A 57,671-nucleotide genomic window follows, 5' to 3' on the forward strand; every position below is an offset into this window, starting at 1 on the left:
TCAAGAGCAAGGTGAGTTGGCGCTGCACTAGACAAAGGCCCCCTTCGAGGGGGCTCATTCAAAGCCACCTTCTTTAGAAGGTGGATATTTACTTAAACGACAGATAAACAGGCGTTTAGGTTGTTTTACCGTGCGTAAATCTGTGACCGCGGCGGCGAAGTTTTAGCCAAATATTAACTATTCTGGTACTTGTAAACAGCAGATTTGCTCAAGGGGGCAATGATGAATTTAGAAGAACGGGAATACCAACACTTTGGTCCTTGGCTGGTTGAGGTGGACAGTCTAGATGATATCCCACCGCAGTTTGGCGATATCTCCGCCGACTACAACGGCGCCAGTTTTGCGTTCAAGATCCCGATTCATCAGGAACGGCGCAATGTGAATATGGGAATGCTGTTGTACCCGCAGTTGGTGATCGTCCACAGCGACCGGATGATCTACTTGAACGTCGCTTCTAGCCAGATGATCCGTCAAGTGATCCACTATCAGGATTTGCTGTGGCTGGAGCATGGTGGAGATTTGCTCGATAGCCACATTACGCTCGCGACCAGCTCGCAAACCCTGAGCGTGACCTACAACATGAGCTCGCAAGACATCGCCAGCAAGGCCATTCGTTTTATCCGCAACGGCGTTAGCCCAGAGGTTAGCGAGGGGGATGCGGCGGAGGCTAGCGCTCAGCCAGAGGCTGAGCAACAGATCTTCCGCTATCTGTGCGACAAAGAGCAGCTTAGCGGCAGCCTGCAGATCCTCGGCTATCAGCCGAGCATTGAGTTAGGGCCTTTGCCGAACAACAGCCTGAGTAATATCTACCGCAATATTAACCAGTACCGCTTGCTCGACAGCATGTTAGTGTGCGATGGCACCGAGCTGATTGTCGCTAGCCGCGGTAAGGATGTGGTGGATGTGCGCGAGACCAACTACAAGTTCTCCCACACCTATATCCGTTTGGATCGGATCTCGGGTATTTCGATTCGCCCGGATGAGCAGTTCCGGGAGCTAAAACAGCTTTGGCTTGAGCTCGAAGGTCGGCGTTGGCAATGGCGTCTGGGGGCGGATTTTGTCACCGATGACCTGGCGATGCTGTTAAACCCCAGTGAGATGGCGGTTACTTAATCTGGTTTTTGGCTTAAGAGATAGATTTTATGCGGACTTGCATAGCATAAACTAAATAAATTACTGAAATATTACATTAAATAACCGATAATGAATTCGATGTTAGCAAACAAGGAGGGGAAATATCATGTCGTTATTTATTGTTGTCATCGCGAGCCTTATCGGAATCTATCACAGCCTTAAAGCCTTGGTCGTATTGCTAAACCACGCCCCAAACAAAATGGATAGCCTGTTGCTGTCAGCTTTTGGAAATCTGGGTATCTTGGTGTGCTTGACCCAACTCGGCGCGCAACCAGCGCTAGCCCTAGTCGCTTTGATTGTAAGTCTGGTAACTGCCGGCCTACATTATTACCAAGCGCGGACGCAGGTATCCTTGGCCTGATGAAGTCGGCCTGCGCTGTGCGTAGGCCCTTCTTTTCACTGAAAATCAATCGCTAATCAAGCATTTTGGCAACCTTATTTAGCCCCCCTTATTTAGTCTCTCGGCCTGACCGTTTTCCAAATCATTTCTCCATGTTATCTGCTCGAATCAATCCAGATAATTATTTCGCAATATAACTGTCTTCTTCCTGTCACTTTAACGTAATAACTTCGTTGTCAGTTTTAGCTACAAGGAAGTCTCGCTTTGAGTCTATCGCTAAGCGCGTTAAGCAAATCCTATCAGGATACCCAAGCCCTTCAGCCCTGTTCACTTAGCCTGCAAACTGGCCAACTGGGCGCTCTGTTGGGGCCATCGGGTTGCGGTAAGACCACCCTGCTTAAGCTGATTGCTGGCCTTGAAGTGCCTGACCAAGGCAACATCGCCATTGCCGGGCAAACTGTGTTTGATTATGGCTCTGGCGTGAACATGGCGGTGGCCAAGCGGCGCCTAGGCATGGTGTTTCAAGATTTTGCCCTGTGGCCTCACCTAAGCGTGTTCGAGAACGTCGCCTTCGGCCTGCGTGCGCAGGGGCTAGTATCGCAGCTTAAACACAAGGTGATGCAGGCGCTTGAGCAGGTACAGCTAGCACATTTGGCTGAGCGGCTGCCCGCCCAGCTCTCGGGAGGGCAGCAGCAGCGGGTCTCACTGGCGCGCGCGATTGTCACCGAACCGCAACTGATTTTGCTGGATGAGCCCTTGTCGGCGCTGGATGCCAAGCTGCGTGAAAGCATGCAGACCTTGCTGATGCAGGTGCTCAAAGAGAATGGCTTGACCGCAGTTTATGTGACCCACGATCAGAGTGAAGCGATGGCCATGGCCGATCAGGTGTTTGTGATGCAACAAGGCCAGATTGTTCAGCAGGGCACGCCACAGCAGATCTATAGCCAACCCTCTCATCCTTTTGTGGCCGATTTTATTGGTCGCTCAAACGTACTTCCCGGCAGCCAAGGCCGCCGCTTGTTGCGGGTCGAACATGTCTTGCTCGAGCAAACCAAGCAGGCCATCGCCTTTGAGGCCACGGTACGCCAAGGGCTGTATCAGGGCAGCCACTACTTGATAGAGGCGGAGGTTGCCGATCAGCGCTGGCTGTTCCACTCGCGACAACCGATGGCGGGAGGCCAAAATCTGACGCTGTACGGTGAAAACCACCAGATTATTGAACTGTAAACCCGCGTTGCTGAGCTGCAGTGAAATGCACAACGCAACCGAACCTAACTCAACCTAAATAAGCACGGATGACAAGATGAACACACTTCTAAAAACCGCCTCCTTAGCGCTGGCACTGACAGTCTCTGGGGTACAGGCTGCCGATCTCGTGGTGTACACCGCAGGCCCGAAAGGTCTGGCCAACAAACTGGTGAAAGATTTTGAACAGCAAAGTGGGGTAGGGGTTCAGGTGTATCAGGCAACTACCGGCCGGGTACTTGGCCGCCTAAAAGCAGAAGAGGCCAAGCCGGTTGCTGACGTGGTGATTCTGGCGTCATGGCCTGCGGGTATGGGCCTGCAGCGCGAAGGATTGCTGCACAGCATCGAGATCGATAATGCTGACAAGTTGCATCCAGGCTGGAATGGCAACAACCAACTGTTCGGCTACTCGGGCTCTGCTTTAGGGATTACCTATAACACGCGCATGGTTGAAGAGATCCCGGCATCGGTAGAAGCTCTGGCTAGCGCCGAATGGGAAGGGCAGATCGTCTTCCCCGACCCGAACGAGTCTGGCTCGGCCTTGGATTTCGTGACGGGCTATGTGAACGACAAGGGCGATCAGGCATGGGAGCTATTCCAGCGCTGGGATGAGTATGATCTGGCTGTGAACGGCGCCAACCGACCGGCGCTTAACCAAGTGGTGAATGGCGCCAAGAAAGCGGTGATTGCCGGTGTGGATTACATGGGCTTTGGCGAGAAGAAGAAAGGTAATCCTATCGAGGTGATCTACCCCGAAGAAGGCACAGTGATTGCCCCGCGTCCGGCGATGATCCTGGAATCCAGTGACAACAAAAAAAAGGCCGAGCAGTTCGTGACCTACCTACTCAGTGACCGCGCCCAGCAGATCGTCGCCGATGCTTTGCTGATCCCTGGTCGCAACGATATCCCGGCTGACAGCTCGCGCCCCGGCTATGCCGATATCAAGCAGCTGAATATCGACTGGGAGTGGATGTTGGACAACCAAGTTGCGGTAACCCAACGTTTTTCGGGCCTGTTCCGCTAAACCTGTCTTTAGGAAGCGGGACGTGCGTCCCGTTTCCCCCTCTACAGTGATCGAACGTGATACGAAAACTTAACCTACATCTGGCCAGCCTGAGCTTGCTGTTGCTGGTGGTGTTGCCACTGGCAGCCATCCTGCAGCACAGTATTTACCATCAGCAGCAATGGCAGTTCGCACACTTAGCTGCGCAGCTTTTCCAGCTGTATCCCTTCCAGATACTGGCTAATTCCTTGCTGCTGGCTGCCTTGGTCACCTTGTTTGCCACCGTGTTAGCCGCGCCCTTGGCCTGGATAATGGCGCGTACGCCGCTGGCGCGGCACCGGCGATTGGACGTGCTGATCTTGCTGCCTTTTATGACCCCGCCGTTTATCGATTCGATGGGCTGGATCGTGTTTATGCAGCCGCGTGGCTATCTGGAGCAACTGGCTCCGCAGTTGGCGTTCTTGCAGCAAGGTTTTTTTAGCTTGGCGGGAATGGTGCTGATTATGGGGCTATCGCTGTTTCCATTTCTCTATTTGATGCTCAAAAACAATCTACTGCAGATAAGCGCCAGTTTAGAAGACGCGGCACAAGTGGCCGGGGCAGGGCGCTGGCGGATCATCAGCCGGGTGGTGGCGCCACTGATGCTCTCCAGTTATGCGATGGGCGCATTGCTGATCTTTGTTAAAACCATCTCCGAGTTTGGCACGCCAGCCACCTTGGGTAAGCAGATCGGCTTTTATGTGCTGACCACCGAGATCCATCGTTATACCTCCACCTGGCCCATCGACTTCTCCCGCGCGGCGATGCTCTCGTCGATCTTGCTGTTTACCAGTATGGCGCTGTGGGCTGGGCAGGTGTATCTGTCGGAGCGCTTTCGACAGCCCTTAGTTGGGGGGCGTTCAGTAGCAGCTAAAAGCTATCAGCTTAAGCCGTGGCAGACCTTACTGGCCTATGGCTATGTGGTACTTCTGTTGGTATTAGCGATTGGTGTGCCCTACTTTTCGATTGTGCTTACCGCATGTCTCGATTTAGCCGGACTAGGGCTTGCTTGGGATAACTTCACGCTGCGCCATTTTGCTGAGGTGTTTAGCCGCGATGGCGAAGCGCTGCAGGCACTGTTTACCAGCCTTAAGCTGAGCTTCTATAGTGCTTGTTTATGCGCACTGCTCGGGCTGTGGTATGCGATGGTGGTGATCCGTCAACCGGGCTGGCTGAGCCGTTGCATTGACTTTGCCAGCCTGATGTCGAACACCATCCCCGGCATCGTGGTGGTGTTTGGCCTTATCCTATTCTGGAACAGTCCGCATAACCCGCTTCCTGTCTACAACAGCGAGTGGATGCTGATCCTGACCTATGTCGCCCTGTTTATCCCCTATACCGTGCAGTATGTGAAGGCCGCGCTACAGCAGCTGGCTACATCGCTGGGACAGGCGGCCAAGATCTGTGGCGCATCCGAGTGGTATGGCTTTCGCCGGATCACCTTGCCACTGCTAGTACCTGCGTTGATGTCCGGCTGGATGATGAGCTTTGTGATTGGTCAGCGCGAGCTGGTCGGCTCGCTGATGGTCAAACCGCCCGGGGTGGAGACCTCGGCGACCTTTATCTTCCACGAGTTTGATCAGGGTAATGCCAGCTTGGCGATGGCAATGGCGCTGATTGTGGTCGGGACTACCTCATTGGTACTGATGGCGATGAAAGTCTGGGAGAGCAGAACGGGGCGTTAAGCTCCTCTTGGCTTAGTTTGCCGCTGGCATCAAAAAAGGTGGATGGGCATGTATACCCATCCACAAAAAATACAAAGCATTTAACTATTGAAAGCGCCCAAGGGCGACCGGTGATAAGAGGAGTGCTAGGTGATTCCGTTCTGGCTTCTATCACCGTGCTGAGAGCTTAAAAAAACACGCCAAATCGGGAAAGGAAATCGAGGATTTCCATCACAAGTGAGTTTGAGCGATTAGAATAAGCGGCAGAGACTTCTGATAGAGCCCGTTGTGTTGAAATCCCCCCTTATCGATGTGCAGCGCCTGAGGGTGCTGACCAAAATGTATGAGCTACGTAGCGTCAAAGCTGTGGCTATTGCTCTGCAGCGCAGCCCCGGAATGGTGAGTAAGACCATCTCAAAGCTAAAAGAGCAGCTCGCAGATCCGCTGTTTGTGCCAACTAAGAATGGCTTTGAGCCCTCGCTCTATGTCGAGCAAAACATTCGCCATGTCTACCAGATTCTCGAATCCTACGAAAAGATTCAGATTAGCCAATTCGACCCAGAACTCACCGATGAGACCATCCTCATCTACGCCCCGGCCCTGTTTTGGGAGCATTTCGGCAGTCGCCTCTATGACTTGCTAAAACAAGCAGCGCCTAACGCCAAGTTTTCGTTTCGCATGTGGGGGGCGGAAGCCCGCGATGCCATCTTACGCGGGGAAGGGCATGTGGGGATCCACATCTATGAGGAGGATGTCCCTCAGTCGCTCTACCAAGAGAAGATTGGTAGCGATAAGATCGTTGTCTACACCCGCCACGACCACCCTGCTTCATCCATTGAAGAGCTACAGGACTATCCTTTGGCGATTACGCGCACTTCCGGTTGGAACGACCAGCGCTATCAAGTGGTTGAGCGCTTGCAGGCCATGGGCTTGGACATCGATGTGAGTGTTGAGTCTGAATACAGCGGTGTCTGCGAGGAGCTAGTGATGCAGGGCGATCACTTTGCCATGAAGCTGGGCCGTGGGATTGGGCCGCAGCACAAGGTGTTTCCGCTAAAGGGTGTTGATCTGCAGTTTGACTATGTCGTAAGTTGTCGTCGTAGCCGCAAAGATAGCCCTGCCATGCAGTGGTTCACTGGCATCATCAAAGAGATGCTGAGTTAAGCGGACGCAATCTTCAGAGCAAAAGCTAAACCCTAAACGCTTAAACCTTAATCTTTAAACCAGGGAAGGTGATTTGAACGAGCGAGAGTATCGTCTTATCCAGGCGCTGAACAAAGGCGTTGATCGCTATTTTGAACAAGCGGAGGGGCAAACTGAGGGTTTTGTGGCGCGTCACTTTCGCTACCCAGGCAACTGGCAAACGAATCGCCGGGCACTTGGCTTGGATATGCTGCGCGCGCCGCTCAATCTGCTGTGGGCGCCGCTGTATCTGCTCGGTCGGATGCTGCTTTGGTTGGCTCGGCGCAAGGGGTGGGGACGGATTAGCCGCTTGTTGGAGCGTCTGCCCGGCGGCTTGAGCACTCAGGTTCAGCGCTACGTGGCTGAGCGTTTTCGCCACGAGCTGCTGGATAGCCACCGACTTGATGCCTGCCTGCGCGATGCTATTTGCGAAACGCTCACTGAGGATGAGTCTTTGGATACCGAACACCTATCGGCTCTGCAGCGGGCACGCTTTGAGCAACTGCTCGATGAGTTGTTATCTGACTACGCACAGGTGCGCACCGCTATGGCTGATATCGGTAACTCGCTAACCAGTTTGGTGATTGGCGCATTGGCCTTTAAGAAATACACGCCGGGCGGAATTGCGCTGGGGCTGTATCTGGCGGGGGGAGTCAGCCAATACTGGGCCAGTCAGCAGTTTTGGGCCGGTCCTTGGCTGGGAGAGCTCTACTATAGGGTGGTGCCGGTATCGACCAGCGTGGGCTTACAAGTGGGTTCGGTGCTTGCGACCTTGTGTGCTTTGGCGGTATTTGCCAGCTTTTCTGGATTAATCTTGGACCCGCTGCAAGCAAGGTTAGGCCTGCATCAAGCTCGCCTTAACAAAGTGCTGCGCCATATGCGGGCTGATTTCAAACAGCAACGCCGCAGCAGCTATCAAGCTAAAGAGCCTTACTTGGCCAGGCTGCTAGAGTTCGTAGACAGTATTCGCAGCCCACTCAATCATCTCTAGGCCAAGCTATGCCCGAACAACCTCAAGATGCAGGATTCAGAGGCGCCCAATGTCCATAGATCGAGGCGAGAATACGAAGGAATGATGACTCATTTCGAGTGTTTTCAACGAAGAGCTATGGACATTGAGCACTTCCCGAAGGGCGAGTTTGCCAGTCCCTCATACCACGTTACTGCTCCTTGATTTAGACCACTAGATCGGCGGAGCAGTGCCTTGCCTGAGGGACTGGTAAATCTCGCTGAACAAGCACCTTGGGGTTGCTCGGGTATATGTCGCAAACTCGTCAGCTCTTAAACTGTTGAATACTCTGGCGCAGTTGGGTGGCCAGGCGAGCCATCTCGGCGCAGCTTTGGCTAACCGTTTTCAGCTGCTCGCTGTTGTCTTGGGTCGAGTCGTTTAAGCGCACCACGTTGTTATCGAGTTCGGCAACCACACAGCTTTGCTCTTCGGCGGCGCTGGCCACCTGCACATTCATATCGTTCACCGTTACGATGGCCTGCACGATCTGCTCCATCAGCTCCGCGCTCTGTTGGCATTGCTGCAGCGCGGTTTCGCTTAGCGACATGCTTTGCGACATATGCCCTAATGCTTGTTGTGAGTCGCCTTCAATATTCTTAATCAGCACCTCAATCTCGGTGGTGGACTCTTGAGTGCGCATTGACAGAGCCCGTACCTCTTCGGCCACGACCGAGAAGCCCCGCCCATGCTCACCGGCGCGGGCCGACTCGATGGCTGCGTTGAGCGCCAGCAGGTTGGTTTGCTCAGAGATGGTTTTAATAACCTCCAGCACTTGGGTGATCTCTTGGTTGCGTGCGTTAAGCTGCTGCAGCGCTTGTTGGCTATGGCTAAGGCTGGTGTGCAGGGTTTGATTCTGTTCGCTCATTTGGTGGGTGGCGTCTAGACTGGCCTGTGCCTGCTCGGAGACATGGTGGGCTTGCTGCTGGGCCTCGGTGGTTGAGTCGGCAATCGATGAAGCGGTCACCGAGATCTCGTGAGTCGCGGTGGCTACCTGATTGATCTCATCGCCTTGCAACACCACGTTATCAGAGACCTTAGTACAGGCCATGCTCAGGCTTTGGGCTGAGGCATCTACCAGATTGGCGGTGCGTTTAGCCTCGCTGAGTAGCTTAGCAACCGCCTCCTGAGTCAGGCGCATTTGCTCCAGAAGCGCGCCAATCTCACCATGTTCCCTGCGGTCAATGGCGGTAGAGAAGTCGCCGTGGGCAAAGTCATCCAAGTGATCATCGACTTTGCTGACCCCCCGTTTGATGCTGCTCATCAATTTCATACATACCAAGATGGTCAACGATATTCCAACCAAGGTGCTAATCAGTGATACATGCTCTAGCCGGCGTGCATCGCCGTCGATCTCCAAGGTTGCTTGTTCGGTGAAGTTCTCGATTTGCTGTTGGATCTGCTCGCTGTGCTTGTGAAGCTCTGTGGCCAGGTGTTCCAGCTCGTTAATCTCCTGATTCAGCACATCGGCGGGAATCGCTTGATTAGTGTGTGCCAGCACCTCTAAGGCGTTGTCATGCCACAGGCGGTGCTCTTCGCCCAAGTTTTGCAGTAGCTGCTGGGTTTGGCGCAGCTTGGTGAGTTTATCCTCGGTGAGTTTACTTAGCAGGATCTGGTCAAGCAGGTCTTGACCGAGCGTTAGCTCATGTTTGACCAGACTCTCTAGATCTTCCAATTGACTGACCAACTGATGGATATGGTTTGATTGCTGTCCACCTTGGCTGTCCATTGCCAAGCGCAGGGCTTGCTCGAAGTAGACCTGCTGCTGCAACTGGTGCTCGGTGATTAAGGTGGTGGTCTCTTGAAGGGGAATATCCAGATGGGCAACGCCGTGAATATGCTCTTCGAGTTTGAATATCTGTGAGAACACCGAGATGGTGGCAATGGCCTGAATGCTACAGATGGTGATCGTCAGTGCAATCAGCTTGGCCTTGAGAGAGCGAGGGCGGAGCAGTTGAAAAAAGTTGCGCTGATCGGCACTGGTGATCTTAAGGTCTTCCACATCCTGTAGAGCCGCCTCTGGGTGGGCTTTCATGACGCTATCCTTGCTATTGAGTCATCATTTAGTAAAGCTAGCAGAGTTGTTTGGAATTGATAATTAATTGAGCTCTCACATACTAAAAAGCCGCTCTTTAGAGCGGCTTTTTATACTAAGGAGGTAAACGCAGCTTAGCGCGACTTCACGTAAGGCTGACCTACCGCCTTCGGCGCAATGGCCTTACCGATAAAGCCGGCGAGCAGTAGCACGGTCAGTACGTATGGCAATACTTCAATCGCCTGTACCGGCACTTCACCGATAACCGGGATCTCCACGCCTTGCAGGCGCACCGCCAAGGCATCCAGGAAGCCAAACAACAAACAGCCAAACATCACGCTGACTGGGCGCCATTTCCCGAAGATCAGCGCCGCCAGTGCAATAAAGCCCTTACCCGCGCTCATGTTCGGTACAAAGCCCGCCGAGTGAGCAGTCGACAGGTAGGCACCCGCGATACCCGCTAGCAAGCCGGCAATCATTAGCGCGCGGTAGCGCAGCCAGGTTACCGATACACCGGCAGTGTCTACCGAGTGTGGGTTCTCACCCACCGCACGCAGGCGCAGGCCGAAGCGAGTGCGCTGCAGGATCCACCAAGATACGGGCACTAGCGCAAAGGCCAGATATACCAGCAAGTTGTGACCAGACAGCAGCTTGCTGTATAGCGAGCCAATCAGCGGCACATCTTGCAGCATGCCAGCCAGCGGCAGGTCGATGGCTTGGAAGCGTTGGTCGCCCACTAGCGATGGGGTTTGACCGCCTTGCTCGAACCAGTAACGGCCCAGGGTTACAGTCAGTCCGGCAGCCAGCATGTTGATGGCAGTACCCGATACGATCTGATCGCCGCGATGAGTAATTGAGGCGAAGCCGTGTATCATCGCCAGCGCAAAGCCGGTGGCCATGCCCGCCAGCAAGCCCATCCATACGCTGCCAGTTGCATAGGAGGTAGCTGCTGCGGCAAAGGCTGAGCCCAGCAGCTTACCTTCCAAGGCGATGTTCACAACGCCTGAGCGCTCAGAGAACAAGCCCGCCAGCGCCAATAGCAGCAGTGGGGTGGCAACACGCAGGGTGGCGTCTAGCAATAAGATAATGGTGTCAAACATGCTTAGGCCTCCTGAGTGTTCACTTGATTGGCGCGCGATGCAGTTAGCGCCAGGTAGATTTTCTCGACCGGTTTAACCAGCATCAGCGACAGTGCGCCGGAGAACAGTACCACCAGTGACTGAACCACTTCGACCATCTCACGTTCGATGTTGGCATACTCAAACGACAGCTCATTACCGCCTTGGAACAGGATGCCGAACAGCAAGGACGCAAAGAAGATACCGATCGGGTGGCCGCGGCCAATCAGTGCAACAGCAATACCGGTAAAGCCGTAGCCCGATACAAAACCCAAGCGGATCTGCTGGCTATAGCCCATCACTTCGTTCATACCCAACATGCCAGCCAGTGCGCCAGAAATCAGCATCACGATAACGGTCAGGCGTTTCGGGTTGATACCGCCATAGGTCGCAGCGGTTGGGTTTGAGCCCAGCGCGCGGATAGCGTAACCCTAGCGGGTGTGCCATAGCAGTAGCCACACCAATACCAGTGCTGCCAGTGCTAGGAAGAACGACAGGTTCAGCGGGCTGCGCACAAAGTCGATGCCAAACCAACCGAGGATGTCATGCATCATTGGCAGGTGGGCATTGCTTTCAAACACGGCCGATACCGCCGACATTTCGCCTTCTGGCTTGAGGACATTCACCATCAGGTAAACCATCAGCGAGGCCGCGATGAAGTTAAACATGATGGTGGTGATGACCACGTGGCTGCCGCGATAGGCTTGCAGGTAGGCGGGGATCAGTGCCCAGAGCGCACCAAAGGCCATACCCGCCAACAGCGCTACCGGGAAGACAATCCAAAATGGCATGCTTGGGCCAAGAAGCAAACAGACAAGGCCGGTGCCCAGACCACCGATATAGGCCTGACCTTCACCACCAATGTTGAACAGGCCAGCGGAGAAGGCAATCGCCACCGCCAAACCCGTGAAGATAAAGTTGGTGGCGTAATAGAGGGTGTAACCCACACCTTCTTGGTAACCGAGAGCGCCCTCGATCATTAGCTGGGCCGCGTCTAGTGGATTCACGTCCACGGCAATAAACACCAGCGCCGATACCGCGAGCGCCAGAGCTAGGTTAAGTAGGGGTAGCAGCAGGACGTTGATCCACGCTGGCAGTTTGTTGTTGTTCACAGCGCCTCTCCTGCGGTGTCAGCTTGCTTGAGTTCATCGGGGATTACATTGGCCATCATCATGCCCAAAATACGTTCGTTGGCTTTGTCGGCTGCGACTTCACCAACAATTTGGCCATCGAACATGACGATGATGCGATCTGACAGGGCTAGGATCTCATCGAGCTCTACCGATACCAGCAACACGCCTTTACCTTGGTCGCGCATGTCGATGATGCGCTTGTGGATGTATTCGATAGCACCGATGTCCACACCACGGGTTGGCTGGCCGATCATCAGTACATCGGGGTCTTGGTCTACTTCGCGGGCGATAATCAGTTTCTGTTGGTTACCACCAGAGAACAGCGAACTGCGCAGTTTAGGATTACGCGGGCGTACGTCCCACTCTTCCATCAGGCCCTGACAGTATTCAGTGATGTCTTTGCGCTTGCTTAGCCACTGGCCGTTGAAGCGTGGCTGTTCTTGAATGCCCAAAATGGCAGACTCTTCGGCCGAGAAGTTTTTCACCAGGCCCATGCTTAGGCGATCTTCCGGTACGTGACCGACTTTCATCTCGCGCACCAGCTTGGCGGAGCTTGGGTTGTCGGCAGTAATTCGGTTGCTGCCGATCTTCACTTCGCCCTTGGTGGGCTCGAGGATACCGGCCAGCACTTCCATCAGCTCGGATTGGCCGTTGCCGCTTACCCCTGCTACGCCAACCACTTCTCCGGCGCGGATCTCTAAGTCGACTGCTTTTAGCATGTCGACGCCGCGGCTGTCGGTGTAGGTCAGCTTCTCGGTGGATAGCAGTACCTCGCCTGGGGTGGCATCTTGCTTCTCGACTTTTAGGCGAACCTTACGTCCTACCATCAGCTCGGCCAGCTCTTCTTTGCTGGTCTCGCTGGTTTTTACATGGCCAACCATCTGGCCTTGGCGCATTACCGAGACATTGTCGGTAATCGCTAGAATTTCGCGTAGTTTGTGGGTGATCAGCAAGATAGTGACACCTTGGTCGCGCAGCGAATGCAGAATGCGGAACAGGTGATCGGTTTCTTGCGGCGTCAGTACCCCGGTGGGTTCGTCGAGAATAAGGACTTTCGCACCACGATAGAGGGCTTTGAGGATCTCCACCCGTTGTTGCAGGCCCACAGGTAGCTCATCGATGGTGGCATCGAGAGGGACATCCAGCTGGTACTCATGGGCCAAACGTTGCAGCTCTTTGCGCGCTTTGCGCAGGCTGACGTTAAGCATGGCGCCGTCTTCAGCACCCAGTACCACGTTTTCCAATACAGTAAAGTTATCTACCAGCATGAAGTGCTGATGCACCATGCCAATGCCTGCCGCAATCGCTTCACGAGAGTTGGGAATATGGCAGATTTGTCCATTAACCAAGATGTCACCTTGGTCTGCTTCATAGAAGCCGTAGATGATGTTCATCAAGGTGGACTTACCGGCGCCATTTTCGCCGATGATACCGTGCACGGTGCCCTTGGGAACCTGCAGGTTAATGTTGTTATTGGCGTGTACGTCGCCAAAGCGTTTGTCGATACCGCGTAGCTCTAGAGCCAGGGCCTGGTTCGGCCGGGAGTCGGACATTAGCTGTTACTCTTACTGTGGATTAAACGGCAGAAAGCCTCCGCTTACGGAGGCTTTTTGTTAATTAATGGCGCAGTGCAGGCTTAGAAGCTGCAGTCATTGCTCGCCATGTAGTCGTGTACTTTGATCTCGCCATCGATGATCTGCTGGGCGATCGCTTTAACCGCTTCTTCGTGCTCAGCGCTTACCAGGTCACGGTTGTATTCATCCAGTGCCCAATCGATGCCGCCAGCAGCCAGGTTACGTACGTCCAGACCGGCTTCGAAGTTGCCTTCTTTGTACTCAGCGAATACGTCGTAGGTAGACTTACCTACCAGCTTAACCATTGAGGTAAGCATGGTGCCTGGGAACATGTAGTTCTGGTTAGAGTCTACACCGATGGCCAGTTTGCCTTCGTCTTTAGCAGCTTGGTAAACACCGTTACCTGAACCGCCAGCTGCCGCGAATACTACGTCAGAACCACGTGAGAACTGGCTCTTAGCCAGCTCTGCACCACGTACTGGATCGGCAAACGCAGAAGGGGTAGAACCGATCATGTTCTGGTAGTAGCCGATGTCAGCATTTACGTGCTTAGCACCTTGCTCGTAACCACAAGCGAACTTACGGATTAGTGGGATGTCCATGCCACCCACAAAGCTCACGGCGTTGGTTTCAGAAACCATTGCAGCCAGCGCACCTACCAGGAATGAACCTTCATGCTCTGCGTAAATCAGCGATTTAACGTTTGGCAGGTCAACTACAGAATCGATGATTACGAAATCAGTCTCTGGGTATTTCTCAGCCACTTTAGCCAGCGCTGAAGAGTAGTTGAAACCTACGGTGATAATCGGTGAGTAACCACGGCGAGCCAGACGGTCCAAGCCTTGTTCACGCTGGGTTTCGTTAGCTGGGGTGTATTCGAAAACACTTACGCCGCTGTCGTTTTGAAAAGCGGTCACGCCATTTTCATAGACTGCTTGACCAAAAGAACGGTCATGTTTACCGGCTGTATCATAAGAGACAGCAGGTTTGAACTCAGCTGCAGAGGCAATGCTGCTTAGTGACAGGGCTACCGCAGCGGCGGTTAGAGAAATAGCGTGTTTCATTCGATCCTCTCGAAGTAACGTTGTTAATTTTGTTAAAATCTACCTTCCATGAAAGGTAAATTTGCTTCGGATTCTTAATCTCGGTTTGGAGCTCTACATAATAGCTTTTTCGAGCCACTAAAAACACTGTGATTACTGTGCTGTAATCATAGTTGATATCCATCACTTTGCAGTCTAAGCGCGGTAGGTGTAGATGACCGGTCCAAAAGCGGGAAGCAAATTTACCACCTGGTAATATTTAATCAAGCTGTCACAAAAATCTACTTTGATTTTCATCTTCGTTTGATTTTCATCAAGCAATTAACACCGCTCAGGCAGTAGTATTCGCCGTTTTTTCATCTCCGGGGCATACAAAATGCTAATGAATGCGCTTCAGGCGGTATTGGTTGCGGGCATTATTGCGTATTGCGCACTCCTTTATAAATCCTTTAGAAAGCAAGCTCACTATGGGCGCTTGGACCCTAATACGTCGATGCTCAAAGTGGGTGTTGTGGGTGCGATAGCAAACTTTCTGGATACCCTCGGGATCGGCAGCTTTGCCATTAAAACTGCGTTTTATAAGCAGTTTAAGATGATCGATGACCGGGTGCTGCCGGGCACCTTGAATGGTCAATGTGTGCTGCCGACCATGACTCAGGCCTTGTTATTCATTGGCGCGGTGCCGGTGGACCCTCTGACCTTGATTAGTATGATCGTTGCCTCTGCAGTAGGCGCAGCAGTCGGTGCTAAGTACGTTGCTAACTGGAATCGTCAGTTAGTGCGTTTGGTCATGAGCATCTCACTGCTGATCGTCGGTATGTTGATTCTGGCAGGCTTGATGGGCTGGTTCCCCTTAGGTGGCGAGAAGATGGGCCTGACCGGACTGCCGCTGCTGATTGGCATTGCCGGTAACTTCGTATTTGGAGCGCTGATGACCGTGGGCATTGGCCTGTATGCGCCATGTATGACTCTAGTGTACTTGCTGGGGATGAACCCGATGGCAGCCTTCCCCATTATGATGGGCTCGTGCGCCATCCTGAGCGTGTTCTCATCGGGTGCGTTTATGCGTCAAGGCGCCTTTGATGCCAAGGCTGTGCTGGTTGTGGCGATTGCTGGGCCGATTGCCGTGGTGGTGGCTGCGACCTTGGTGCAAAACATGAACCTAGAGATGCTAAAGTGGTTGTTAACTGTGGTGGTGTTCTACACCGCTATTACCATGTACCGCTCTTGGCAAAGCACTGAGAAACTGACGGCGCAGCGCTTGGCAAAGGCTGTGTAGTCGCCCCATCAAGCCCAGCAAAAAAGGCAATCCAAGTGGATTGCCTTTTTTGCATTGTGGGGCCGATTAAGCGTGAGCTTGCTGGGTTTGAATCGCCAGCTTGGCGCGGGCCTGTTTGATATAGGCCTGCATCACCATACTCACCACCAGTGCCAGTACAAAGGCACCGGAGAAGATATACAGTGGGGTCTCATAAGAGCCGGTTGCTTCACGTAGGAAGTTGTTGATCTGCGGCCCTGCTAGGCCTGCTGCCGCCCAGGCGGTAAGCACGTAGCCGTGAATAGCGCCTAGCTGCTTGGTGCCAAACAGATCGCCAATAAAGGCTGGTAGGGTTGCAAAGCCACCACCGTAGCAGGTGAGGATGGTAAACAGCACAACCTGGAACAGCAGCGCACTTTTAATGCTCGGCAGCCAGATAAAGGCGACGATCTGAATCGCGAAGAACGCCATGTAGGTCGTGCCACGACCGATGACATCGGAAAACGACGCCCAGCCAATTCGGCCCAAGCCGTTGAACAGTGACATCAGACCGACCACCAAAGCGGCGCTGGCGGCGTTCATGCCGACTGACTCTTGAGCCAGTGGGGATGCCGCAGAGATAACGCCGATACCGCAAGAGATGTTAATAAACATCATGATCCACAGGCCCCAGAACGGCGCTGTTTTAACGGCTTCGTTGGCGGTCATTTGGGTCAGGTCTTGCTTAACTTCTTGCGCGCCAGACTCGACGGCTGCCTTCATGGTATCGGGCATCCAACCTTCCGGTGGGCGCTCCAGGTAAGAGGCCGAGGCCAGCATGACTACCAAGTACACCGAGCCCATAATAAAGAAGGTGGCAGGGATACTGATGGTTTCCATGATGTAGTTAAAGATGGGGCTGGCGATCATCGCACCAAAGCCAAAACCCATAATTGCCAGGCCGGTGGCCAGTCCGCGTCGGTCCGGGAACCACTTCACCAGTGTCGACACCGGGGTGATATAGCCAATCCCTAATCCAATCCCCCCGAGTACCCCATAGCCGAGCCACAGCACATAGAGGTTTTCAATGGAGGTGCCGATGCCTGCGATCAGAAAGCCGCCACCAAACAGAATGGCGGCAACGGTGCCTGCGCGGCGTGGTCCATGTTTTTCAACAAAGTGCCCCATTACCGCAGCAGAGAGGCCGAGGCAGAAAATGGCGATGCTAAACATGGTGATAACCGAACTGGAGCTCCAGCCGTAGGTGGTTTCAAGTGGGTTTTTGAACACCGAATAGGCATAGACCGAACCAATAGACGCGTGTACGCCTACGGCTGACGCGGCGATAAGCCAGCGATTTTTCATAACGTAGTCCTTACAGAATGTTGAGATTTCCTTAATAACTCCCCACTCTAGGCTGGACCTGTTGACGATAGTTTGACCTATGTCAGTTTGTACTTAAGTCTAATGGCCACCTCCGACTGGTGTGCCAAAAAGTGTTAAGTAGCTCTAATTTGGGGTGGTGCCAGCAAGCGAGGGATCGCGTTGTTGGCACCTTTATAAAGTGTCTGATTGGATGAACTAGGCGAGGGCGCGGATACTGGCGATCTCATCGAGTAGCTCTAGTAGCTCCGGCTCCACCGACTGTGGCTCGGAGCCTGCTAATAGCTGCGCTTCAATGGTGGCGCATAACCCTTGCAGGCGGCTGCACCCGGTGTAGGCAGTACCACCGTGGAAGCGGTGGATATGTTTTTGCAGCTCGGTTTTATCCAGCTTGTCGTCTAGCGCCAGCTGCACCTGTTGCTCTATCTCCTCAAAGCCTTGCATCAGCATCTCTAACATCTCCAGCGCCAGTTGGGCGTTGTTGTTAGAGCGCTGCAATGCAGTACTCCAAGAAAAGCTGGGGTGCTCTACATCGATATAGCTTTGTAGCGAGACCACCTCGGCGGCCCAGCGACTGATACATTGCTCCAGCGCCGGCTCATCTATTGGCTTGGCCAGGTAGTCGCTAAAACCTTGCTTGATTAGGTTCTCACGCTCGCTACCCATGGCGTGGGCGGTCACCGCGATTATCGGAGTGTCTTGATTCTGGCTCTGCTTGCGGATCTCTTGGGTGGCGGCAATGCCATCGAGCAGCGGCATCTGGATGTCCATAAAGATCAGGTCATAGCGCTGGCGACGCGCTGCTTGCACCGCTTGCTCGCCATTGGTGCACTGGTCGATATGCATCACCTGATCTTTCAGTATGGCGGTGATCAGCTTGAGGTTAGCCTGGTTATCATCCACCGCCAGCACACTTAAGGGAAGCTTATCGCGGGTTTGGGTCTCTTCCGGTAGCACCGCTGGCATCTCACTATCTGGGCCATGGCCGGACAGGGCCTGCGCCAGTTTATGATGATTCAGTGGCTTGCTCAGACAGCGCTTGGCGCCGGCTTGCAGGATGCTTTGGTGGATCTCCGGATCGCTACTATTTATAAGCGCGATAACCTGCTCACAGCTGGCCTTGCTTTGCTCAATACTGGCAAACAGTGGTTCGAGCTCCTGCCAGTCGCTATGGCCAAGCACGATGGCGGAGTAGTCCTGCTCAAGTTTGTCACTAAACGCCTGATCATCGCTGGCAACATCCATGGTCAGTGGCCAGGTTGCCACCATCGCTTCACAGGCGCGGCGACTATGGGCGTGGGGCTCGAATAACAGCAGGCTTTGGCCATCTAGCGGCGCTCGGTCGATGCCATCGCCCATGATCACCTCAGACACCTCAATTTCGATATTGAAGATAAAGCTGCTGCCTTTATCGGGCTCTGATTCTAGCGAGATATTGCCGCCCATCTGCTGAACCAGCTTCTGGGTAATCACCAGACCCAGGCCGGTACCACCGTACTCACGGCTAATGCTGGTATCGGCTTGCTTAAAGGCTTGGAACAGCTGTTTCTGCTGGTCTTTGCTGATGCCGATGCCGGTATCGGTGACGGTCACCTGCAAGTTCAACTGCTGGCCATGGCGATTGGCCAGGGCGATGTCCACCAGAATCTGCCCCTTGGTGGTGAACTTGATTGCGTTACCCAGCAGGTTGGTCAGTACTTGCTGGATGCGTAGTGGGTCGCCGCGCAGGCCGTTGGGGATCAGTGGGTCGACCACCATGTTCAGCTCGAGGTTCTTCTCTTGCGCGCTCGGGCCGAGCAGGGTCACCACATCGTTGAGGGTGTCGCGGAAGTTAAACTCGATACGCTCCAAGCGCAGCTTTCCAGCCTCTAATTTAGAGAAGTCGAGAATATCGTTAATGATGGCCAGCAGGTTGTTGGCTGATTTCTCGATGGTGTTGAGGTAGTCCGCTTGATTGGCTTGCAGTGGTGTTTTAAGCAGCTGGCGGGCGAAGCCAATTACCCCGTTAAGCGGGGTTCGTAGCTCGTGACTCATATTGGCCAAGAACTCAGACTTGGCCTTGGCGGCTTGCTGGGCTTCGCGCTTGGCAATGTCCAGCTCGATGTTTTGGATCTCAATCTGCTCGAGGGTTTCGCGCAAGTCACTGGTGGCCTGATCGATGCTTTGGTGCATCTCTTCGTGGTACTCGGCCAGCGATTTGGCCATGGAGTTAATGCCGTGTTTTAGCAGCCCCAGCTCACCGGTAAACTTGCCATCGACTCGCGCATCGAGGCGGCCCTGGCGGATCTTATCGACGATATTCACCATGTCGGTGATCGGCGCGGTCACATGTTTGGTTAGCTGGAAGGCGAACAGCACACTGATGAGTACCCCAAATAGCACCATAAACAGCGCCACCGTGGTATCGCGAAACTGCAGCAGCAGCGCGCGGTCTTTGTTGTATTGCAGCGACACATAGCCGAGTAGCTCTGGGGTGCCGTTACTGAATGCGGCAAAACTGCCTTCCGCTTCCGCCCAGATCGGGGCGCGCAGAATAATCCGGTTGGGGTAGATCTCTACTTGTGTGGCATCGGGCAAGGGCAGGGCCGGGTCGCTTTGCAGCAACCGCATATTGCGGTGGTAGTTACTGGTGACAAACAGCTGGTTCTGCTTATCGTAGACCGCGATGCTCTTAATCAGCGGTGACATCTTTTGATGCATTACGCTGATAAGCCCCTTGACCTGCTCTCGGTTGTGGCGGCTTAGGCCCACCTCCGCTGCAATCGCCAAGGGCTCGATAACGTTGACACCCTGTTCGATAACAAAGTTATCCAGCTGCTGGTTTCGGTTAAAGGTGAAGTAGCTCGCCAACAGAATACCGATAAACAGGGTGGGGAGAATGGTTAGAATGTAGACGCGCGCTCGCAGTCCGTATTTGGTCATGGGCAGATCTTTATGGGAAAATGTGGCTACTCCAGTCGCTTATCATGACATAAGCCCCCAAACTTTTGTATTCAGCAATAGCATTATCAAGACCATGGCTCAGATCTTTAAAGCACCACGGCTCAAAAAACAGCCGAAAATTCAGAAAAACCTCAAGGTCGAGAGTCTCGACCATCACCTTAATGGCGTGGTAAAGAGTCAGGGCAAGACCTGGTTTGTGGCCGATGCGCTGCCTGGCGAGCTTATCGATGTTCAGGCCGCAACCACCAAAGACAGCAAGGCGCGCTTGCTTAAGCGACATACTGACAGCGAGCAGCGTGTTGCGCCGCATTGCCAATATTACGCTCGTTGTGGTGGCTGTAGTGCCCAGCATTTGTCGAGTGACGATCAGCGCGAGTACAAGAAACAGGCGGTGGCGAACTTGCTGTCGCGTTTCTCGGGCTACCAAGAGCTGCCGGAGATTGAGGTGCTAGCTGGAGAGGACTGGCACTATCGCCGGGTAACGCGCATGAGCACTTGGTATCAGGATGGCTGGCAGCTGGGTTTTCGCCAAAAGGCCAGCAAGCAGCTGATCTGCGTCGATGCCTGCCCGGTACTGAGCCAGCCCTTGTCGGTGTTAATTCAGCCACTAGCGAAGTTGTTAAGTGGCCTGTCACGTAGCGCCAAACTCGGCCATGTCGAGCTGATTGATGCACAACCTAAGGCCTGCGTGGTGGTGCGCGTCAGCGGCAAGTTAGCGCCGCAGGAGCTTGAGCTGTTTGAGGCCTTCGCATCGAAGCACGGCATATTGATGCAGCTGAAAACTGACCAGCAGGTGCAGCATTTTGGCGGCGCAGAAGGCGAGCCTGCCCGCTTGTTTTATCCCTTGGGCGACGAGCAAAAGGTCTACTTTGAGCCGGGCAGCTTTATTCAGGTCAATGAGGCGATGAACCAGCGTCTGGTTGAGCGGGCGCTGGAGCATTTAGCGGTTGAAGCTGAGCATCGGGTGTTGGATCTATACTCCGGGGTAGGCAACTTCACCCTGCCGCTGGCACAGCGCTGCAGCGAGGTGGTAGCGGTGGAAGGCGTCGCGGCAATGAGCGAGCAGATCAAAGCCAATGCCAAGGCCAATGGCTTGGACAACATTCAAGCCTTTACTGGCGATTTGGAGCTGGAAGAGACCGCCAAAGCGTGGCAAAAACAGCGGTTTGACCGAATCTTGCTCGATCCGGCCCGCGCTGGGGCAAAACAAGCGATAGAGCGTATTGCGAAGATGGCTACCTCCACCGTAGTATATGTTTCTTGTAATCCGGCGACGCTGGCTCGCGATGCTGCTGTGCTCAAAGCGCACAACTACAGGTTGAGTAAACTCACCTTGGTGGACATGTTCCCCCACACCGAGCACATCGAAACCATCGCTGCATTTAGTCTCAAATAGCGCGCCATAAAGTAATAAGGAAGTGACCGCATGGTTTCTGTTCGAGAAACGCACATCAACAAAGATCTTCAGTTCGATGAAGGCCAATGGCTGGCTAACCTCGAGCTGAAAGCGGCTGAACAGGAGCAACTGCTGGCCGACTGCCAGTTGCTACGCGAGCAAAAAATCGAACCCGCTTTAGTGCAAGCCTGCCTCGACAAAGGCAAGGAGATGGTCGAGATCCTACTCACCTTGAATATGGATCTTCCCACCTTACAAGCGGCGCTGGTGTTTCCGTTTATTGAACACGGCGGCCTGACGGCCAAGCAGTTTGAATCGCACTTTTCCGAAGAGGTGCTGCAGCTACAAAACTATGTTTCGCAGATGGATGCGATGAAGCTGCTGCGCTCGGCCGACAGTAACAACCTCTCCAATCTACAAATCGATAATGTTCGCCGCATGTTGCTCGCCATGGTGGGCGATGTGCGAGCGATTGTGATTAAGCTGGCCGAGCGTATCTGCCACTTGCGCGAGATGCGCCTCGAGGACGAAGAGCTTAAGGTGTTGGCGGCCAAAGAGAGCCAAGACATCTACGCGCCACTGGCTAACCGTTTGGGGATTGGGCAGCTGAAATGGGAGCTGGAAGATTTCACCTTCCGCTACCTGCACCCAGATAAGTACAAAGAGATTGCCAAGCAGCTCGATGAGAAGCGTATCGACCGTGAACGCTATATCGAAGAGTTTGTCTCAGGCCTGCGTAGCGAGATCGGCAAGGCCCAAATCAACGCCGAGGTTTATGGCCGGCCCAAGCATATCTACAGCATCTACCGCAAGATGCAGAAGAAGAGCCTGGACTTTGGCAAGCTCTATGATGTGCGCGCGGTGAGGATTGTCACCGAGCGTATCCAAGATTGTTATGCGTTGCTTGGGATTGTGCACACCAACTACCACCATATCCCCAGCGAGTTCGATGACTACGTGGCCAACCCCAAACCCAATGGCTACCAGAGTATCCATACCGTGGTGTTAGGGCCGCAGGGTAAGTCGGTGGAAATCCAGATCCGTACCAAGCAGATGCACGAAGAGTCGGAGCTGGGTGTGGCGGCGCACTGGAAATACAAAGAAGGCGGTAGCGGTGGGCGTGGCGATTACGAAGAGAAGATCGCTTGGCTACGTAAGCTGCTGGCCTGGCAAGACGACATCGCAGAGAACGGCGCCATGCTCGACGAGTTGCGCTCGCAGGTGTTCGACGACCGGGTCTATGTGTTCACGCCCAAAGGCGAGGTGGTGGACTTGCCCTCTGGCTCGACCCCGCTGGATTTTGCCTACTACGTGCACAGCCAGGTAGGGCATCGCTGTATCGGGGCTAAAGTGGGCGGGCGGATTGTGCCGTTCACCTATGAGCTGCACACTGGCGAGCAGGTGGAGATCATCACTCAAAAAGAGCCCAACCCTAGTCGGGATTGGCTCAACCCGCATCTTGGCTATATCAAATCGTCGCGAGCACGCAGCAAGATTGTCACCTGGTTCAAAAAACAAGACCGCGACAAGAACATTGTGGCCGGTAAAGACCTGCTGGAAACCGAGTTGGGCCGCCACGGCTTCAAGCTGGCCGATGCCGAGCAGTGCCTGCCGCGCTTTAACGTACAGACCATTGATGACCTGATGGCGGCCGTGGGGGCGGGCGATGTACGCCTAAACCAGCTCATTCATCAGCTGCAGGCCAAGTTTAATAAGCCCACCGCCGAGGAAGAAGATCGTCAAGCGCTGGAGACCATCTCCAAGAAGACCGAGCAGGTCCAGCCTAAGACCAAGAAGGCCAAAGACTCCATCGTGGTGGATGGCATCGGCAACCTGATGACCCATATCGCCCGCTGCTGTCAGCCGATCCCCGGCGATACCATTAAGGGCTTTATCACTCAGGGGCGCGGTATCTCGGTGCACAGCATCGATTGTCCTCAGCTCGAAGAGCTTAAGCGGCGTAACCCTGAGCGGGTGATTGATGCGGTGTGGGGCGAGAATTATTCCGGTGGCTACAGCCTTACCATTCGGGTGCGCGCTAACGACCGTAGCGGCTTGCTGCGCGATATCACCACTGTGTTGGCCAACGACAAGGTCAATGTGCTGGGCATGAACACCCACTCGGATGTGAAGACCCAAACCGCGACCATTGATATGGAGGTGGAGGTCTACAATCTGGAGACGCTCTCGAGAGTGCTCAGCAAGCTCGGTCAAGTAAACAACATTATAGAAGCCCGCCGCCTGCGCTAGTGCGTAGGCTGTTCGGGACAACACTTGTTCGGGCCAACACTTGCTCGGGCTAACACTTGCTCGAGCCAACAAAGGTAAAACAAGAGACTCACATGGAATCACGGCCTTATACCATCGATACCCTGATCGAGATTATGGCGCGCCTGCGCGACCCAGAAGGCGGTTGCCCCTGGGATCTAAAGCAGAGCTGGCAATCCATCATCCCCCATACCTTGGAAGAAGCCTATGAGGTGGCCGATGCTATTCACCAAGCAGTAGATAGTCAGGACTTCTCCGAGGTAAAGCTCGAGCTGGGCGATCTGCTGTTTCAGGTGATCTTCTACAGCCAGTTTGCCAAAGAGCAGGGCGACTTTGAGTTTGCCGATGTGGTCGATGGTGTGTGTGAGAAGCTGATTCGTCGCCACCCCCATGTGTTTGCTGATATCGACTTCGCCGACGAGGCCGCCATCAAGGCCAACTGGGAAGCAGAAAAATCCAAAGAGCGCGCCATTAAGTTGCAAGCCAACAGCGTACTGGATGATGTGCCCAAGGCGCTACCGGCGCTCAGTCGCGCGCAAAAGCTGCAAAAACGCTGCGCCAATGTTGGCTTTGATTGGGGTGATGTCTGGGGCCCCTACCACAAGGTGAAGGAAGAGTGGGCGGAAGTGGGTCAGGCGATGCACCAGCAAGATGGCGAAGAAATCGCCGAAGAGATCGGTGATTTATTGTTCGCTGTTGTCAATCTGGCAAGACATCAAGGCCTTGATGCAGAAGACTTATTACATCAAGCCAACCGCAAATTTGAGACCCGCTTTCGCGCCGTGGAACAGTTGGCCAAGGCCGATGGCAAGCGGCTTCAAGACATGTCGCTGGAGGCGATGGATGCGCTCTGGGAAAAGGTCAAACAACGCCTCAAAACTTGATTTGCAGCAAAGGTAGGCGCTTACGCTACTGGTAGAGTTGGCCCTGATTGTGGAGCGTCTGGGCCTTTGCTATACTATGCCCCCGTCCTAGTATCACTGATGCGTCCTTAATCACATCCAATTTCTCAGGTTCGACATGACAACAAAATACATTTTCGTCACTGGAGGTGTTGTATCCTCCTTGGGTAAGGGTATTGCTGCTGCTTCACTAGCTGCCATCCTGGAAGCGCGTGGTCTTAAAGTGACCATTATGAAGCTTGATCCCTACATCAACGTGGATCCAGGTACCATGAGCCCAATTCAGCACGGCGAAGTATTTGTTACGGAAGACGGTGCTGAGACCGACCTGGACTTGGGTCACTACGAACGCTTCATCCGCAACAAGATGACCAAGCGTAACAACTTCACCACCGGCCGCGTCTACTCTGACGTACTGGCAAAAGAGCGCCGTGGTGACTACCTGGGTGCCACCATTCAGGTTATTCCTCATATCACCAATGCAATTAAAGAACGTGTTGTCGCGGGCGGCGAAGGCGTAGATGTTGCGATCGTAGAGATCGGCGGCACCGTGGGTGATATTGAGTCACAACCTTTCCTCGAAGCTATCCGTCAGCTGGGTACCGAGATCGGTCGTGAGCACGCCATGTATATGCACCTGACGCTGGTGCCTTACTTGGGTGCTGCCGGAGAAGTAAAAACCAAGCCAACCCAACACTCTGTTAAAGAGCTGCGTTCTATCGGTATTCAGCCAGATATCTTGGTATGCCGTAGCGATCGCGCGATTCCTGCCAACGAGCGTAGCAAAATTGCGCTGTTTACCAACGTGCAAGAACGCGCTGTCATCTCTTTGAAAGACGTAGATAGTATTTATAAAATCCCGGCGCTGCTGAAATCGCAAGGTCTGGATCAATTGGTTACCGACCGCTTTGGCATTCAGTGCCCAGAAGCCGATTTGGCCGAGTGGGAACAGGTAATCTACGAAGAAGCCAACCCAACCAATGAAGTTGTGATTGGTATGGTGGGCAAGTACATCGAACTGCCTGATGCGTACAAGTCGGTGAACGAAGCGCTGAAGCATGGTGGCCTGAAAAACCGCCTGAGCGTGAAGATCCAGTACGTTGACTCTCAAGATGTTGAGAGCAAAGGCACCGAGATTTTGAAAGACCTGGACGCAATCCTGGTACCGGGCGGCTTTGGCGAGCGCGGCGTAGAAGGCAAGATTATGGCTGCCAAATACGCCCGTGAAAACAAGGTCCCTTACCTAGGGATTTGTCTGGGTATGCAAGTGGCGATGATTGAATTCGCACGTAACGTAGCAGGCCTTGAAGGCGCGCACTCTACCGAGTTCGATTCAAGCACCCCGTACCCAGTGGTAGGTTTGATTACCGAGTGGATCGACGAAGACGGTAATGTTGAGCAGCGCAGCGAAGCGTCTGACTTGGGCGGCACCATGCGCCTGGGTTCACAGCTGTGTCACCTGGAGAAGGGCTCGAAGGTTGCTGAGCTATACGGCAGCACCGAGATTTACGAGCGTCACCGTCACCGCTACGAAGTAAACAACAACTTGTTGGAGAAGATCACCAGCAAGGGCTTGCAAGTGACCGGCCTGTCTTCGGACAAGAAGCTGGTAGAAATTATCGAAAACCCGAACCACCCGTGGTTCGTTGCTGCTCAGTTCCATCCCGAGTTCACTTCAACTCCACGCGATGGTCACCCTCTTTTCGAGGGCTTTGTGAAGGCAGCAGGCGAGTTTAATAAGGCACGCTAACGAGCCTGAAATTTTTTAAAGAGTTAGCAATTCATTAAATAGAGGAAATTAGTAATGGCTAATATCGTTAAAGTGATTGGTCGTGAAATCATCGATTCACGCGGAAACCCAACTGTAGAAGCAGAAGTTCACCTGGAAGGTGGTTTTGTAGGCATGGCAGCAGCTCCTTCTGGTGCATCTACTGGTTCTCGTGAAGCTCTTGAGCTGCGCGATGGCGACAAAGCTCGCTTCCTGGGTAAAGGTGTACTGAAAGCTGTTGAAGCTGTAAACGGTCCAATCGCTGAAGCTCTGGCTGGTAAAGACGCTAAAGATCAAGCAACTCTTGACCAAATCATGATCGACCTGGACGGCACCGAGAACAAATCTCAGTTCGGCGCAAACGCTATCCTGGCTGTATCTCTGGCTGCTGCTAAAGCGGCTGCTGCTGCTAAAGGCATGCCTCTATACGAGCACATCGCTGAGCTAAACGGTACTGCTGGTCAGTTCTCTATGCCTCTGCCAATGATGAACATCATCAACGGTGGTGAGCACGCTGACAACAACGTAGACATCCAAGAATTCATGATCCAGCCAGTTGGCGCTGCGACTCTGAAAGAAGGTCTGCGCATCGGTGCTGAAGTATTCCACAACCTGGCTAAAGTTCTTAAGTCTAAAGGCATGAGCACTGCGGTAGGTGACGAAGGTGGTTTCGCTCCTAACCTAGAGTCTAACGCTGCTGCTCTGGCTGCGATTAAAGAAGCTGTTGAGCTGGCTGGCTACGAGCTGGGCAAAGACGTAACTCTGGCTATGGACTGTGCTGCTTCTGAGTTCTACGACAAAGAAGCTGGTAACTACAACATGAAGGGCGAAGGCAAGATCTTCACTTCAGAAGAGTTCAACCACTACTTGGAAGGCTTGGTTGCTGAGTACCCAATCGTTTCTATCGAAGACGGTCTGGACGAGTCTGACTGGGATGGTTTCGCACACCAAACCAAACTGCTGGGCGACAAGATCCAACTGGTTGGTGACGATCTGTTCGTAACCAACACCAAGATCCTGAAAGAAGGTATCGACAAAGGTATCGCTAACTCTATCCTGATCAAGTTCAACCAAATCGGTTCTCTGACCGAAACTCTGAACGCAATCAAGATGGCTAAAGACGCCGGTTACACTGCAGTAATCTCTCACCGTTCAGGTGAAACTGAAGATGCAACCATCGCTGACCTGGCTGTTGGTACCGCTGCTGGCCAAATCAAGACTGGTTCTATGAGCCGTTCTGACCGTGTTGCTAAGTACAACCAGCTGATTCGTATCGAAGAAGCTCTGGGCGCGAAAGCACCTTACAACGGCCTGAAAGAAGTTAAAGGTCAGTAATTGACGCTTTAAGCTCTTAAGCTGTAAAAACCTCGCTTCGGCGGGGTTTTTTTATGCCTGTTGCTCTTTTAGGTTACAGCTGGCAGAAAGCACCTCCTTTCTACAAGAGCGGCCTGAAAGAAGTTAAAGGTCAGTAATTGACGCTTTAAGCTTTTAAGCTGTAAAAACCTGGCTTCGGCGGTTTTTTTTATGCCTGCTGCTTTTTTGGGTTACAGCTGGCAGAAAGCACCTCCTTTCTACATGAGCGGTCTGAAAGAAGTTAAAGGTCAGTAATTGACGCTTTAAGCTTTTAAGCTGTAAAAACCTCGCTTCGGCGGGGTTTTTTTATGCTTGGGGTTAACGGAAGAATCCTTGATAGTGGAGGCCTGTGTTTTAACGTGTCGTTCGCCGCTTTATCTATTTTCCAGAATATCCTTTCGAAAACTGGAGCAGACTCTACCTTTATGGGATGATCCACAAAAAATATCGCCATGCGGAGATTTCATGCGCCCATTTAAGCTAATTCTGGTTTTGTTACTGCTGTTCTTGCAGTACGAACTCTGGTTTGGCAAGAATTCACTGAACGACTTTATGGGATTGCGTGAACAAGTGGCCCAGCAGCAAATTGCTAACCAAGGGCTTGGCCAAAGAAACCAAGTGGCCGCTGCCGAGATCGATGATTTGCGAAGCGGTCTGGAAGCCGTTGAAGAGCTGGCCCGCCACGAGCTTGGCATGATCAAACCGGGTGAGACCTTCTACCGCCTGGTATCCGAAGAAAACTAAACGAAATCAACATGAGCGAAGCGATTATCGCGGTGATCCCCGCCGCCGGGATCGGCAGTCGAATGCAAGCCGCTATTCCCAAACAGTACCTGCCGATGGGCGAGGCTACCTTGCTTGAGCACACCCTGAATGTCTTCCTTTCTCACCCGCGTATCGATGCGGTTGTGGTCGCACTACATCCTGAAGACCAGCAGTTTCAAGCGTTGCCCTGTGCTAAGCACCCGCGACTACAAGCCGTGGTTGGCGGCGGTGAGCGGGCCGACTCGGTGCTTGCCGCGCTTCAGGTTTGTAGCAGCGATGCTTGGGTGATGGTGCATGATGCAGCCCGGCCGTGTCTTACTCGCCATGACTTAAACAGTCTTATCAGCCATTGTGAAGCACACAATGAGGGGGCGATCTTGGCCTCGCCGGCTAAAGACACCATGAAGCGTGAGTGCGATGGACATATCGACCATACGGTGGAGCGCCAGCAGCTATGGCATGCCATGACTCCGCAAATGTTTCGTTGCGGACCTCTCACAGATGCCTTGCAGCAAGCCCTGCAACAAGATATCGCGGTAACCGACGAGGCCTCTGCGATGGAGGCTGCGGGCCTGCCAGTCGCCTTGGTGGAGGGGCGCAGCGATAACCTTAAAGTCACCCGCCCGGAAGACTTGCCATTAGCTCAATGGCTGATTCAACAGATTAAACAGGAGCAAGCATGATTCGTATTGGTCATGGTTTTGATGTACACAAATTTGGTGGCGAAGGGCCGCTGATGATTGGCGGCGTTGCGATCCCCTATGAGCGGGGCTTTATCGCCCATAGCGATGGTGATGTAGCGATCCACGCCCTGTGCGATGCCTTGCTCGGCGCTGCCGCGCTGGGGGATATTGGCAAGCACTTTCCTGACACTGACCAAGCCTATGCCGGTATCGATAGCCGTATCTTGCTGCGCCGGGTAGTAAGCGAGCTCAAAGAGCGCCGCTACGCCATCAACAATATCGACCTGACCATCGTCGCTCAGGCACCTAAGATGGCGCCGCACATTGATGCTATGCGCGCTTGTCTGGCAGATGACCTTCAATTAGCCATCGACGCGGTGAACGTTAAGGCAACCACCACCGAAAAGCTTGGCTTTACCGGCCGCAAAGAAGGGATCGCCGCCCATGCGGTGTGTCTGGTGACCAAACATGACTGAACCACGAATTACCACTGAGCAAACAGCTCTGCCTGAATTTGCTTACCTTTATGGCAAGCCTAAGGCTAGCGCTTCGCTAAAGCAGCAGGTCGAAGACTTCCGCGTCGATGAGTTATTACCATTTGAGTTCAGCGGCGATGGCGAGCATATGTTGCTACACATTGAGAAGCGCGACGCCAACACCCAATGGGTGGCCAAGCAAATCGCCCGTGCCTTAGAGATCGCGCCGCGCGATGTTAGCTATGCGGGGCTGAAAGACCGCCATGGCGTAACGGCCCAATGGTTCAGCGCCCAGCTTCCCGGCAAAGCCAATCCTGAACTGCCTGAGGAGCTGGCCGAGGGCGTGAAGATTCTCGCCACCGCTCGTCACAACAAAAAGCTCAAGCGTGGCGCGCTGTCGGGTAACAACTTCACCATTCGCCTACGTGATGTTAGCGATGTGGCCGATGTGGAAGCGCGGCTGGCCAAGGTTGCGCAGTCGGGCGTGCCAAACTACTTCGGGAACCAGCGCTTTGGTTTTAACGGTGGCAACATTGTGCAAGCCCGAGCCATGTTCGACGGTAAGCGCATACGCGACCGCGACAAGCGCAGCATGTATCTAAGCGCCGCGCGCAGTTTGGTGTTTAACGCCATTATTAGTGAGCGGGTCAGCCAAGACTGCTTTGCCTCTCCGTTACCCGGCGAAGTGTTTAAGTTCCGCAGCTCCAACGCCATCTTCAGTGAGCCCGAGCTCAGTGATGCGCTGTTAGCTCGCTTTAATGATCAAGAGATTGAGCTCACCGCACTGATGGCAGGTAGTGGCGAGCTGGCGAGCCAATCTGAGGTGGCGGCTATCGAGCAGGCTGTGATCGAGCGCCACCAAGACTTGGTAGGTGGCTTGGCGAAGGCTGGCCTTAAAATGGAACGTCGGGCACTGGCGCTCTATCCTCAAAACTTAACGTGGCAGTGGCAGGAGCAAGACTTAGTCGTCAGTTTCTTCCTGCCTGCGGGCTGTTTTGCCACCTCGGTACTACGTGAGTTAGCAATCTGTGAGGAATCTCGATGACGCTACTGGTTAGCAACGATGATGGAATTCACGCTCCGGGCATTCAGGTACTGGCTCGACACTTAAGTGAACTGGGCGAGGTATTAGTGGTTGCGCCGGATCGCAATTGTAGTGGAGCCAGCAGTTCGCTGACCTTGGAAAATCCACTAAGAATCAATCGCCTGGCAGAAAACCAAGTGTCGGTTAAGGGCACGCCCACCGATTGTGTGCACTTGGCCCTGAACCAGCTCGTGGCTGACTTGCCTGAGTTTGTGATAGCTGGTATTAATGCTGGAGCTAATTTAGGGGACGATGTGCTCTACTCGGGGACTGTCGCAGCGGCAATGGAAGGAAGGAACCTTGGTTTGCCCGCTATTGCGGTGTCGCTGGCAAGTAAGCAATGCCTTCACTACGATACGGCGGCAAGGGTCACCGTAGACATCGTCGGTCAGCTTCGTCGCCAAGGTCTACCTAGCAATCAGATCCTAAATGTTAATGTGCCCGATCTGCCGTTTGAGCAGTTAAAAGGCATTAAGGTAACGCGCTTAGGGGCACGTCACCGCGCAGAGAAGATGATCAAGGAACTCGACCCGCGAGGCCAAGAAGTGTTTTGGCTTGGTCCTCCGGGTGAAAAGCAGGACGCAGGCGAGGGCACCGATTTCGATGCCGTTGCCAATGGCTATGTTTCGATTACACCGATTAGCATCGATATGACCGCCTACTCGTTAATGAGCAGCCTGGAGGAATGGCTGCAGCACTGGGAGAAAGACTAAATGTATCTAGGGGAAAGCCCTAACAGCCTTCGACTGACTCAGGCCTTGCAACAACATGGGATTAGCCATAGCGGTGTATTGCAGGCGATGGCACGACTCCCACGCGAAGCCTTCTTAGATGAGGCCTTAGCGCATCAGGCTTGGGACAACACTGCGTTGCCGATTGGTCAAGGACAGACCTTAAGCCAGCCCTATATCGTTGCCCGAATGACCGAAATCCTGATGCAATCCAAGCCTAAGCGAGTGTTGGAGATTGGTACTGGTTCAGGCTATCAAACCGCGGTGCTGGCCCAGTTGGTGGAGCAGGTTTACTCGGTGGAGCGGATCAAGACCTTACAGTTTCAGGCTAAGCGCCGCTTGAAGCGCCTCGATCTTCACAATGTCTTTACCAAGCACGGTGATGGCTGGCAGGGCTGGGATGCGAAAGCCCCGTTTGATGCCATCATTGTTACCGCTGCCGCGGCGCACTTGCCGATGAAGTTGGTGGAGCAGCTGGCCGATGGCGGCAAGATGGTGATTCCCATTGGTGAGCAACAGCAGACACTGCAGCTGATTACCCGCAATGGTGACAAATATCAGCAGCAAGCAGTTGAGGCGGTTCGCTTCGTTCCCTTAGTTAATGGAGAGTTGGCCTAGTCGTCCTATGAGTAGTGCGCTGCGAGCTGTTGAGTTATTGATGCGGCGATGGTTTATCGTGCTAGGTGGTTGTTTGCTGGTTGTTGCCTGTTCGGGCGGCGATCGGGCCCCTGCACCGGTAACACAGGCCGGCGCTTACACCGCGGAATCGCGAGGTTCGATTAACTCTCGCGATTACACCGTTCAGCGTGGTGAAACTCTTTACTCGATTGCATGGCGTGCCGGTGTCGACTTCAAGCAGCTTGCCAGCTGGAACGGCATCAAGCCGCCATATACTATTTTCGAAGGCCAAAAAATTAAACTTCGTCAAACTGAGACAAAGGTCACAACTCCTCCTGTAGTCGCCACCAAGCCCCGTCCCACCAAGGCTCCAGTTGCTACGCAGAGTCAAAATCCGCGCAACAATCAAGTTACAACTGTTAATAATACGTCAAAAAAGCTTGAATCAACGTCAACAACGGAATACGCTGAAACCTCTGTTACCGCGGATCTACCTACGAAAAGGGTTTCAGGTATTACCTGGAATTGGCCGACAAAAGGGCGAGTTGTTAGAGGTTTCTCTGCGTCAGCCAACGGTAATAAAGGACTCGATATAACAGGTAGTCACGGTCAGAAAGTTGTAGCAGCTGCATCTGGCAGAGTGGTATATGCGGGAAGCGCGCTACGGGGTTACGGCAAACTCATTATTGTCAAACACAATGACGATTTCCTCAGTGCCTATGCTCACAATAGCCGACTGAGGGTCAGTGAAAAACAACAGGTGGAAGCCGGTCAGCATATCGCTGACATGGGCGATACGGGAACTACTGATACCCGTCTGCATTTCGAGATCCGTCTCAAAGGGCAGTCCGTCGACCCAAGGCGCTATCTACCATAACAGGCCAGCAGATAGTTACGCTGACCTGACTAAGGGAGGCAAGCTATGTCCGAAAGTAACACCGTGAAGCTCCAAAGTGTCAACCTAGACGAAACCAACAACGTCCAAGAGTTAGACGAACTTGCCGCAAGGGAAGCGGAAAGTGAGACGGAGGAAGTGGTTCAAACGGAGAGTGTCGACAGCGGTAAAAGCCTTGATGCGACCCAGTTATACCTTGGTGAAATTGGCTTTTCTCCACTACTCACCGCAGAGGAAGAAGTCTTGTTTGCCCGCCGCGCCTTGCGTGGTGACGAAGCTGCTCGCAAACGTATGATTGAGAGTAACTTACGTCTGGTTGTGAAGATAGCGCGACGCTATAACAATCGTGGCCTGGCGCTGCTAGACCTGATTGAAGAAGGCAACCTCGGACTTATCCGTGCCGTTGAGAAATTCGATCCTGAGAGAGGCTTCCGTTTCTCGACCTACGCGACTTGGTGGATCCGTCAAACCATTGAACGGGCCATCATGAACCAAACCCGTACCATTCGCCTACCGATTCATGTCGTCAAAGAGCTGAACGTTTACTTGCGCACCGCGCGTGAGTTGGCACACAGCCTTGACCATGAGCCTACTGCTGAAGAGATTGCTGAAAAACTCGATAAGCCAGTGGAAGATGTGACCAAGATGTTACGACTGAACGAGCGCATCTCTTCGGTTGATACGCCAATTGGTGGTGACAACGATAAGGCGCTACTCGACATCATCTCCGATGATAAAGAGCGTGGCCCAGAGCACCGCACCCAAGACGATGATATGAAGAGCAGTATTGTTTCTTGGTTGGGCGAGCTCAACAGCAAGCAGCGCGAAGTATTGGCTCGCCGCTTTGGGTTGCTGGGCTATGAAGCCTCTACCTTGGAAGATGTTGGCCGTGAGATTGGCCTGACCCGCGAGCGGGTAAGACAGATCCAGGTTGAAGCGCTGCGCCGTCTGCGCGACATCCTGCAACAGCAGAATCTGTCTATCGACTCACTATTTAAGGTGTGAGATAAACCTTGTTCAAAGAGCCAGCCTGATCAGGCTGGCTTTTTTAGTTGTGTACCCCTAACCATCGCCGGGTCCGCTGGCAGTAATCTAAATAGGCTTGACCAAAGCTCTCCTCGAGAAACCGCTCCTCAGGCAGAATCTGAAAACGCTGAATGTAGGCGATAAATCCAGCTACTCCCACCATGCCTACCAAGCTGGCTAGGGCAACGCACTCTGCCACTAAGAGTATCGCCAATGCCAGATACATCGGATTGCGGCTAAAACGGTAGGGGCCACGGGTTACCAGCGCGGAGGTCCCCTTTAGTTTGTGTGGATTGATTGTGGTTCGTGCGCGGCGGAAGCAATAGAGCGCGGCCAGCGCCCAAGCCATGGCGCTTGCTGCTAACAGCGCTGCGATGCTGAGATTGGTTGGGCCTGCCGGGGAAGAAGAGGGCGCCAGCACAAAGATGCTGGCACCGCTAATAAGCCATATCAAAGGCGGGGGCAGAAGTAACTCTAGTCTGTGCAATCTTGCCCCTCCCTTGGCCGCTTGATGGCGGGCTAGTTCATACGGAACACCGCGAGATCTTTCACCAGTTGTTCGCGAAGTTCAGCCAGTTGGCTGGCGGTGCTTTGAGTAGAGCTTACATTATTCTCCACCTCGTGGGTGATCTCTTGCAAGGTGGTAATGTTCTTGGCGATCTCGTTGCTGGCAATGCTTTGCTGGTTTGCCGCAGTGGCAATGCTGGTATTCAGGTGATTAATATCGACGATCACCTGAGTCATCTCCTCCAAGCTTTGCTTACTTTGGATGTTGCTCTCGTTAGAGGATTCGCAGGTGGTCTTGGCCACCGACATCGCCTGAGTCACCGCAGTGATACCGCCTTGCAGGTTGTCCAGCTTCTCATTGATACCTTGGGTGCTGGTCTGTGTTTGATCGGCCAGATTGCGCACCTCTTCAGCCACCACCGAGAACCCGCGGCCATGGTCCCCGGCGCGCGCTGCTTCGATGGCAGCGTTAAGTGCCAGCAGGTTGGTTTGCTCAGCTAGCTTATCGATGGCGCCTAAGGCCATCACAATGCTGTTGATATCGTTGCCCAAGCTCTCGACGGCCTGCTCAACTTGCTCAACCTCGTTCATCAACTGGGTGACACTCGAGCTAGACTGCGCGACTAACTGTTGGCAGAAGTCGATACGGTCGGTGCTCTGCTCGGTCAGGCTGGCGGCATCCTGGGTGGTTTGCGCGACAGTATCGGCGGTATGACTCATCTCTTGGACCGCACTCACCGCTTGCTCGCAGACCGAACCTTGCTGATTAACCAGCTGCAGGTTGTTATTGGCGCGTTCACTGATCTTGTCACTGCTATCACCCAGGGCGCTGGCAGAGTTAGAGATCTTGCCGAAGATACCCTGCAGGTTAAGCGTGAACTGGTTGATGGCGTGAGCTATCTCACCGAGGTCACCTTTGGCGCCGTCATCGAGGCGTTTGCTCAGGTCAATATCGCCGCTGGAGAACTCGGTGACTCGTGCGTTTAGCGCTTTAATGGGCCGATAACAAAGGCGGGCAATTAATAGAGTGAGGATGACGATAACCACACCAACAATTAACAGGCATAGCGTAATCGAGCGATTAAGAGCATTAGCCTGAGCCTTTAGCTGCTGCATGTTGACATAGCCCTGCAAACTCCAGGTTTGGCCGGATAGATCAATATCTTGCTGAAGCGGAGTTTGATCCGCTATTGGCTCGCCAGCGAGTACGGTGCCATCGGGGGCGAGCAGTGCGAAACTGGCAAGTTGCGAGCTGCTGGAGTCGACCAGTTGGCGGACCGAGCTGAGGTCGAGGAAGATAACATCGCCGCGACCAGACGATCCCGGGATGGCTACCGGCAGGCGTGGGCTGTCTTGTTGATAGTCGATGGCGCCCAGCCCAATACTCTGACCTGCGCCTTCGAGCAGCTGCAGAATGCTTTGGCTGATTTGCTCATCGTTCACCGTGCCTTGTGCGCCAAACACCATCCCTTGGATGACCCGATAGATGTTGGCAAAGCCGGTCTTGTTCTGCAGGTTCTCAGGGGTGTCGGAGCCGGTATCCATGACATCGGCGACCAGTACCTGCTGATTAATGTTCTGTTGAACTTGCTCCCCCAATAGCTGCATTGATTGCTCAATACTGTTCAGCTCGCTGCGCTGTAGGTAATCACTGATGAAGTAGCGAACGGCGAAGAAACTGACCAAGGTAGTGGTAACAACAATACAGAGAAAGAGGGCGGTAATTTGCTGCTTAAACGACAGTTGCATAACGATTCCTTGTACTTAAACGACTTGCTCCCGCTCTTGTTGGCGGTTGTCTACAACGGAACTACGGTTGCTATATTTTGTGATACTAATTAACTATATGAATGACTTGGTGTTTATTGCTTAACCCGCATCACATTTCTGAGTGGCTAAGCGAAAAAAAGCGGCCACTAAGGGCCGCTAAACGTTCGCTAAGGATTATTTCTTATCCGCGTATTTCATCGAATCCAAGGCTACCGCGAAGATGATAATCGAGCCTTTGATGATGTACTGCCAGTAGGGGCTTACACCGATGTAAGTCATACCGTAGTTGATAACGGTGAAGATCAATACACCGGTAACCACGCCCGCAATACTACCCACACCACCGGCGAAGCTCACCCCGCCGACCACACAGGCCGCAATGGCATCGAGCTCGTACATAAAGCCGAGGTTGTTGGTTGCACTACCGATACGGCCAGCTTCCAACATACCGCCAAAGCCATAGAACACACCGGAAAGTGCATAGATCTTCAGCAAAGTCACCGGCACGTTCACACCAGATACCTTGGCCGCTTCAGGGTTACCACCGATGGCAAAGATGTTCTTACCAAATACCGTCTTGTTCCACAGGATCCACATAAAGATGATGGCCCCGATGGCATAGAAGGTGAGGTAGGAGAGCCTGAACGTACCGAAGCGGAGGAAGCCCTGGGCAAACTCAGAGAAGCGAGGGTCGAAGCCGGCAACCGGAGACGCACCAATCGAGTCGAAGTACAAGGAGTTAACCCCGTAGACGATAATCATGGTACCCAAGGTGGCAATAAACGGCGTCACCTTGAGATAGGCAACGATGATGCCGTTAATCAGGCCGATAACGGCACCGATGGAGCAGACAATGATGATGACGCCAATGATAGGTAGTTCACCCAAGTCTGGGAATACCTTGTTGACGTTATCTACCGACTGCAATAGCGAGGCGGAAACCACCGCTGCTAAGCCAACCTGACGACCCGCCGAAAGGTCAGTACCTTGGGTGACAATCAGACCGGCGACACCCAGTGCGATAATGATACGTACCGAGCTTTGAGTCAGAATGTTGCTGAGGTTACGCAGGCTCAGGAACGAAGGTTCCTGGATAATAATGACTGCGAGTAAGATAAATAGTACTGCGTAGATCCCACCCTCTTTGAGGTAGCGTAATCCTACGCTGCCGAGCTGTAAGCCGGGCTTAGTGTTATTCGTGTTGTCCATGACAGAGTCCTTTACAGATAGCGCGACGCTAAATTGAGAATTTCGTTTTGTGTGGTCTCTTTGGTATCAACGATGCCCGCCACCTTACCGTTACTCATTACCAGAATGCGGTCGGTGATGCCTAACAGCTCAGGCATCTCTGACGAGATGATGATGACCCCACGGTCCTTCTTAGCCAGCTCAAGAATCAGTTGGTAGATTTCATACTTCGCACCAACGTCGATACCTCGAGTCGGCTCATCCAGCATCAGTACCTCTGGCCCGGTTAGCAGCCAGCGGCCAATAATGACTTTCTGCTGGTTACCGCCGGACAGCGAGCCAATGTTAGTGCTGTGCGATGGCGTTTTAACGCTCATCGAGTCAATCACCCATTGGGTATCGCTCTTCATGCGTTTGTTGCTTAACAAGCCGCTCTTTTCACGGTAGCTCTCAACATTGGCAACCAGTGAGTTGAAGGTGATGTCGAGGTTGGCGTAAATACCGGTGGCCCGGCGCTCTTCGGTGACCAAGGCGAAGCCATTACGAATAGCTTCGTGAGCATCTTTGTTGGCCACTTCCTTGCCGTGGAGCTTGATACTGCCTTCACTGCGTTGGCGAATACCAAACAGCGCTTCAACAATATCGGTACGTTTCGCGCCGACCAGACCGGCAATCCCCAACACCTCGCCCTTGCGTAGCTCGAAGTTAATGTCTTGAATGGAAGGCTGATTCAGTGCGGTGAGGTTGTTAACCTCGAGGATAGTCTCTTTCGGGACATTGGTTTTTTCAGGGAAACGCTGGGTCAGTTCACGGCCTACCATCATGGCGATGATTTGGTCCATGTCCAAGCCTTCAAGAGGCTGAGTGTTTACCCATTGTCCATCACGCAAGATGGTGATCTCATCACAAATGGCGAAGATTTCGTCCATCTTGTGCGAGATGTAGACAATGCCACAGCCGCGTTCCTTGAGCTTACGAATAATGGTGAATAGATGATTTACTTCTTTCTCTGTCAGAGAAGAAGTCGGCTCATCCATGATGACGATCTTAGCGTTGTATGAGAATGCCTTGGCAATCTCCACCATCTGCATTTGAGAAACCGACAGCGATTCCACTTTGGTTTTTGGGTCGATGTCGATATCAAGTTCGTCAAACACCGCCTTGGTGTCGTGATACATCTTGTCGTGATCAACGAACAAGCCTTTAAGTGGATAACGGCCCAACCAGATGTTGTCCATTACCGTGCGTTGCTTAACCTGATTGAGTTCTTGGTGAACCATCGATACGCCCGCTTCCAAGGCCTGTTTGGAAGACTGAAAATCCACAGGCTTACCGAGAAAGCGAATGTCGCCGGCGTCTTTACTGTAAATACCAAACAAGCATTTCAGTAAGGTAGACTTACCCGCGCCGTTCTCACCCATCAAGGCATGTATCGAGTGAGGACGAACCTTGAGGTTTACCTGATCTAATGCCTTTACACCCGGGAACGACTTATCGACCCCGGTCATTTCAAGCAGGTATTCGTTCTGTTTACTATCTGTCATGGCAAATTCCGAGAGAAAAAGCGGGGAGAACCCCCGCTTCTTTAGGGGTGAACTACTCTACGTTGCTAGCGTCCACACCCACGTAAGGAACGCGAACGATCTTCTCTTCGATTTTCCACTCGGTACCATCGGCTGCTGCATTACCGTTAGCCAGGTTACGAGCCAGCTCGAAGGTTGCTTTAGCTTGGTTTTGCGCATCGTTCAATACGGTACCCGCCATGTCGCCGGACTTAACTAATGCAAGTGCTTCGGTCAGTGCATCAACACCGAATACCGGTAGGTCAGTACCCGCGGCACGTAGCGACTCGATTGCGCCCATTGCCATTGCATCGTTGTTGGCGATAACCACTTCGATCTTGCTGCCGTTTGGACCAGAAATCCATGCATCCATCTTATCTTTGGCCATGGCGGTATCCCACATGCCAGTATCCAGATGTAGCTGCTCGGTCTCATAGCCCATATCGTTCAGGGTGCTGATAACGTAAGAGGTACGGGCTTCTGCATCTGGGTGGCCAGGCTCACCTTTCAGAAGTACAAACTGGATTTTGCCGTCGCCATTTAGATCCCAGCTTGGGTTGGCTTGCCAGTGCTTAGCAATCAACTGCCCTTGGATGATGCCAGACTCTTTAGAGTCGGTACCTACGTAGTAGGCCTTGTCGTAGCTGGCTAAGGCTTCGGCTGAAGGCTCTTTGTTGTAGAAGACAATCGGTACATCGTCCATTTTCGCTTTGCTGATCACAACTGGCGCTGCTGCTGGGTCCACCAAGTTGATCGCGAGTGCATCCACACCACGAGCTAGCATCACGTCAATCTGATCGTTCTGCATAGATTGGTTGTTTTGCGAGTCGTTCATCATGATGCGGGTGTCGCTATCAGAAGCGGCAGTAGATTCGATAGCTTGACGTACTACAGACATAAAGTTGTCATCGTACTTGTACACGGTAAAGCCGATGGTGGTAGCCATAGCTGAACCGGCAATCGTCATCCCTGCAACAAGCGTAGCGAGCGTAGTCAGTTTTTTCATTCCTATATCCTTTTATTGTCTTTGTACTTCTTTGTAGTTTGTAGGTAGGGGTGCTTTGATAAGGTTTTCAGCACCAGCCAGTTGCAGTCTAGGGGAAATTTATACGCGATTATGTGAGGCCATTCGCACTACTAGGTAATCGTTTACACTCAGGTCACAAAATTTGGTTCAGCAATAATTTCTAACTCTGCGCGCACTTGACTAGCAGAGTGAGCCAGCTCACAAGCGGGTGAAAGGTAAACGCTATCCCTTTATAAATGGCGTCATGAATCAAGTTTTTATCAAGAATCCGTGTATGAAATTTCCAGTGCAGCTATTCCCTTAACACGTTAAATAGGACTACCATGAGAGAATCTGCATAGTCCATGGAGGGTACATGCAACGGAGGGATATGGTGAGAAAAGTTAGGTTTCCACTACAGCTGCATCTGGCTACCATCATGGTACTGATGCTGGTGGTGACCTGCGCCATCATCGCTATTTTTAACTACCAGAAAACGTCCGAGATTGTTTCGTCAAATCAACGCGCTATCTTCAGCGAGATTGGCGAGAACGTGCTGGATCAGACGCGTTATACCTTAAATAGTGCCCAGTCTGCGGTACTGAATCTGCGCTACATTGAACCGACCGAACAAGATTTTCTGGAAAAGCCTGAGCGCTGGTTGATCATGCTGAGCAACGCCTTAGAGTTGCAACCCTTTCTCAGCTCGATCTATGTCGGTTTCGATAATGGTAGCTTTTATTTGGTACGACGCTTTGATGATCAGGCTGATAGTCTGCGTCATGGCGGGCCGTTGGAAGCCCGCTACTCGGTAAACCAAGTATTGAAAGGCAAGGGTGAAATCCAATTCTATACCGAGGACCTGCAGTTTATTGCTGATCCTCTGGGGCGCGAGTACACCTATGACCCACGAGAGCGCCCTTGGTATCAGCTGGCCAGCGAGCAACAAGAAATCGTGGTAACCAGCCCTTATCGTTTTTTTACCAGCCAAGACATCGGCATGACCTTGGCCATTGCTGCCCCCGACAAGCGTTTTGTGGTGGGCGCTGATATCACCTTGGTGGAGATGTCAAAGCTGCTACAGCGGCACGTGTTTACGCCCTCCACCGAGCTGGTGGTGTACAACGATTCCAAGACCTTGTTGGCCCACAGTAACCCGAGCCGCTTAGAAGTGCAGGCCGATAATCCACGGGCGCGCCAAGAGCTACCCAACCTCAATCAACTCGATGTGCCGGTCATGCAGCGTTTGGCGCAGCAGCAGCGCATCGGCGAGTTTGACCTTAAGGTGGGCTCTCAGGCATGGCGTGGAGATGTCTCGCTGATGGAGGTGGGGGTTGCCGACCTTTATCTCGGTATCGTCACGCCACTCGATGAGTTGCTGGGTGAAGCTAAGCTAGCTCGCGATACCTCGATGCTGCTATCCACCATTATTATGGTGATTTCTATTCCCATCGCGTGGATGTTCTCGAGGATGATCTCCAAGCCACTGCGGCTGCTCAAAGATCAGAGCGAAGCGATCATGTCGTTCGACTTTGCTAAATCCAAGCCCATCGACTCGATGGTGCAGGAGATCTACCAGCTAAGTAATACCACCGAGAGAATGAAAGCCACCATCGAGCAGTTTGCCGAGGTGTCTACCATCGTGGGGGAAGAGAACAGCTTCCAGCGCTTGCTGCAACGCTACCTCGATGAGCTCAACAAAATCGTTGGTATGCCCACCGGGGCTATCTGGTTAGCCAAGGAAGATGGCTATGAGCTGGCAGCCCAGCGCGGTGAGAAGATTGCGTTGCCCGAGCAGTTAAATGATGTGCAGGCGGCGCGTCAGCCCTTAGTGGCCAGCTTGCTCAATGAGTCACACCACCGCCGCGCCAGTATGGTTCAGGTAAGTCACCAGCAGCAGGTGCACTCTGCCATGATCTGCCCACTGATCGACCGCCAGCGCAAAGTGATTGGCCTGATGGTCATGCTGGGTGAGCCCGGTACCTTACTGAGCCGACAGCGTCTGTCTTTTTTGAATGCCTTGAGTGGGGTGATCACCGTGGCGGTGGAAAACCGCCAGCTGATCGACGCCCAAAAACAATTGATGCAGGCCTTTATCGAGCTAATCGCTGACGCCATCGATGCCAAATCGCCCTATACCGGGGCGCACTGTAAGCGGGTGCCAGAGCTGACTAAGATGCTGGCCCGGGCCGCTCAATACGAGACCCAAGGCGAGTTTGCCTCGTTCTCACTCAACGATGATCAATGGGAAGAGCTGCATATCGCCAGTTGGCTACACGATTGTGGCAAGGTCACTACCCCCGAGTACGTGGTCGACAAGGCCACCAAGCTCGAGACCATCTACGATCGCATCCATGAGGTCAGGATGCGCTTTGAGGTGCTAAAACGCGACGCCCAGCTGGAATACTGGCAGGCACGAGCGCAAGGCAAACCAGCCGACAAACGCGAGTTGGAAGTGTTACTACGTGAACTCGATGAGGAGTTTGCTTTCGTTGCCAACTGTAATCAGGGCGGCGAGTTTATGGAGAAAGCCGATATTGCGCGGCTTAAAACCATCGGCCAACGGCGCTGGCTGCGCACCCTTGATGACCGCTTAGGGCTTTCTCACCTTGAGCTGGACCGCCTCAAGGCCTATCCGGCCAAGCCGCTGCCTCATCTGGAAGCCTTGCTGGATAACAAAGACGAACACTGCCAGCTGCGTACCCCATCTGCGGTGGAGCAGCCGGATAACCCTTGGGGCTTCAAGCTCAATGTGCCGGAGTTTGAGTACAACCGCGGTGAGCTGCACAACCTGAGTATCGCGCGCGGTACCCTCACCGAGGAAGAGCGCTACAAGATTAATGACCATATCGTGCAGACCATCATCATGCTCGAGCAGCTGCCATTTCCCAGCTACTTGTCAAATGTGCCTGCGATTGCCGGCGGCCACCACGAGAAGATGGATGGCTCAGGCTATCCGCGCTGTCTGATGCGAGAGCAGATGCCAGTGACCGCGCGGATGATGGCGGTGGCGGATATCTTCGAGGCGCTGACCGCCTCTGACCGCCCTTACAAGAAGGGCAAGACCTTGAGCCAAGCCTTGAAGATTATGAGCTTTATGGCTAAAGATGAGCATATCGACCCTGCGCTGTTCCGCCTGTTCCTGGAGCGGCGGGTTTACGAGAGCTATGCCAAGCAGTTCCTCGATAAAGAGCAAATCGATGAGGTGGATATCAGCGACTATTTACCTCAGGCCAAGTCGGCCTAGCTTAAGGGCTATCATCAAAGAATACCGCCAACCAAATCGTCAGCTGCTCCGGGTCGGTCCAGTCCACCCGGTGGCGCTCTCCTGCGGGTATCAGTAGATAATCTCCGGGGCCTAGCCGCATTTCTTTTGGCCGTGTTTCTTTCGATTGTGTCGTTTCTGGCTGTGTTGTTTTTAGCTGTGTTTTGGGGTCATCGTCAAAGCGCAGTATGGCTGCGCCTTGCAACACGATTACCCACTCATGCTGATCTTGCTGATACCAAAAGCCGGGCTCAGAGCACTGGCCTTGGGAGAGGATCCGCTCAATCTTAACGCCGCTGGCGTCAGTTATGGTGGAGAACAGCTCGTTTTCGAGCTGTTTGGGGAGGTCTTGGAACAGGTTGCCATGCATGCTTACGCTCCGTGCTAGTGGACCTATCGCTTCCTCTAGCTTAGCGGGCAACCTGCCGTTGCGGGTAATCTCTTTGAGTGAGCTGCGTTAGTCTTGATAGATACGCTCTGCCCACAATGCCAGCCCCGAGGTAACACTGCCAAAGTTATCGCCGCTGATCATCGGTAGCTTGAAGTGCTGCTCTAGAGCCTGCTTAACCAGTGGTGAGTTGGCGCTACCGCCGGTAAGGAACAGCTGGTCGGGCTGGCAACCGGCCTGAGCGACCACCTGATCCGCCAAGCCAATGATCTTGCTCAGCAGCTTGTCTGAGGCTTGCTGATAGTGTTGTTGGCTTACCTCGGTGCTGAGGCCATCATCGAGAAAGTCCAGTTCGACTTGGCTGGTGGCATGTTGGCTGAGAGCAATCTTGGCTTGTTCGGCACAAGCGCTCAGCTGGTAAGTCATGCGCTCTTGTTGCAAGGTCTGCAAGCGCTTCAGTGGCGCAGCGCCTTGCTTGATCAATTCTTGGATCAGCAAGCGGGTCTCTTTGGAGTAGAACTGCATCTGCGCCGGGAAGTTGTTCACTGCGGCGGCATCCCAAAACGGCGCGCCGGGCACGTTGCGACCACTGCTAAGGGTCATGCCAGCGCCTAGCTCGGGCATGAGCGCTTCCATGTTCAGGGCAATATCGAAGTCGTTCCCGCCGATCCGCTCACCGCTGTAGCCCAGTACCAGCTGTTGATGGTCATGGCTGTCCAGATAACCGGGGCCCATGGTGAGCATCGAGACATCGCTGGTACCACCGCCGATGTCCACCACCATCACCTTGCGCTCCTCGCTCAGTTGGTGCTGATAGGCCAGACCTGCTGCCATCGGCTCGTACAGGAACTCGACCTGCTTAAAACCAACAAACTTGGCGGCTTTGGTGAGAATGGCCAGCGCTTGCTGGTTGCTCTGCTCGCTATCCAGCCCTTGGAAGTTAACCGGACGACCGATCACCACTTTCTCTAGACGTTGGCCATGAACCTGCTCGGCGTGCTGCTTAAGGTGTAGCATCATCGCCGCGCAGATATCCTCAAAACGCTGCTGCTGGCGCTCAGGCAGGCCGGAGGCTCCTAGGAAAGATTTAGGCGAGCGCACGTAGTAACAGTCGGCAGGGTCATCGAGATACTCATGCAGGGCGTGCTTACCGAAGCTGAGCTGGTCGCCGTAGCCATCCAGTTTTAGCTCACGCATGGCGCGCAAGCTGCTGTTCAGGGTCTCGCTGCGTGCTTGTTGGTAAGCTTGCTCTAGCCCGTGCTGCTCAAGGGCGCGAAACAGCCAGCCGGAAATCATATCGGCATGGGGGGCAAACATGGTTGAAGGCATGTACTGGCCATGCTCTGGCAAGGTCAACAAGCGAGGCTGCTGAGCGTCAACAACGCCCAGCGCGCAATTGGAGGTGCCGAAGTCAAAACCGGCGATGGATGAGGTGGTCATGGATGCGCGCCCTGTTTAGCAAAAAGCCGCGCAGAGTAACCAAGTCTGCAGGCTAAGTAAAGCGCTATCCCTATGCCTGCCAGTGCTCAAATCCTGGTCACTCAGCGGCGATGGTTTGTTTTATATAACAAAGTAATCAATAGTAGTTCTTGGTGGGGGCGGTTTCTCGGTAAGGATTGCTTAGCCAATCCGGTCCGCTATGGCAACGGTAAATTGGCAGCGCTGTTAGGGCTGCACGCACTATTTGGGGAGACAAGGATGAAAACTGCATTAGTTACCGGAGGGAACCGGGGCATTGGCGAGGCTATCGTGAGCGGGCTTGCCAGTCAGGGCTATCACGTGCTGCTCGGTTGTCGCAGCTTGGCGGCGGGGCAGAAGAGCGCACTGGCTACCCCGGGCAGCGTCACCGCGGTGGAGTTGGAGCTGGGCGATCCGGTGCAGTTAGCTGGACATATTGATCAGCTGCTGTCACAACACCCGAGAATCGATGTGTTGGTGAACAATGCTGGAGTGCTTAATCAGGGCGGGATCATGGAGGTGGACTTGGCCACCTTGCAAGCTGCGATGCAGGTGAATTGCTGGTCAGCGTTTCAGCTCGCTCAGGCCATACTGCCGGGCATGCTGTCGCGTAACTACGGGCGAATCGTCAATGTCTCATCGGGCTGGGGCTCATTTCACGAGGGGCTGGCGGGACCTGCTGCTTACTCCCTGAGCAAGGCTGCGCTAAATGCACTGACCGCCATCATGGCTCACGATATCGGCCAGAACATCAAGATTAACGCGACCTGTCCGGGCTGGGTGCGCACACGTATGGGCGGCGATCAAGCAGAGCGAAGCCCGCAGCAGGGAGCTGAAACCGCACTTTGGCTGGCGACCCTGCCGCCTGAGGGGCCGAGCGGCGGGCTGTTCCGTGACAAGCAGTTAATTGCCTGGTGACAAGATGGCTTCGATGGCTGAGAGTTCGTCGTCCGCTAGCTGCAGGTTATCTAAGGCTGCAACGTTGTTCTCCAGTTGCGCAGGGGAGCTAGCGCCGATTAACACCGAGCTGACCCGCGGGTCTTTGAGAAGCCAAGCGATGGCTAGCTGAGACAGGCTTTGACCGCGCTGCTGGGCAATCTGATTGAGCGCGTTTAGTTGCGGCTGTGCCTGCTCCACCCGCTGGGTTTCCAGGTAGGTCATGGCTTTGGCGGCGCGTGAATCTTGTGGGATCCCTTGCAGGTAACGATCGGTCAACAGCCCTTGGGCGAGTGGCGAGAAGGCAATGCAGCCGCTACCACCTTGCTCTAGGGTATCCAGCAGTCCATCTTCCACCCAGCGATCTAACATCGAGTAACGCGCCTGATGCAGCAAACATGGCGTCCCCGCCTGTTGCAACAACTGGATCGCCTGCTCGGCCAGCTCCTTCGGGTAGTTGGAAATACCCACATAAAGCGCCTTACCACTGCGCACAATATCGCTCAGCGCCTGCATGGTTTCGCCAAGTGGGGTGTCCGGGTCGGGGCAGTGGTGGTAGAACACATCCACATACTCTAGCTGCATCCGCTTTAGGCTCTGATCGAGGCTGGAGACCAGATACTTGCGTGAGCCGCCGCGTCCATAAGGCCCCGGCCACATGTCGTAGCCCGCCTTGGTGGAGATAAACAGCTCATCACGGTGGCTGGCAAAGTCGCTATGCAACATCCGGCCAAAATTCTGCTCGGCGCTGCCGTAACTCGGGCCATAGTTGTTCGCCAGATCAAAGTGGGTAATCCCCAGATCGAAGGCTTTGCGAGCGATATGCTGTGCCTGCAAATAACTGTCTACCGAGCCAAAGTTGTGCCACAGGCCCAACGACAATGCCGGCAGCCGCACCCCACTGTGGCCGCACTGGCGGTAATCCATTGATTGGTAACGTTGTAGATTTGCATGATAGGGGAGCAGGGCAGATTTATCGTTGATATCCATGGGGCCTCGGTATCCAGAAAGCGGGAAATCGTTTACCCGGCTAGTGTGAAGGGTTTATCTGACCGGAGCGAGTATCAGCAAGGTGAACTGAGACTGCTCTCACACAGATAGCTTTCACATAGAAAGTTTTCTCGCAGATTGTTGTTGGGTAGATAGCTCTCACTGGCTTGCTGGTGGAAACGCCGGGCAAGCTTATTCACCGTCTCCGTCGGCAATTTGCACTTGGTCTTTACCGCTATGCTTGGCTTGGTAAAGCGCTTTGTCGGCGCGGTCCACCAAGCTCAGTGCGGTGTGGTCCTGCGGGCTTAAGCAGGCAACGCCGATACTCACCGTTAGCGGCACCCGGGTATGTTGGTTAAATACTTCCAGCTTGCGGATGGTGTCGCACAGCTGCTCGGCAATCTCACAGGCGCGAGCGAGCGGGGCAAACGGCAGCAGCACCAAGAACTCCTCACCTCCCCAGCGGGCAGCGTGGTCGCTGTCGCGGATGCCCTGCTTGCAGCACCAGGCGAGTTGCTTGAGCACCTCATCGCCACAGTTGTGGCCGTGGGTGTCGTTGATCTGCTTAAAGTTATCGACATCCAACAGCAGGGCGCACAAGGGGCGCTGCATCTTGCGGCACAGCGAGAACTCTTTTTGCAAGGTGGTGGTCATCGCCCAGCGGTTCATCAGCAAGGTCAGGTTGTCGTAGTTGGCGCGCAGCTCCAACTGCTGCTGGCGATAGTACTGCTCGCTGTAATCGAGCATCAGGATCTGCACCGCCGCTTCGTCGCCCCATAGCACCCGCGATTGAGACAACTGCGCCCAGCATTGGGAGCCATCGGCCAACTGCAGCTGCAGCACCTGCTCGTTGATCGCCTCTCCCTTGCGCATCAGCTGTTGATACTGCTGCTCGATAAGCGGCTGCTGCTCGTGTAAGAACACATCCTTGATGCTGGAGATGCGCATCAAGGTGGCATCGTCGTCGTAGCCAAGTAGCTCGGCGGCGGCGCGGTTGCAAAACAAGATGGTAAAGTTGCGATGTACCACAATGCCCTGCAGCGAGCTCTCTAGTAGCGCCCGATAACGTTGCTCACTGGCCGCGAGGCGCTTGCTGGCATCGATTTGCGCGCTCAGGTCAACGATGGAGATTTGCAAAGCCGGCTGGCCGCCCCATTCGGTAATGTGGTCTACGGTGAGTACCGTGAGCTCCTTGCCGTGTTTATCGCGGTTTTTAAAGATGCGGCTACGCGGCGGCTCCTCGCCATCCATCACCGCTTGGTAAGCGCGCTTTGCCTCGATGTGGTCACTTTCATCGATCAGAGGCAGCAGGCTACCCAGAGACATGATCTCTTCTGCGCTTCGGTAACCAAACACCCGGGCATAGTAATCGTCGACGTACAGGGGTTCGAAATCCCGGTGGATGACCATGCCATAAAAACTGCTAAAGGTATCGAATGGTTCCATGCGTTGCCCAGATCTAATACTTAAGTAGCAAGTCTAGGCAGCCATAGCTACTTGCTCAAATTATCAGCATAAGTTCATGCCGATGGATCCATTTGGTAGGTCAGCCAATGGGTCTTGCTTGCCAGCTGTTGGTAGAGTGCCTGCGCGGTATGGTTGTCATGGGCGGTAATCCACCGTACACAAGGCCATTGCTGAGCGATAGCCTCGCGTTGCAGGGCGAGCAATAGCGCCTTGGCAACCCCTTGGCGGCGGGCATCGGGCGCAACAAACAGGTCATCGAGAAAGCCCACCTCGGTGGCGCGCAGCGGTGAGGGCATACTGCGATAATGAATGAGCCCAAGGATGTGTTGCTGCCGATTTACCGCCACTTGGCAATAAAAGGGTTTGCCTGGATCAGCAATCCAGTCCCACACCTTAGCGCGCATCTGCACAGTGCTCTCAACCTGATAAAAGTCCGCGTACTGCGCGTATAGCTGCTGCCACTGCGGCCAATCTTCGGCTTGTGGCTGACGAATTGTGATAGTCATAGGCCTTCCTTGTTTAGACGAGCCTGAGAGTTAGCCGTTGCGAATTGTTTTGAGGCTGCGCTGTTGCTGTCCGTGTTGGTCGAAGTTATCTGGCGCTAACCACTGCTCTAGCTCAGATTTACGCGCGGGCCACTCCTTATCGATAATCGAAAACCATGCAGTGTCGCGGTTGCGCTGCTTATATACCCGGGCTTGGCGAAAGGTGCCCTCATAGATAAAACCTAAGCGCTCACTGGCATTGCGAGAGGCCTGATTCAAGCTGTCGCACTTCCACTCATAGCGGCGATAACCAAGCTCGTCAAAGGCGTGGCGCATCATCAGATACATCGCCTCGGTGCTCAGTCGTGAACGCTGCAAGGCAGGCGAGAAGTGCAGGTGGCCGACTTCGATGGCGCCTTGTTCGGGGTCGATCCGCAAATAACTGGCCAGCCCCAGAGCATTGTCTGTTTGCTGATCAACCAGCACGTAAAACAGCGGGTCTTGGCTTCGGCTTAGTGTCTCCAGCCAATGCTGGAATTGCGGGAAGTCTGCCCAAGGGGTATAGCTTAGGTAGGTGAAGGTTGTGGCGTTGGTATCTTGGATATAGGCGGCGTACAAGCTGTTGGCATGGCGCTCAAGGTCGATGGCCTCAAGCCTTACGTAGCGGCCGTTAAGTGTTTGTCCACTGGGGACTGATGCGCTTGACCAGTTTGGCAGGGGCTCACCGATGGGCAAAGATGATGAAGGGGTATCAATGTTGTTGCTGTGCATGGCGTCTGTTCTTTCTATTGTGAAGTACGGTGTTTAGATACTCATGCTAGAGTTGATTTGGTACTTTAAAAATAACCACTTTGATCAAATTAAAGCATACCAATTATGGCTTTTAACGATGCATTGGCACTGCTCAACCTGCGCCTGAACAATGTGGCGCGAGGGCAGCGCTATCTAAGCCTTGCCAAGCAACTGCGCCAGCTCATAAGCGAGCAACGTTTAGCATTGGATAGCCGCCTGCCGGCTACCCGCAAGCTGGCAGAGCAGCTCGGGGTATCGCGTACCTCGGTGTTAAACGCCTACGAGGTGCTGGTGGCTGAGGGCTTGGTACGGGCACAACCTGGCTCGGGCTACTATGTGGCAGCGGTGCCTGCGGCAGCATCGTCAGCCCAGCGCCAGTCGACGGCAAGTCATGTGCATACTTCACCAGCCAAGCACGCAAACCCTGCCTTTGCCAGCAGTGGCGATCTGGAGCAGTTCCCCTTTGCCTTGTGGCGGCGTTGCCTGAACCGGGTATGGGCCAAGCCCGATCTGACGATGCTGCGCGAGGTCCCGGCGGGTGGCTATCTTCCACTAAAACAAGCGATCTGCGACTACAGCCTGCGATTACGCGGTGTGCAATGTCGACCGGAGCAGGTGTTTGTCACTGCCGGTAGCCGCGACACCTTGGCGCTGATCTATGCCGCCTTGCTAGAACGTGGCGACCCCATAGCGCTGGAAGACCCTTGCTACCCGCCACTACGCCAAGGACTGTTGGCCCATGGCGCCAACCTACATCCCTGCGCGGTCGACGGTGAGGGGATGCAACTAGCCCCAGAGCCCTGCCGCTTGGCGTGGATGACCCCGGCCAAGCAGTATCCGACCTCGACGCTGATGAGCCGAGAACGGCGCATGGCGTGGCTAAGCTACGCGCGCGAGCGTGGCACTTATTTGGTGGAAGATGACTTTGATGCCGAATTTATCTACCGGCGCAGCACACCCGAGACCTTGTGGCAGCTGAGCCAGCAAATGACAGGTTCCTCGGTGCTGCTGGCTGGCAGCTTCTCCAAGGTGCTGTTCCCCTCGCTCCGGGTTGGTTATCTGCTGGTACCTGAGCCGCTAGTGGAGCGCTTTACTGCAGCCCAGTCGCGTCTTGGGAACTTGTGTTCGGTGCCGATGCAGCCGGTGGTGGCGGAGTTTATCGCCGAGCCACAGTTTCACAGCTACCTGCGGCGGATGCGCCGCCTCTATCAGCGCCGCCGCGACCACCTTTATCAGTTGATCGAATCGCAGCTGGCGGAGTACTTCCAGCCAGTGCTACCTGAAGGTGGCATGGTGATGCCGGTGTACGCCTCGAAGCATCTAAGGCTTAGCGATTCAGCGCTGCAAGCGCAACTGAAGGAGTGGGGGATCCACGCCTCGGCGCTGTCAAAACAGTTCTATGGTGAGGGGAGGCAGGGTTTGCTGCTCGGCTATTCAGCCGCCTCAGAGGTGCAGCTTGGCGAGGCGGTGGCGACGTTGGCTGAGCTGTGTCGCTCAGCCGATTAGTTCAGGCTGATATTAGGTTTCCAGCAGGTGGTGGTCTTCGGGCAACTGTTTAGCCAGCCACAGCACCAGCTTGTGGCGCATTTCGGGTCCGGTTTGCTTATCTTTGGGCAGGGGAGTAAGTTGTTTATCTTCGGCGAGCAGCATGTAGATGGCCGCGACCTTATCTTTTTCAGAGGTGCCCGCTGGGAATTTGGCAAAACCGCGCTGCTGGGCGTATAGCTCGCCCACTTGCAGGGCTTTTTTCAACATCTGTGCTTCGTGCTTATAGGTTTTCACTGTCACGACTCCTTTTTTAAGCCACGTTAACCGATTTTGCCGGGCTTGCTAAGTCACGCCGCAGCACATTTTTATAAAAAATACTCGAGCAACCTCAAGATGCTCTGAATCCTGCATCTTGAGGTTGTTCGGGTATACGGATTTGGCGGGAGGCCAAGCTCAGCAATGAAGGCAATGGAACAGCAACAGCAGCGCTTATTGTTATTGATGGCATTTGTGATGCCATTCAGTTTTTCGGTTTGGATGGTGCTGATCAATAACTTCAGTATCGATGTGGCCAACTTTACCGGCCGCGAAATCGGTATCTTGCAGAGCCTGCGCGAAGTGCCGGGTTTTCTTGCCTTTACCGTGGTGTTCGCACTACTGCTGATTAAAGAGCAGCGGCTGGCGCTGATAAGCCTGCTTACCTTGGCTGTAGGGATCGCTATTACCGGGCTGTTTCCCTCAGTGGCGGGGCTATATTTCACCACGGTGCTCATGTCCATCGGCTTTCATTACAAATGCACACCATTCTAATTTGTAAAGGTTAAAAAGCCACTAACCAACTGCTTTTATTCGAATAAAATACAAAATCTACCTTGACGCCGAAAATTGCTCTACTACTCTTGATAATATTGAATAGCATCAAGGTGTAAAGGTCTCAGTGTCTAAGCTTAAGTTCTTCAGAACCTCAAAAAGCAATGGAAGATCCTTGTTCGCTCTATTGGATGGAGCTCATTTCCCTGGCGTTGAGCGAACTCTCTTCATCCGTTCATTGGACTCTCTTGCTGATACAACGATTGAAGCAAAGGTCTACGCGCTATCCTACTTTATTGACATGATGTCCATCATAGGAGTCGACCTAGATACTATGGTTTCTAATGGTCAACTTCCGACAATGGCGGAAATTAACTTATATATCCAAGCGTCGAATTTTGTTACTGACCAAGCTGAAGAATTCGTAAGGGCAAGAATCAAAGACAGATCAAGTATAAGACCGTTAATAGTAAACGAAGAAACGGTTTATCGACTTATTCATAGCAGCACTAACAGCAAGCTACAGGCAGTAGGAGTATCAGCATTTAATCGGCGCATAGAAGCCGCTTATGACTACATAAAGTTTTTATTTAAGTATCATATCAAAAAGCCTACGCATCAGCAGAATGAATCCTACTCAGAGATTCTTGCGACTCTTCGTAGTGAAAAAAAGAGACGTGCTAAAGCTCATGACCACGCCAATGTTCTTGAAAAGCAACTTACAGAAGAACAATTTAATAAGCTGATAAATATCATCAGACCTGATAACCCAGAAAATCCATTCAAACAAAGTAAGCAACGCAACTTTCTAATTGTTTGGATGTTAATTAGGGGTGGATTTCGTCGCTCTGGCTTAGCAAAAACCAAAATTAGCAATATGGATTTCTCAGGGGATTGTAATAAGGTTTTTGTGACGCGAACACCTAATGACCCAACAGACACCCGCAAACGCCAAGCATCACATAAGACTAGAGAGCATATAGTAGTTCTACCCAAGGAATTAATGCTAGACATCAAAGACTATTATGAATCTTCAAGAGTCAGATATAAAGCGGCCAATGAGCATGAATTCATTTTTATAGCCGAGAAATCAGGTGAAAACCATAACGCAGGCGATCCACTGTCCCTCAACTCTTACAACAAAATTCTAGAAAAACTTTCAGAGGTTCTAGGCTTTCACATACATCCTCATCGGCTTCGTTACCACTGGCACAAGATTTTTGAAAGAATTTGTGAGGCTAATGAGTTAGATGACTCAGATAAAGACAAGATAGTTAAGGAAAGTATGGGCTGGTCTCGAGATAGTAACATGGGACAGTTATACGCAAGGATGCAAACGGTGAAAAAAATGGCTGAAATAAACTTGCAGCATCAGAAGGAGTTATATAGTGCAAAAGTTAAAAAATAGCACATCAATAATTAACTTCCTCAATGAAAAGCAACAAGGTGCTGATGCTATTTTCATTGTGACAGACAAAGATACAGGCGAACATTTCAATAATAATATTTATGGAGCCAGATGGAAGATAAAAAGCAATAATAACTCAACTGATTACGTTGATATATCTTCTCTGGATAATTCTATCCTTTCCTTCGAAGAGCAGTCTATTGTAAGGAAGACTCTAGCTTTCTTAGCAAGTAAAGGAAGAACAGTTAACAATATGCTCTATGCCATCGTGAAGGTTCCTCTTAAAAGCCTAGATTTAATCGGTGCAGAGGATGTGATGAAAGGGGATGGAACAATAGTTCAAAAAACAAGTGTCAAAGCCTTTTTTACGGCTTTATCCACTCGATACCCAAGTAAATACAATCCAATAAGGAAGGCGCTGGAAAGCTACGTCATAAAGAACCCCAAAAGAAACCCTTGGGATATTAGAACAGGAGCCTTAAGCCGATATGAAATGGTGAACCTTGTAACACGACTAAATGAGTGGTCAGAAATCGTGCTCGACGAGGCGAAATTTACGAAATGGCGAGAGAGTTTTGGAAAAGGGGCTGGTAAGATTACTTATGTGGGAAAACTTAACCAATTTATTGGTATGCGCATGGCTATTAACTTCCACTTAAGACCAGAACAAATAAAGATATCTCTATGGTCTCATTTTAAAAACTCATCCTCCGAGGAAGACCCGTTTTTGTTTGATGGTGAAGGGCTTTTCTACCCGAGATATATCAAACAGCAAGATGATGAGGTATATAGGCCAGTCGCTGACCCATTTCCTGTTTCAATAGAATTTTCACGTGAATTGAAAATCCACTATGAGAAGTATTTCTACTGGTTAAAGGAAAGCATAGAAAAGTCAGAATTCTCCATGAGCGAAAATGAAATCACTGACTTGATGAGTAGTCTCCCTCTAATAATAAACGATTCTATTTTTGAAGAGTCCAAAAGGCATGTCAACAAAAAAGACTACGTTTCAGCAATGTTAAGTAAATCCTGGTTAATAAGTAAAAGTTACGCCAAACGTTTGATAGATAACTGTGTAGCTCAATTAAAACCAGAGTCAGACAGATTGCCAGCATCAGAATATAAGGTGAATTCAAGGAGGCTGAGACATTACACGGGTACAGTGCAAAGTAGCCGAGGAACTCCTGTAGAACAAATTTCGATATCCTTAACCCATTCAAGCCTTGATGCTGTAAAGAAATCGTATATTGATCTTCCTGCTGATGTGCAAGCGCAAATGGATATCAAGAGGAGTGACTCTGAATTTCTAGTCGCGGCGGCTTCAGGCCATTTTTCTGAAGAGTTAAAGAACCGTGTATCCACGAGCATAGACGAGAATGAGGCGGTGATTGAAGACTTGGAGGCAGGAAATCTTGGTAAATCAGCATCACTACCGATGTGTAGGGGGTGCTCTAAGACAAAACCCATATCATGCTACGGCTGTCATAGTTTCCACCCTTTAGCAGAGGGTAATCATAGGTACTATCTAGGGATTGTAAAAAAAGAGTATGACGCTAAAAAGGAGGCTGGCTTCACTGGTCTACAGTTAGCAATGTATGAACACCAAATGAAGAAAATTAAAATTACCATACACTATTGCGATCTCGCAGTAAAAGCTCTAGAAAGTGTTTCTGACGAGAATAATGATGCTTAATCACTACGAAAATGCTCTTTATAATTTTGTTGAAGAGAAAAAGAAGTTAGAGTTCCCTTTCTTTTCCCGCAATGATGGTAGTAAAACAAATGCAAACTGGTTGCAAAATTTCTTTTTTTACGAATCAAAGAATAAGAAGCGACAATCCATATCTATTTATAATAGATACCTTTATCCGAATGAAATGGTAAAAAATGCTGAGCAATTTGCAAACCTTAGCAATAAATGCAAATTCCTTCTTTCAAGTTATTACGCTGATATATGTAAAGCTCTAACAATTCAGATAGAGAAGGATAGAAAGAAGAAAGGGTATCAGTTTGTCCCTAAGGAACACTGTCACTATTTTCAGAAGTGGCTGGGATGGATGCAAGAAAAGTCGTTAAAGATACATGAATACACACCATCTAAACATAGCAAGTTCATGTCTTGGCTTATGGATAGAAGCCTTAAACCAGGTTCAGAATATGCTGAAGAAACCAAAATACTCGGAGCAATAAGAACGCTTCAGTCAATAGGCGCAATTGACGAAAATATCAAATTTAAGCAAGTTGCATCCCTATCATCAGAGCGTACAACTCAAGAAGTAGTAAGACGCAAGTCAAAAAAGATGCCCAGCAATGATGATATTGCAGTTGCTTTGACGATATTTCACAAAGTAATGCCTTCTGAAAAAGATAAAATTGACATTTTTGATAACACAAGAAATCGATTTGTTGCTAGCTCATATATGATGTCACTAGCTGCAACGCAACGATTTGCTGCCGAGAATCCATATTTAAACACTCATGCTCTCTCTAGCCGAGAATCTAGTAACGGTCAAGAGGTATTTTGTTTTACTTTTCCTGGTTCAAAAGGCTTTAAAATAAATAACAAACATGTTCACGGTCCATTAATACCATTCGTTGAAAAATCATTGAACTTCCTAGTTCAAGCAGGGAACCCGGCTAGAGCTCTTGCTCGGTTCTACGAAAATCCGCAGCTTTCAGCTTCTGAAGTGATGTTTGGTATAGAGGTCGAAGACTGGAAAGAAGTTGACAAGTCTAAGCCTCTAGATTTATGGAAAATAGCTCACTTATTAGGTTTGTTTGACAATGTGTCAAAGGAAGTAACTGACGAGTTGAAAAATGTTAAGGGTTACCCGCTAAATATTAATCCCAAAACAAAGATCCAATCAATGGCTCAAGCTTCTGCTCTCATAGGTGTAGCCCCTGGGAACTATAACAGGCAAGAAAGGCGCAAAATAGTACAATCTGCAACTGTAGGCGATCTTCAAGATGAGTGGATTGCTCACATAAAGAGAAACCTTCCAAATTTCCCATACAGAATCCATAGCAATGAAAACAAAGTATTGCTGAAAGATGCGCTTACCATTTTTACAGGAAATCAGCTCAATTCTAAGGGCTCATGGGTCATGTCTACTTCTCCGTTTGCAATCGATACTACAGATTATGGTGATGTTTTTAGGGGCGCAATTTCAGCTAGTGGAAAAGGAAATTTAGGTCGGTATTTTACTGAAAATGGTTTCTCAGCAGAAGAGTATGGTGTGGCTCCACACATGATTAGACACTATAGCAACACAATTTACCAAGAGTCCGGAGTAAGTGACGAGCATATAGCGATTGCTTCGGGAAGAGTAAGCGTAAAATCAAACGCAGATTACGATCATTTAACTGTAGATGAAATTGCATTTAGAGCTTCTCGACACCTCAATGGTAAAGATGAATTTTCACATATAGAAGGCAATGTGATAACAGCTGAAGAGTATTGCAAGCTTACAAATAGATCTGCTTCCGATACTGGTGTTGGTATATGCACACAGGACTTATCTGAATCACCTTGTACACATCTGTCCGACTTCAAATATCATTGCGTTGATTGTACTAAAGCAGCTTTCTGTAAGGGTAGTAAACGCGCTATTGAAGCTATGAAAACTGATATTGAGCAACAGAGGAATCGACTTGAAATGATTCTCAATAGAGGAAACTTGCACAAAAGTGAGCTTTCTAGAGCTCAATTTATTCAAAAGGTTGAAAACCTTGGATTCTATAAAGAACTTTTGAAATTAATGACATCAAAGGAAATACCTGACGGTACTTTAATTAGATTCACAGGGTTAAATAAAAAGACAGTAGGCTTTCAATTGTATGACATAGTCAACAGGAAAAGTCTAAATGGAATATCTATTGACCTCCCTAACTATCAAAAGCAACTGGATGATAAGATTACGGAACTATTCAATTCAGAGAAAAGAACAGAGAGTAAGCTAAGTGATTTCTTGAGCGCTAATGGTATATCTATATGAGTAATAGAGCATTCACTCCAGAACAAGAGCGTAAAGCAAGAGCTCTAGTTATTTCGTGGCCTGGTAAATCTATTTCATGGAAGGCGATGCTGGAAGCCTTCAAAAATGATCT

At 52.3% G+C, this 57,671-nt stretch carries 46 protein-coding genes and 2 pseudogenes (1 of these 48 running past the window's edge); 29 read left to right on the top strand and 19 right to left on the bottom strand.

Features of this window, described 5'->3' with window-relative positions; all coding sequences use genetic code 11:
• Positions 1-222: 222 nt before the first annotated feature.
• From G461_RS0119650 to G461_RS0119680, 7 genes are all read left to right on the top strand, one after another.
• The gene (locus tag G461_RS0119650) at positions 223-1,113 is read left to right on the top strand and encodes a hypothetical protein (RefSeq protein WP_026973120.1); all 891 of its coding nucleotides are present in this window, start codon (positions 223-225) and stop codon (positions 1,111-1,113) included.
• A gap of 127 nt (positions 1,114-1,240) precedes the next feature.
• A complete protein-coding gene (locus G461_RS26665) occupies positions 1,241-1,495 on the top strand; it encodes a hypothetical protein (protein WP_026973121.1) in 255 nt (84 codons plus the stop codon).
• 243 nt (positions 1,496-1,738) lie between these two features.
• Complete coding sequence (locus G461_RS24940; RefSeq protein WP_035480903.1) at positions 1,739-2,701, top strand: ABC transporter ATP-binding protein; 963 nt, start codon at positions 1,739-1,741, stop codon at positions 2,699-2,701.
• A 76-nt stretch (positions 2,702-2,777) separates the two neighbouring features.
• Positions 2,778-3,743, top strand: a complete 966-nt coding sequence (locus G461_RS24945) for an extracellular solute-binding protein (RefSeq protein WP_051333710.1) — start codon at positions 2,778-2,780, stop codon at positions 3,741-3,743.
• Positions 3,744-3,799: 56 nt separating this feature from the next.
• Positions 3,800-5,446, top strand: a complete 1,647-nt coding sequence (locus G461_RS0119670) for an ABC transporter permease (RefSeq protein ID WP_026973123.1) — start codon at positions 3,800-3,802, stop codon at positions 5,444-5,446.
• A 267-nt stretch (positions 5,447-5,713) separates the two neighbouring features.
• Positions 5,714-6,589, top strand: coding sequence for a LysR family transcriptional regulator (locus tag G461_RS0119675; RefSeq protein ID WP_051333711.1), 876 nt, complete (start codon positions 5,714-5,716; stop codon positions 6,587-6,589).
• A 73-nt stretch (positions 6,590-6,662) separates the two neighbouring features.
• Complete coding sequence (locus G461_RS0119680) at positions 6,663-7,598, top strand: DUF6635 family protein (protein ID WP_026973125.1); 936 nt, start codon at positions 6,663-6,665, stop codon at positions 7,596-7,598.
• Between the two features lie 283 nt (positions 7,599-7,881).
• Here the strand turns inward: G461_RS0119680 and G461_RS0119685 are convergent, their stop codons facing one another.
• The 5 genes and pseudogenes from G461_RS0119685 to G461_RS0119705 form a co-directional block, all read right to left on the bottom strand.
• Positions 7,882-9,648, bottom strand: a complete 1,767-nt coding sequence (locus G461_RS0119685; RefSeq protein ID WP_026973126.1) for a methyl-accepting chemotaxis protein — start codon at positions 9,646-9,648, stop codon at positions 7,882-7,884.
• Positions 9,649-9,782: 134 nt separating this feature from the next.
• Positions 9,783-10,748: an ABC transporter permease gene (locus tag G461_RS0119690; protein WP_026973127.1), complete on the bottom strand. Its 966-nt coding sequence runs from the start codon at positions 10,746-10,748 to the stop codon at positions 9,783-9,785.
• 2 nt (positions 10,749-10,750) lie between these two features.
• Positions 10,751-11,746 (bottom strand): annotated as a pseudogene (locus G461_RS24950) (ABC transporter permease).
• A gap of 128 nt (positions 11,747-11,874) precedes the next feature.
• The gene (locus G461_RS0119700; RefSeq protein WP_026973128.1) at positions 11,875-13,452 is read right to left on the bottom strand and encodes an ABC transporter ATP-binding protein; all 1,578 of its coding nucleotides are present in this window, start codon (positions 13,450-13,452) and stop codon (positions 11,875-11,877) included.
• An 83-nt stretch (positions 13,453-13,535) separates the two neighbouring features.
• Positions 13,536-14,537, bottom strand: a complete 1,002-nt coding sequence (locus G461_RS0119705) for a BMP family lipoprotein (RefSeq protein WP_026973129.1) — start codon at positions 14,535-14,537, stop codon at positions 13,536-13,538.
• Positions 14,538-14,892: 355 nt separating this feature from the next.
• On the opposite strand from G461_RS0119705, the gene G461_RS0119710 reads away from it, so the two are divergent.
• The gene (locus tag G461_RS0119710; protein ID WP_026973130.1) at positions 14,893-15,795 is read left to right on the top strand and encodes a sulfite exporter TauE/SafE family protein; all 903 of its coding nucleotides are present in this window, start codon (positions 14,893-14,895) and stop codon (positions 15,793-15,795) included.
• Between the two features lie 66 nt (positions 15,796-15,861).
• Here G461_RS0119710 and G461_RS0119715 read toward each other — a convergent pair whose 3' ends face one another.
• Complete coding sequence (locus G461_RS0119715) at positions 15,862-17,118, bottom strand: L-lactate MFS transporter (RefSeq protein WP_026973131.1); 1,257 nt, start codon at positions 17,116-17,118, stop codon at positions 15,862-15,864.
• A 216-nt stretch (positions 17,119-17,334) separates the two neighbouring features.
• Positions 17,335-20,058: a two-component sensor histidine kinase BarA gene (gene barA, locus G461_RS0119720; RefSeq protein WP_026973132.1), complete on the bottom strand. Its 2,724-nt coding sequence runs from the start codon at positions 20,056-20,058 to the stop codon at positions 17,335-17,337.
• 94 nt (positions 20,059-20,152) lie between these two features.
• Between barA and rlmD the strand changes: the two genes are divergently transcribed.
• From rlmD to rpoS, 13 genes are all read left to right on the top strand, one after another.
• The gene (gene rlmD, locus G461_RS0119725) at positions 20,153-21,475 is read left to right on the top strand and encodes a 23S rRNA (uracil(1939)-C(5))-methyltransferase RlmD (RefSeq protein WP_026973133.1); all 1,323 of its coding nucleotides are present in this window, start codon (positions 20,153-20,155) and stop codon (positions 21,473-21,475) included.
• A gap of 30 nt (positions 21,476-21,505) precedes the next feature.
• Positions 21,506-23,725, top strand: coding sequence for a GTP diphosphokinase (relA, locus tag G461_RS0119730; protein ID WP_026973134.1), 2,220 nt, complete (start codon positions 21,506-21,508; stop codon positions 23,723-23,725).
• 92 nt (positions 23,726-23,817) lie between these two features.
• A complete protein-coding gene (gene mazG, locus G461_RS0119735; protein WP_026973135.1) occupies positions 23,818-24,627 on the top strand; it encodes a nucleoside triphosphate pyrophosphohydrolase in 810 nt (269 codons plus the stop codon).
• Positions 24,628-24,763: 136 nt separating this feature from the next.
• Positions 24,764-26,395 (top strand): CTP synthase, encoded by a 1,632-nt coding sequence (locus G461_RS0119740; RefSeq protein ID WP_026959892.1) that lies wholly within the window; start codon positions 24,764-24,766, stop codon positions 26,393-26,395.
• 54 nt (positions 26,396-26,449) lie between these two features.
• The gene (eno, locus tag G461_RS0119745) at positions 26,450-27,748 is read left to right on the top strand and encodes a phosphopyruvate hydratase (RefSeq protein WP_026959893.1); all 1,299 of its coding nucleotides are present in this window, start codon (positions 26,450-26,452) and stop codon (positions 27,746-27,748) included.
• Positions 27,749-28,231: 483 nt separating this feature from the next.
• Positions 28,232-28,510 (top strand): cell division protein FtsB, encoded by a 279-nt coding sequence (ftsB, locus tag G461_RS0119750; RefSeq protein ID WP_026959894.1) that lies wholly within the window; start codon positions 28,232-28,234, stop codon positions 28,508-28,510.
• Positions 28,511-28,521: 11 nt separating this feature from the next.
• Positions 28,522-29,214, top strand: coding sequence for a 2-C-methyl-D-erythritol 4-phosphate cytidylyltransferase (gene ispD / locus G461_RS0119755; RefSeq protein ID WP_026973136.1), 693 nt, complete (start codon positions 28,522-28,524; stop codon positions 29,212-29,214).
• On the top strand, positions 29,211-29,690 hold the full coding sequence (gene ispF, locus G461_RS0119760) for a 2-C-methyl-D-erythritol 2,4-cyclodiphosphate synthase (RefSeq protein WP_026973137.1): 480 nt from the start codon (positions 29,211-29,213) through the stop codon (positions 29,688-29,690). Before ispD ends, ispF begins: the two co-directional genes overlap by 4 nt.
• Complete coding sequence (gene truD / locus G461_RS0119765) at positions 29,683-30,735, top strand: tRNA pseudouridine(13) synthase TruD (protein WP_051333712.1); 1,053 nt, start codon at positions 29,683-29,685, stop codon at positions 30,733-30,735. The genes ispF and truD overlap by 8 nt, the downstream gene beginning before the upstream one ends.
• On the top strand, positions 30,732-31,487 hold the full coding sequence (surE, locus tag G461_RS0119770; protein ID WP_026973139.1) for a 5'/3'-nucleotidase SurE: 756 nt from the start codon (positions 30,732-30,734) through the stop codon (positions 31,485-31,487). Before truD ends, surE begins: the two co-directional genes overlap by 4 nt.
• Positions 31,488-32,123 (top strand): protein-L-isoaspartate(D-aspartate) O-methyltransferase, encoded by a 636-nt coding sequence (locus G461_RS0119775; protein ID WP_026973140.1) that lies wholly within the window; start codon positions 31,488-31,490, stop codon positions 32,121-32,123.
• Between the two features lie 7 nt (positions 32,124-32,130).
• Positions 32,131-33,000, top strand: a complete 870-nt coding sequence (locus G461_RS0119780; protein WP_211236303.1) for a peptidoglycan DD-metalloendopeptidase family protein — start codon at positions 32,131-32,133, stop codon at positions 32,998-33,000.
• Positions 33,001-33,045: 45 nt separating this feature from the next.
• Positions 33,046-34,023 carry an RNA polymerase sigma factor RpoS gene (rpoS, locus tag G461_RS0119785; RefSeq protein WP_026973142.1) on the top strand — a complete coding sequence of 326 codons (978 nt, stop codon included), beginning with the start codon at positions 33,046-33,048 and terminating at the stop codon, positions 34,021-34,023.
• 43 nt (positions 34,024-34,066) lie between these two features.
• On the opposite strand, the gene G461_RS0119790 is transcribed toward rpoS, so the two are convergent.
• The 5 genes from G461_RS0119790 to mglB form a co-directional block, all read right to left on the bottom strand.
• Positions 34,067-34,531, bottom strand: a complete 465-nt coding sequence (locus G461_RS0119790; protein WP_026973143.1) for a methyltransferase family protein — start codon at positions 34,529-34,531, stop codon at positions 34,067-34,069.
• A 32-nt stretch (positions 34,532-34,563) separates the two neighbouring features.
• Positions 34,564-36,300: a methyl-accepting chemotaxis protein gene (locus G461_RS0119795; protein ID WP_051333713.1), complete on the bottom strand. Its 1,737-nt coding sequence runs from the start codon at positions 36,298-36,300 to the stop codon at positions 34,564-34,566.
• Positions 36,301-36,495: 195 nt separating this feature from the next.
• On the bottom strand, positions 36,496-37,530 hold the full coding sequence (gene mglC, locus G461_RS0119800) for a galactose/methyl galactoside ABC transporter permease MglC (RefSeq protein ID WP_026973145.1): 1,035 nt from the start codon (positions 37,528-37,530) through the stop codon (positions 36,496-36,498).
• Positions 37,531-37,541: 11 nt separating this feature from the next.
• On the bottom strand, positions 37,542-39,053 hold the full coding sequence (mglA, locus tag G461_RS0119805; RefSeq protein ID WP_026973146.1) for a galactose/methyl galactoside ABC transporter ATP-binding protein MglA: 1,512 nt from the start codon (positions 39,051-39,053) through the stop codon (positions 37,542-37,544).
• A gap of 52 nt (positions 39,054-39,105) precedes the next feature.
• On the bottom strand, positions 39,106-40,077 hold the full coding sequence (mglB, locus tag G461_RS0119810; RefSeq protein ID WP_026973147.1) for a galactose/glucose ABC transporter substrate-binding protein MglB: 972 nt from the start codon (positions 40,075-40,077) through the stop codon (positions 39,106-39,108).
• A 394-nt stretch (positions 40,078-40,471) separates the two neighbouring features.
• Here mglB and G461_RS0119815 point away from each other — a divergent pair, with 394 nt between their 5' ends.
• Positions 40,472-43,324 (top strand): HD domain-containing phosphohydrolase, encoded by a 2,853-nt coding sequence (locus G461_RS0119815; protein ID WP_169727280.1) that lies wholly within the window; start codon positions 40,472-40,474, stop codon positions 43,322-43,324.
• A 1-nt stretch (position 43,325) separates the two neighbouring features.
• Here the strand turns inward: G461_RS0119815 and G461_RS0119820 are convergent, their stop codons facing one another.
• Positions 43,326-43,712 carry a cupin domain-containing protein gene (locus G461_RS0119820; RefSeq protein WP_035480907.1) on the bottom strand — a complete coding sequence of 129 codons (387 nt, stop codon included), beginning with the start codon at positions 43,710-43,712 and terminating at the stop codon, positions 43,326-43,328.
• A gap of 87 nt (positions 43,713-43,799) precedes the next feature.
• Positions 43,800-45,170 (bottom strand): molecular chaperone, encoded by a 1,371-nt coding sequence (gene yegD / locus G461_RS0119825; protein ID WP_026973150.1) that lies wholly within the window; start codon positions 45,168-45,170, stop codon positions 43,800-43,802.
• Positions 45,171-45,428: 258 nt separating this feature from the next.
• On the opposite strand from yegD, the gene G461_RS0119830 reads away from it, so the two are divergent.
• The gene (locus G461_RS0119830) at positions 45,429-46,106 is read left to right on the top strand and encodes an SDR family NAD(P)-dependent oxidoreductase (RefSeq protein ID WP_026973151.1); all 678 of its coding nucleotides are present in this window, start codon (positions 45,429-45,431) and stop codon (positions 46,104-46,106) included.
• Here the strand turns inward: G461_RS0119830 and mgrA are convergent.
• The 4 genes from mgrA to G461_RS0119850 form a co-directional block, all read right to left on the bottom strand.
• Positions 46,092-47,114 (bottom strand): L-glyceraldehyde 3-phosphate reductase, encoded by a 1,023-nt coding sequence (mgrA, locus tag G461_RS0119835; RefSeq protein ID WP_026973152.1) that lies wholly within the window; start codon positions 47,112-47,114, stop codon positions 46,092-46,094. The genes G461_RS0119830 and mgrA overlap by 15 nt on opposite strands.
• 192 nt (positions 47,115-47,306) lie before the next feature.
• Positions 47,307-48,560, bottom strand: coding sequence for a sensor domain-containing diguanylate cyclase (locus G461_RS0119840; protein WP_026973153.1), 1,254 nt, complete (start codon positions 48,558-48,560; stop codon positions 47,307-47,309).
• A gap of 74 nt (positions 48,561-48,634) precedes the next feature.
• Positions 48,635-49,087 carry a GNAT family N-acetyltransferase gene (locus G461_RS0119845; RefSeq protein ID WP_026973154.1) on the bottom strand — a complete coding sequence of 151 codons (453 nt, stop codon included), beginning with the start codon at positions 49,085-49,087 and terminating at the stop codon, positions 48,635-48,637.
• A 30-nt stretch (positions 49,088-49,117) separates the two neighbouring features.
• Entirely contained in the window at positions 49,118-49,837 is a 720-nt protein-coding gene (locus G461_RS0119850) for a GNAT family N-acetyltransferase (RefSeq protein WP_035480910.1), read from the bottom strand.
• 105 nt (positions 49,838-49,942) lie between these two features.
• Between G461_RS0119850 and pdxR the strand changes: the two genes are divergently transcribed.
• Entirely contained in the window at positions 49,943-51,364 is a 1,422-nt protein-coding gene (gene pdxR, locus G461_RS0119855) for a MocR-like pyridoxine biosynthesis transcription factor PdxR (RefSeq protein ID WP_026973156.1), read from the top strand.
• A gap of 12 nt (positions 51,365-51,376) precedes the next feature.
• Here pdxR and G461_RS0119860 read toward each other — a convergent pair whose 3' ends face one another.
• The gene (locus tag G461_RS0119860; RefSeq protein WP_026973157.1) at positions 51,377-51,640 is read right to left on the bottom strand and encodes a DUF5062 family protein; all 264 of its coding nucleotides are present in this window, start codon (positions 51,638-51,640) and stop codon (positions 51,377-51,379) included.
• 174 nt (positions 51,641-51,814) lie between these two features.
• Between G461_RS0119860 and G461_RS0119865 the strand changes: the two are divergent.
• The 5 genes and pseudogenes from G461_RS0119865 to G461_RS0119885 all read left to right on the top strand — a co-directional run.
• A pseudogene (locus G461_RS0119865) lies at positions 51,815-52,138 on the top strand (MFS transporter); the annotation flags it as partial.
• 145 nt (positions 52,139-52,283) lie between these two features.
• On the top strand, positions 52,284-53,564 hold the full coding sequence (locus G461_RS0119870) for a site-specific integrase (protein ID WP_169727281.1): 1,281 nt from the start codon (positions 52,284-52,286) through the stop codon (positions 53,562-53,564).
• On the top strand, positions 53,545-55,257 hold the full coding sequence (locus G461_RS0119875; protein ID WP_026973160.1) for a hypothetical protein: 1,713 nt from the start codon (positions 53,545-53,547) through the stop codon (positions 55,255-55,257). Before G461_RS0119870 ends, G461_RS0119875 begins: the two co-directional genes overlap by 20 nt.
• Positions 55,250-57,559 (top strand): hypothetical protein, encoded by a 2,310-nt coding sequence (locus G461_RS0119880; protein WP_026973161.1) that lies wholly within the window; start codon positions 55,250-55,252, stop codon positions 57,557-57,559. The genes G461_RS0119875 and G461_RS0119880 overlap by 8 nt, the downstream gene beginning before the upstream one ends.
• Positions 57,556-57,671 carry the 5' portion of a hypothetical protein gene (locus tag G461_RS0119885; RefSeq protein ID WP_157360375.1) on the top strand. It continues 295 nt past the right edge of the window, so the window shows 116 of its 411 coding nt (coding positions 1-116); its start codon is at positions 57,556-57,558; its stop codon lies beyond the right edge, outside the window. Before G461_RS0119880 ends, G461_RS0119885 begins: the two co-directional genes overlap by 4 nt.

The organism is Aliagarivorans marinus DSM 23064 (assembly GCF_000429485.1).
GTDB classification, from domain to species: Bacteria; Pseudomonadota; Gammaproteobacteria; order Enterobacterales; family Celerinatantimonadaceae; genus Aliagarivorans; species Aliagarivorans marinus.

Bases quoted from the DNA above. Each gene is read 5' to 3' on its own strand.
- G461_RS0119650 (WP_026973120.1), top strand. From the start codon at position 223: ATGAATTTAGAAGAACGGGAATACCAACACTTTGGTCCTTGGCTGGTT.
- G461_RS26665 (WP_026973121.1), top strand. From the start codon at position 1,241: ATGTCGTTATTTATTGTTGTCATCGCGAGCCTTATCGGAATCTATCAC.
- G461_RS24945 (WP_051333710.1), top strand. From the start codon at position 2,778: ATGAACACACTTCTAAAAACCGCCTCCTTAGCGCTGGCACTGACAGTC.
- G461_RS0119685 (WP_026973126.1), bottom strand. From the start codon at position 9,648: ATGAAAGCCCACCCAGAGGCGGCTCTACAGGATGTGGAAGACCTTAAG.
- G461_RS0119690 (WP_026973127.1), bottom strand. From the start codon at position 10,748: ATGTTTGACACCATTATCTTATTGCTAGACGCCACCCTGCGTGTTGCC.
- G461_RS0119700 (WP_026973128.1), bottom strand. From the start codon at position 13,452: ATGTCCGACTCCCGGCCGAACCAGGCCCTGGCTCTAGAGCTACGCGGT.
- G461_RS0119705 (WP_026973129.1), bottom strand. From the start codon at position 14,537: ATGAAACACGCTATTTCTCTAACCGCCGCTGCGGTAGCCCTGTCACTA.
- G461_RS0119710 (WP_026973130.1), top strand. From the start codon at position 14,893: ATGCTAATGAATGCGCTTCAGGCGGTATTGGTTGCGGGCATTATTGCG.
- G461_RS0119715 (WP_026973131.1), bottom strand. From the start codon at position 17,118: ATGAAAAATCGCTGGCTTATCGCCGCGTCAGCCGTAGGCGTACACGCG.
- barA (WP_026973132.1), bottom strand. From the start codon at position 20,058: ATGACCAAATACGGACTGCGAGCGCGCGTCTACATTCTAACCATTCTC.
- rlmD (WP_026973133.1), top strand. From the start codon at position 20,153: ATGGCTCAGATCTTTAAAGCACCACGGCTCAAAAAACAGCCGAAAATT.
- relA (WP_026973134.1), top strand. From the start codon at position 21,506: ATGGTTTCTGTTCGAGAAACGCACATCAACAAAGATCTTCAGTTCGAT.
- mazG (WP_026973135.1), top strand. From the start codon at position 23,818: ATGGAATCACGGCCTTATACCATCGATACCCTGATCGAGATTATGGCG.
- G461_RS0119740 (WP_026959892.1), top strand. From the start codon at position 24,764: ATGACAACAAAATACATTTTCGTCACTGGAGGTGTTGTATCCTCCTTG.
- eno (WP_026959893.1), top strand. From the start codon at position 26,450: ATGGCTAATATCGTTAAAGTGATTGGTCGTGAAATCATCGATTCACGC.
- ftsB (WP_026959894.1), top strand. From the start codon at position 28,232: ATGCGCCCATTTAAGCTAATTCTGGTTTTGTTACTGCTGTTCTTGCAG.
- ispD (WP_026973136.1), top strand. From the start codon at position 28,522: ATGAGCGAAGCGATTATCGCGGTGATCCCCGCCGCCGGGATCGGCAGT.
- ispF (WP_026973137.1), top strand. From the start codon at position 29,211: ATGATTCGTATTGGTCATGGTTTTGATGTACACAAATTTGGTGGCGAA.
- truD (WP_051333712.1), top strand. From the start codon at position 29,683: ATGACTGAACCACGAATTACCACTGAGCAAACAGCTCTGCCTGAATTT.
- surE (WP_026973139.1), top strand. From the start codon at position 30,732: ATGACGCTACTGGTTAGCAACGATGATGGAATTCACGCTCCGGGCATT.
- G461_RS0119775 (WP_026973140.1), top strand. From the start codon at position 31,488: ATGTATCTAGGGGAAAGCCCTAACAGCCTTCGACTGACTCAGGCCTTG.
- G461_RS0119780 (WP_211236303.1), top strand. From the start codon at position 32,131: ATGAGTAGTGCGCTGCGAGCTGTTGAGTTATTGATGCGGCGATGGTTT.
- rpoS (WP_026973142.1), top strand. From the start codon at position 33,046: ATGTCCGAAAGTAACACCGTGAAGCTCCAAAGTGTCAACCTAGACGAA.
- G461_RS0119795 (WP_051333713.1), bottom strand. From the start codon at position 36,300: ATGCAACTGTCGTTTAAGCAGCAAATTACCGCCCTCTTTCTCTGTATT.
- mglC (WP_026973145.1), bottom strand. From the start codon at position 37,530: ATGGACAACACGAATAACACTAAGCCCGGCTTACAGCTCGGCAGCGTA.
- mglA (WP_026973146.1), bottom strand. From the start codon at position 39,053: ATGACAGATAGTAAACAGAACGAATACCTGCTTGAAATGACCGGGGTC.
- mglB (WP_026973147.1), bottom strand. From the start codon at position 40,077: ATGAAAAAACTGACTACGCTCGCTACGCTTGTTGCAGGGATGACGATT.
- G461_RS0119820 (WP_035480907.1), bottom strand. From the start codon at position 43,712: ATGCATGGCAACCTGTTCCAAGACCTCCCCAAACAGCTCGAAAACGAG.
- yegD (WP_026973150.1), bottom strand. From the start codon at position 45,170: ATGACCACCTCATCCATCGCCGGTTTTGACTTCGGCACCTCCAATTGC.
- G461_RS0119830 (WP_026973151.1), top strand. From the start codon at position 45,429: ATGAAAACTGCATTAGTTACCGGAGGGAACCGGGGCATTGGCGAGGCT.
- mgrA (WP_026973152.1), bottom strand. From the start codon at position 47,114: ATGGATATCAACGATAAATCTGCCCTGCTCCCCTATCATGCAAATCTA.
- G461_RS0119840 (WP_026973153.1), bottom strand. From the start codon at position 48,560: ATGGAACCATTCGATACCTTTAGCAGTTTTTATGGCATGGTCATCCAC.
- G461_RS0119845 (WP_026973154.1), bottom strand. From the start codon at position 49,087: ATGACTATCACAATTCGTCAGCCACAAGCCGAAGATTGGCCGCAGTGG.
- G461_RS0119850 (WP_035480910.1), bottom strand. From the start codon at position 49,837: ATGCACAGCAACAACATTGATACCCCTTCATCATCTTTGCCCATCGGT.
- pdxR (WP_026973156.1), top strand. From the start codon at position 49,943: ATGGCTTTTAACGATGCATTGGCACTGCTCAACCTGCGCCTGAACAAT.
- G461_RS0119880 (WP_026973161.1), top strand. From the start codon at position 55,250: ATGCTTAATCACTACGAAAATGCTCTTTATAATTTTGTTGAAGAGAAA.